Origin of the sequence: Yersinia hibernica, from assembly GCF_004124235.1 — a bacterium.
In the GTDB taxonomy this organism is placed as follows: Bacteria; Pseudomonadota; Gammaproteobacteria; order Enterobacterales; family Enterobacteriaceae; genus Yersinia; species Yersinia hibernica.
On record NZ_CP032487.1, the window covers coordinates 2,303,241 to 2,360,911 of the forward strand.

A 57,671-nucleotide genomic window follows, 5' to 3' on the forward strand; every position below is an offset into this window, starting at 1 on the left:
TGAACCGCTACTAAAAGCGGTTAAATATCGTACAGAACGCGCTAACCAAATTAATCAATCTGCCCAGCAAGAAGCACGCCTCGGCTACATGTTGATGGGAGGAGCCTTTATTCTGGCTGTTTTGCTGACATTAATCGCTTTTTTAGTGATAAGCAAAGTCATTATCAAGCCAATTAATTGGCTAGTGGAGCGTATTCAACGTATTGCCCAAGGGGATTTAACACAAAACCCGCTCTCATTCGGCCGCAATGAGATTGGTGTGCTAGGGAATAATATTCAGCAAATGCAGGATTCATTATCCTCTACTGTAGAAGCAGTGCGAAGCAGCGCCGAATCTATCTATCAGGGCTCCAGCGAAATTGCACTGGGTAATACAGACCTTTCTGCACGAACCGAACAACAAGCCGCTTCACTTGAACAAACCGCAGCCAGCATGGAACAACTGACTGCAACTGTTAAGCAAAATGCTGAAAATGCCCACCACGCCAGCCAATTGGCTGCTAATGCATCAGGCAAGGCGGCCCAAGGTGGTGATATCGTAGATGATGTTGTCAGCACTATGGATAAAATATCCCTTAGCTCAATGAAAATTGCTGAAATTACAAATGTAATTAATAGCATTGCTTTCCAAACTAATATATTAGCATTGAATGCTGCAGTGGAAGCCGCTCGTGCCGGTGAGCAGGGCCGTGGATTTGCCGTCGTCGCCAGTGAAGTTCGTAATCTGGCACAACGCAGTGCTGATGCGGCCAAAGAGATTGAGTCGCTGATAGAGGCCTCAGTTGACCTTATTGGTGATGGCTCAATTCTGGTCTCTGATGCCGGTAAAGCCATGAATGAGATAGTCACAGCTGTTACACATGTGACGGATATTATGGGTGAGATTGCATCAGCTTCCGATGAGCAAAGCCGTGGCATCAGTCAGGTTGCGCAAGCGGTATCCGAAATGGACAACGTCACACAACAGAATGCTTCTTTAGTTCAGGAAGCCTCAGCGGCGGCGGCCTCTTTAGAGCAACAGGCCGAAATACTGACCCAAGCAGTTGCGGTATTCCATTTACGAGGACGTAGCCCAGCCCCAACCCTTAAAACGCCCGCGCCCACCCCAACAGGTCAGAATAAAAATGGCGGAAATAAAAAACCGTCTGATGACTCGCTAAACTGGGAAACGTTCTGATTAATAAATAGAAATAATTCAGCCAAGCTATAATTGTAAGGCTGATAACAAGACCGGAGGCAAGGTTCTCACCCTCCTCCGGTCTTTTATTGCCACACAATAAACGCCAGCAAATAAAATGCTATTTGTTAAGCGGCTCGACAAAAGTGCCATCATTGCTATCAATTTCATTAAAGAACCAGACACCGGCTGGATAATCTTCTAATGAAACCAAGTACATGACTCCTTCGCTAAACTGTTCTACCTCTAAAACAACCCCTTCACGCCGTGGGCCACCATCGGTTTTTACTGTCACCCGATCATTTACTTTCATGATGTTACCTTCAATTAAATCAATGCTGCTAGTGTAGTACAGAATTAGGTGAGAATGATAAGGTTTACGCACAATCAAACGTATACTTTTGATGAATATATTTCAGGAAAGAACAGGGAGTGGAGGTACTAAGCAGATAGAGGGAAAACCCTTAACGGGGAGCCAAACCAGAGTGAGTAAGCTCAATTTACCTCACACCAGAAAGAAAAAAACCCGCCTTAGCGGGTTTTTTTATAATCAGCCAAAGGCCAATTAGATTGCAGTTACGTTTGCTGCAGACGGACCTTTAGCACCGTTCTCGATAGAGAACTGTACATTCTGGCCTTCAGCCAGGGTCTTGAAGCCTTGATCTTGGATTGCAGAGAAGTGAACGAACACGTCTTTGCTGCCATCAGCTGGAGTGATGAAACCGAAGCCTTTAGACTCGTTGAACCACTTTACTTGACCTTTCATCATGTTAGACATGTGTATTTCCTTTATTAAAAAATTTTGCCACCATGGGCGTGTTATAGCCGGTTATCAGTCGTTACTTATGGAGGCACTATGAAGGAAATTCGTCAGTGAAGAGCTATCAACGATAACGCTTTAAATATGAACCACTTTACTCAAGATGTCGTGCATAAATAGGTCTGTACCACAGGCCGAGACGCATTAACTCATGACCGGCTTTTAATAGCAACTCTTTTTAGTGGGCAAACTGAATATTCTCGTTCGCATGACTAAAATAAGACCAAAAAAGCCATTTATTATACTCTTGCCGCTCAGGTTTATGCAGAACAATCACTAAAAATATTGTGAATATCCCCCAACACGCCCTTATTATCAGAATCTAGAAGAGTAAAAAGTCTTCAATATCCTGCTTTAATTCTATTTGCCGTGTGGCGCTGAAAGTTTATCCCTTGAGTTTGCTATGATAAACCATCGCCTATCCTTGAGAGAAATACATGAAACCCAAGTCTGCTACTTTAGATGATGTTGCTCGCCAGGCTGGTGTTTCCTATCAAACGGTATCGCGAGTTTTAAACCAAGCGCCTCATGTCTCACTTAAAACCCGTAATAAAGTTGAAGTGGCAATGGCGGAACTAAACTATGTCCCTAACCGGCTAGCCCAGCAGTTAGCGGGTAAACATAGCCTGACTCTCGGGTTGGCTACCACTGACCTTGCTTTGCATGCCCCGTCGCAAATAGCGGCCGCAATAAAAAGAAAAGCGCGTGAACTGGGGTATAACATCGTCATTGCCATGGTAGATGACCATAGTGAACATGCCTGTCAGCAAGCCATGAACGAGCTGCTGGCTCAACGAGTGGATGGAATCCTAGTTAATGTGCCATTGAAGCCAAAACGCAGCCAGAAAATCACCGAACAATGTGCTGATACTCCAGTACTTTTTCTTGATGTAGACCCACAATCTGCCGCGTTTAGTGTTTTATTTGATGCCAATGTAGGCGCAGCTCAAGGTGCCGAGCACCTTATAGCATTAGGCCACCAGAAAATAGTGCTGATATCAGGCCCCAAAGACGCTATTTCGGCCCAGTTGCGCTATCAAGGCTGGCTACAGGCATTAAATAATGCCTCACTAACGCCACAAGCGGTCTATTACGGCGAATGGAATGCACAAAGTGGCTATCAAGCTACACAGAAGCTGATTGCCAGCAATACTGCTTTTAGCGCTATTTTAGTGGCTAACGACCAAATGGCCCTCGGCGTACTACGCGCTCTACATGAACACAATATCAATGTACCAAACGACGTTTCTATTATTGGCTATGACGACACCGCAGACAGCGCCTATTTTCAGCCGCCACTGACCACTATCAGGCAAAATTTCAGACTATTGGGGGAAGAGAGTGTTTCCCGCTTGGTCGTTCGGCTGCACCACACCATTGAACCGCCCTCTAAATCACTGTCATTAGCAACTGAGTTAACAATACGCCAGACGACTGCGCCTTTTCAGCGCATTTGGTACAAAAATGAATAAATGCGATCGTCCTCGACTATTTAGCCAACTACTATTTACTTTATTTTCAGTTGAATTCATCTTGTAACAACAAAATTGTGAGCGCATAACATTTTACCCAGTTAACTAAGCGCACGGATAAAATACGCCCATTTTCGCCAACGATAAGGCTGAAATCATGACAGCACAGCAAGCAGTTCAACCACAGATTAAACCAGCCTTATCACAGATTTTATTGCGCAGAGATTGGGAGAATCCGCAGGTAACACAGTACAATCGCCTTGAAGCACATCCTCCATTTCACAGTTGGCGTGATGCCGATGCTGCTCAAAATGATGCCCCCTCACCGCAACAGCAATTACTTAATGGGCAGTGGTTATTCAGTTATTTTACGCGCCCAGAATCGGTACCTGACACATGGGCCAACCAAGATTTGCCTGAGGCCGTCTCGATGCCTGTGCCTTCCAATTGGCAACTCCATGGCTATGACACGCCGATTTATACTAATGTGCAATACCCTATCCCCGTTGACCCACCACGGGTGCCAAAGGACAACCCAACAGGCTGTTATTCCTATAATTTTACCTTAGAACCCCATTGGGTCTCGTCGGGCCAAACCCGCATTATTTTTGATGGTGTCAGTTCTGCATTCTATCTATGGTGCAATGGCCACTGGGTCGGGTATTCCCAAGACAGCCGCCTGCCTGCTGAGTTCGATCTCACACCTTACTTGCAAGCTGGCGATAACCGGATTGCAGTTCTCGTGTTGCGCTGGAGCGATGGTAGCTATCTAGAAGATCAAGATATGTGGCGCATGAGTGGGATCTTCCGTGACGTCAGCTTACTGCATAAGCCAGATATTCATTTACGAGATGTTCATATCTCGACGCATTTATCACCAGAATTTACTACTGCCCACCTAGATGTGATGGCAGCGGTGAACATTTCCCCGCTTGATATCAATGATTCGCAAGTGACCGGTGCCTATCAAATCCAAGTGCAGCTTTGGCTAGCAGATGAGTTAATCACCACTTTACAACACCCTCTTGGAACTCAACCCATTGATGAAAGAGGGAATTACACGGATAGAACCCTCCTGAGAATGCGGATAGAGCGCCCGCTATTATGGAGTGCGGAACAACCTACGCTATATCAAGCCGTCGTGTTACTGCTTGATAGCCAGCACCAGTTGGTAGAAGCAGAAGCCTATGATGTCGGTTTCCGGCAAGTAATCATTGAGAAAGGTCTACTCAAGATCAATGGCAAAGCATTACTGATTCGTGGAGTAAATCGTCATGAGCATCACCCAATAACGGGGCAAGCTATTGATGAAAAAAGCATGCTGCAAGATATTATTCTCATGAAACAGCATAACTTTAATGCCGTACGTTGCTCCCACTATCCTAATCATCCGCAGTGGTATCGTCTGTGTGATCGCTACGGTTTATATGTTGTTGATGAAGCCAATATCGAGACACATGGCATGCAACCTATGGGACGGCTTGCTGATGACCCACAATGGTTTTCTGCTTTCAGTGAACGTGTTACGCGCATGGTTCAGCGTGACCGCAACCACCCTTGTATTATTATCTGGTCATTGGGAAACGAATCAGGCCACGGTGCTACCCATGATGCCCTCTATCGCTGGATAAAAACCAATGACCCTACACGACCAGTGCAATATGAAGGAGGAGGAGCGAATACCCAAGCAACTGATATTATTTGCCCAATGTATGCTCGTGTCGATGAGGATCAACCCTTCCCTGCGGTACCTAAGTGGGCGATAAAGAAATGGATTGGTCTACCGGATGAATCTCGTCCGTTGATTTTGTGTGAGTATGCTCATGCCATGGGCAACAGTTTTGGCGGGTTTGCCCGCTATTGGCAAGCATTTCGCCAATACCCTCGGCTACAGGGCGGGTTTGTTTGGGATTGGGTCGATCAAAGTCTTACTCGTAGTGATGAAAATAGTCAGCCTTATTGGGCCTATGGTGGCGACTTTGGAGATAGCCCCAACGACCGCCAATTTTGTATGAATGGGTTGGTTTTTCCTGATAGAAGCCCTCACCCAAGTTTGTATGAAGCGCAGTGCGCACAGCAGTTTTTTCAATTTTCATTAGTGAGCACTGCACCGCTGACCATCACTGTTTCCAGTGAATATCTGTTCAGAAATAGTGACAATGAGCATCTGTACTGGCGTATCGAGTCAGCAGGTGAGTTAGTGCAGGAAGGGAGCCTTCCACTAGATCTGTTGCCTGAAAGTACACAGCATTACACCTTATCCGAGGCATTCCCAGCCATCAATAATAGGGCTGATTTATGGTTGAATGTTGAGATAAGGCAGATAAAAGAGACGCCTTGGTCACCAAGATATCATCGCAGTGCCTGGCAACAATGGCGTTTACCACACTCATTATCCACCACCGACAACCCCTTGAGGAGCATTATTACGCCCAATCCTCTCCAATTACACCAAGATGTACACCATATTACTGTGGTTTATCAGCAGCAGCGCTGGCTATTTAACCGCCAAACTGGCTTGCTAGAACAATGGTGGGCGGGTGGAAAAAATAGATTACTTACCCCACTGCGTGATCAATTTGTGCGTGCGCCACTAGATAACGATATTGGTATCAGTGAAGCAACTCGGATTGACCCTAATGCCTGGGTTGAACGTTGGAAAAAAGCAGGCATGTATCAGATGGAACAGCGATGTTTATCATTGCAGGCAGATATGCTATCCCATGCGATACAAGTCAGTGCTGAATATGTTTATGAGTTTGCCGAAGAACAATTATTGCGGACTTCTTGGCTATACCATTTTGATCAACAAGGGCGCATGACCATTGATGTCCGAGTTCAAATTGCTACTTCACTCCCCTCTCCGGCAAGAGTCGGTATGTGTTGCCAATTATCAGATATTTCAGAGAATGTTGGCTGGTTAGGCCTAGGACCACACGAAAACTATCCTGATCGTCAACTTTCAGCACAATATAGTTATTGGTCGCAATCTCTCGCACAGATGCACACCCCCTACATTTTCCCGAGTGAAAATGGTTTGCGCTGTAAAACTACAGCATTGAATTACGGAAATTGGCAATTAACCGGACAATTTCATTTTGGTATCGGCCGTTACAGTACCCAGCAACTAATGGAAACCAGCCATCAGCATTTACTTAAACCGGAGTCAGGAACCTGGCTAAATATTGATGGTTTCCATATGGGGGTTGGTGGTGATGATTCATGGAGCCCCAGTGTGCATGCCGATAATTTACTCACAAATGAAACTTATCACTATCAGGTCTGCTGGCAGTACAGAAATGAAATCTGATGGCAAGCGATAGGCAAACTCTGCAACTGCCCTAGCGGGCAGTTTCAGATTTATCCCTATATCGAACCAAGAAGAAGACTCCTAGTATCAATATGTTCTAAACATCTCTTAGTCTCGCTTATCACCATGCAATGAGTCATACGTGTACAGCTCATGTGCAAATTTATGCGCCCACCCTGTTGGGCGTTTTTTTTGTCTTTTGCTGTCATTTGCTGCATTCGGCCCTTTGTGACCTTGTCGTAGGTTAAGCACATTCACTCCATGAATTATTTGCGTGACAGGACTAAGATAATCACTCAGTCATCGCATAGCATCTAACTCGCTATCTTCATGTGACAAGAGGAATATTATGACATTGTTAACTCATCTCCCGGCAAACATGGTCGCAATTGAAATTACACATTTTGGTGGCCCTGAAGTCTTAGCCCCCGTTAAGCGCCCAACCCCCCAGCCCGCCGCGGGTGAAATATTAGTTAAGGTTTCAGCCGCCGGAGTTAACCGCCCTGATGTAATGCAACGCCGTGGTCAATATGCACCACCGCCGGGGGCCTCAGATATTCCGGGATTAGAAATTGCAGGTGTGGTGGTCGCGTTGGCCACTGATGTCACAAGATTTAAAATTGGAGACAAAGTGTGTGGGTTAATCGCGGGTGGTGGTTATGCTCAATATTGCGTCATACATGAAACCAATGCTTTGCCAGTCCCACGCGGCTTAACAGAAATCGAAGCTGCAGCACTACCGGAGACCTTCTTTACTGTATGGACCAACCTATTCCAACGCGGCCACTTTGCGGCGGATGAGACGGTATTAATTCACGGGGGATCCTCCGGTATAGGGACTACAGCAATAATGCTGAGCAAAGCATTCGGCGCAAAAATGGTCATTGTCACGGTGGGTTCAGAACAAAAGCGTCAGGCCTGTTTGACATTAGGAGCAGACATTGCCATTAACTATCACACGGCAGACTTTGTTGCTGAAACTAAACGAGCCACCACAGGAAAAGGGGCTGATGTTATCGTTGATTTAATTGCTGGTGATTATGTCGCACGTAACTATGAAGCCGCAGCAATAAATGGCCGAATCGTCCAAATTGGTACTCAGAATGGGAATGCTAAAGATCTAAATTTAATGTTGATGCTACTAAAACGTCTGACGCACACGGGATCTACATTGCGCTCGCGCACTGTGGCTGAAAAAGCGCTAATTGCCACAGAACTGGAACAGCGAGTTTGGCCATTGCTGAATGATGGAAAAATCAAACCCCAAATATTCCAAACGTTCCCATTCGAGGAAGCAGCTAAAGCCCATAAATTGATGGAAAGCAGTACACATATAGGTAAAATTGTCCTGACATTTTGAGGTTATTCAGAACGCTAATTACCCGAACTCTGAAAATTCATCAGGTGAAATTGAAACACAAGTTATTGTTTTCACTTGATGAAAAAGTAATATATCGATATTACTTGTCACTCAACTATAACAGTTTCGCTAACTAATTCGTCAAACTGATATACCTTGAAATTAACTTTTCATGCTAACCTATAACAAACCATCATGGTAACTTTTATGAGTTATTAATCACAAGGTCATAATTATGGGCATAATTAAAAAAATATTAATCGACGACATCGCGAGAATAAATCAGAAAGAAAAACGAGATGGCCGGTTAAAATTTAACAGCGATTTTGTCTACAAGCACCCCTACCTTTGCCTTGCCATGCTGATATCATACTTTTTTGTCTTAGTTTTAATGTACTTAACACCCTATTTTGGCATGAGTTATATGATTGCTTTTACTATTTTCTTTGTTTTGATGTCCGCCGTTCTCATGATGGAAATCAAACCTGTATTTAAGTTTGAAGATATTGGCATTCTCGATTTACGTGTTTGCTATAATGGTGAGTGGTTCTTTAGCAGAGCGTTATCAACACAAGCAATTGATGAAATATTAAATAGCAAAAATATCAGTGACGACTTCAAGATTCGCTTTAACCATATTATTAGTAATAAAGGTGAAATAGACTTCTACGATGTCTATGATTTAGCCTATTTGCAAAAAAAATCTATGCGCAGCAATGAACCCAACCAAACCGCGTCGTTAGCAAGCACCTCGGCTATCGGACATTAATTCTAGCCGCCAACATTCCCCTACCAAATCTCCGGTAGGGCATGAAATCTCAGAACCTCCTTCTTCCAGAACAAACTGTCATGGCATACATGACAGTTCGCTTAGACTTTTCTCTATACAACTCACACTAACAAAGCCACCTTTATTCATCAAAGTCATTATATTAATTAGGAAAATATCGTTAACATATTAAAATGAGATCTATAATAATCTTATTGTTTCTAATAATAAAAAGGCTGGTGGGCATGGACAAGATTGATGAACTATTGATAGCTATTTTAGCCAAAAATGCGCGGGTATCTCTTAAAGATCTCTCACAGCAAGTAAGTCTCTCCTCCCCCAGCACCGCTGAACGCCTACGACGCCTTGAAGAGCGTAATATCATCCGCAGTTATACACTAGATTTGGATCAACAAGCCTTCGGCTATCACTTGCAAGCCATTGTGCGTGTCAAACCCTTACCTGGAAGTTTACATATAGCTGAAGAAATGATTCAGGCAACACCTGAATGTGTTGAGTGCGACAAGGTAACAGGTGACGATTGCTTTGTTTGTCGTTTATATATTCACTCAATGGATCAACTGGATACCATTATTGACCGTTGGTCAGAGCACGCTGAAATCCAGACCTCAATTGTGAAATCCTCTCCAATTATACGGCGGTTGCCGCCTTTAGTGCGCCTGCCCAAGGAAAGTAAAATCTGAAATCTGTATCCTAGCCCTCACTTTATCTATAAAAAAAAGTTATGCTTTACATAATATATATACAGAAGCGAATAGTTGATGAGTAATAATCGAAACCGCGCGTCAGATCCATCGATTCTTACGCTCCCTTATACCGATTGGGGGCAAAGCCACACGCAAGGCTCCAGTGCCATTGAAGCTCTGGAGCAGGGTAAAGTGCTTTTCCTGCCTTATTTGGCGTTTGAACTAAGTGAACAGGAACAACAGTTGCTTGACCCTGATCTGGTTGATATTAAACGCAAAAATATCAGCTTCAAGCCACTTGACGGCGCACTAACGGGTGTCACTGATGCAAGCAAAGCAGCATTAACTCGCCAGCTACTTGAGCGCTACTATCAGAGTTGCCTCAGTCTGGTGAGCCAATTATTGCCAGAATATACTACGGCACTGCACAGCCCGACCAATAGCCTACGCTTGCACCCCGTTACCGCCTGGCGCGACAAAACCTCCTGGCGTAAGGATGATAGCCGTTTGCATGTCGATGCTTTCCCTTCCCGGCCTAATTATGGTGAGAGAATCATCCGCATCTTTACTAATATCAACCCTCATAATGAGCCTCGTTCATGGCGTGTAGGGGAAGATTTTACACAATTGGCCCGCCGCTATTTACCACAGCTTGATAGCTACTCCCCGATTAGCAGTTGGTTGCAGCATAAAGTTGGGATAACTAAGCGCCGCCGTAGCCATTACGATCATTTGATGCTTCAACTACATGACAAAATGAAGTCAGATATTGATTATCAAAAAAATGGCGTGCAACAAGCGATTGACTTCCCAGCGGGTAGCAGTTGGATCTGTTTTTCAGATCAACCCCCCCACGCGGCAATGGGGGGTCAATTCATGTTGGAGCAAACTTTCCTGCTCCCCGTTGACGGAATGAAGAACCCTCAGCAATCCCCGCTAAAAATATTGGAGTCGCTAACGAAAAAAGCGCTGATATAGCGTATGACTCGCTGACTATGGCTGACAACAGAAAATCCGCTGACCACGCGGATTTTTTATTTGCCCCCACTTTGCACACTGGCATGATATATCTTGCCAGTGAACAACCAAAAAAAAATACTTTCTTGACTTGATCCTCGATAAAAAAATAAATATCATTTTTACACGATGTAAGCCAACTCGATAATAGTTTAGCCTGAGGCGAGGAAATTGACCTCATCGACGTAGCCTATGTGTGGCATTATTTATGCCATTCATCTTTGTGTTAGCGATAAGTTTATCTCTTAGATATTAGTTTGATTTTAAGTATGAATTTGGTATCCGACAGTGGTTGAAACCTATCAGATAACTATTGGAGGTTAATATGGTTAAGGTCTATGATAGAAATAGAAACCAAATTATCCCAGGCAAACGTGTGATGGTCGCGCAGACTGGGGAGATTGACGTAGCCAAAGCGATTCACACTGAAGGTCTGGCCCCGGTACAAGCAGAGCGGAAGCCGGTTGTCGAGTTACAGCATACCGGTGAGCGCTATGTGCCTTTTGATTTGGTCAGACTAGGGTAACGAATTTAAATTGTAGTCACTCCGCTGAGCGAAATATTATCTTGTCAAGATAGCCACTTATTTTCCGGGGCTTGCCTGTTTCAAATAGGCCGCCTCGGTTTTTTTATTTATATTACACTGACTATTATTAAACTCGGGTTAATGCCAACCGGTAGATATTAATCAACGCCGGATGGCCTCCATTTAAATATGGCAGGCCGGCGCTATCACTTGAGTGACTTTCTTGTGGAATGTCTCAAGCCGACAAAGTTTGTTATTCCCCTCATTTTCACAACCTTCAATAGCAATTGGGATCATTTTTGCCGGATTATTTTTTAGATCTAACTTCTCGGCATTTCGCAGTTGATCCATTGTCTGATAGAACATTTTCACTGCAACAAAGCGCTGCTGGCTATTCGGGTTCAGCCATAACTCGAATACCAGCCCCCCACCAGGCGGGGTATTATCAGGCTGCTGCGGCAATTGCCAATTCGCACCTAACATCCCAGCAATATTAGCAATATTGGTATCATGCCCGGCAAGGAACAATAATTTAGTTTGTGGGGATAGTGGCAATGTTTGCCCTTTAGCATCACGTTGTAATACTAATGCCGTGTCAATCTGTTGTAATAATGGCGTTCCTTTATGACGGGCAATGTAAGGAGTTTTCGCCATCAAATCAAACTGTGCATTATGCAGCGACAATAATGAGACCCAGTTATTTTCACCACTAAGGCGATGCCAGGCAACATCAGGCATAGCTTGCGAGTGCTGTAGTAGGAAAATTTCACCTAATGTTGATGAGAGTGCCAGTGGTCCACTCAGTGCAACCTTTTTCCCCCCTTCACTGACTTTAATTTCATTTGCCGCAAAAGTGGCAAAGTCACAAACTTTTCCTTGCTGTTGCAGAGACTGACAGTACGGGGATGCCGCGAAGTTTAGCACCTCCCCCATCAGCGCAAAGGGTTTGGCATAGCGCTGGCTCAGCCCACTCAATGGCCCACCGAATCTTTCTTCAACCGCCTGCTGGGTTGATGCCGAATCCAATTTACACACTCCCGCTTCAACAGGATGAAATAATGGGTCAATTTTTTTCAAATTAGCCTGATAATGTACTTTCAGGCCACAACCCGGTGCGACCCCATCCAAGAAAGCCTGCCCCGTTAAGCGGGTTCGTTGGTCAATATCAGCCTGCGCATAGATGCTTCCATCTAGCGGACACCCCGCTGATAGCAACCCATGGTGACGGAAATAATCACCATAAAATCCGCCCATTAGCGTCACCAATTCGGCACCTCGGGGGGTTAAATATCCAGCTTTTACTGGCCATTGCGGCCATTTGTCGGGAGTGACATCGTTCATTAGCTGCGTTTGTTTCGTCGGGGAACGAACACCATGACGGCTCAAAATAACCACTCGCTCCAAGGTGTAACCGTCAGGTAATGCCGCAACCGGTGCAGCGCTAGCCGTAAAACTGCTCAGAACCAAGGTGAGGGCGCATAGGCGCAAGCATTTTTTTGCTACTGTCATCATGTTATATCCTGATTAAAACTACGAATATTTTTGCCCTACAGAGTATGGGCGACGATCACGGCCCCCACAATATGGAAAAACTGCCAATATCCCCCGCACATAAGATTTGTGCCGCAAAAATGTTAATGCTGAACGCGCTAAACTTGATTCGCTTCTCATTGTTAGAACGATAATTAACCGATTATGTTATAGACAATATCAATACTTAAAGGAGGGATAAAACCGCTCTATCGTTCCGGTCATTATCCGGACAATACTTAGCGCATTAGGGTTGATGGATATAGCCCATAATCCGGCGGCTATACATACAAATTATAAGGAGTCTGACATGCGGAAAACAGGCGATATCGACAGAGTTATGTCGGCCAGGCAACTTCCCAATAAAGCTGTAGCCCTGATTCTTGCAGGTGGCCGCGGCTCTCGCCTTAAAGATCTTACGTCTGTCCGAGCAAAACCCGCTGTGCACTTTGGCGGCAAATACCGCATTATCGACTTCGCACTCTCAAATTGTTTGAATTCAGGTATTCGCCGTATCGGCGTGATAACTCAGTATCAATCCCATACTTTGGTTCAGCATATACAACACGGCTGGTCATTTCTCAGTGAAGAGATGAATGAGTTTGTCGATTTATTGCCAGCACAACAGCGCCAGGGGATGGAACATTGGTATACCGGCACTGCCGATGCCGTTTTCCAAAATCTGGATATTATTCGGCGCTATCGTGCTGAATATGTAGTGATTCTGGCGGGAGACCATATTTATAAGATGGACTACTCGCGCATGCTGCTGGATCACGTTGAAAGTGGCGCGGCCTGTACTGTGGCTTGTATTGAAGTGCCCAAAAAGGAAGCGACCGCCTTCGGTGTGATGGAAGTCTCCGAAGAGCTGCAAGTAAAGATGTTTTGGGAGAAACCTGAATCCCCACCCACACTGCCCGGCAAACCAGATAGCAGTCTGGCCAGTATGGGGATTTATGTGTTTAATGCGGAATTCCTGTTTGGTCTACTTGAGAGCGACCATGCAGACGAAAACAGCAGCCATGATTTTGGTAAAGATATTCTGCCGAAAATCACTGAACAGGGCCATGTTTGGGCACATCCGTTCTCATTATCCTGTGTTTCCACCTCGCCAGATGCCCCTGATTATTGGCGTGATGTCGGAACATTGGATGCCTATTGGCAAGCAAACCTTGACCAAGCGGCTATTACCCCAGAGCTGGATATGTATGACTCACATTGGCCAATACGCACTTATGCCGAGCCATTGCCTCCCGCTAAATTTGTTCAGGATCGCTCCGGCAGTCATGGCATGACCATGAATACCTTGGTTTCCGGTGGCTGTTTTATCTCGGGCTCCGTGGTGGTCAACTCAGTGCTGTTTTCTCGAGTGCGAATCAATTCATTCTGCAATATCGACTCTTGCGTATTACTACCCGACGTCAATGTGGGCCGCTCCTGCCGCTTACATCGCTGTGTAATCGATCGCGCCAGTACTATCCCAGAGGGAATGGTCATTGGGGAAAATGCGGATGAAGATGCGCGCCGTTTTTATCGTTCGGACAGTGGTATTGTGCTGGTGACGCGAGAGATGCTGGCGAAGTTGTGATCGTTGGAATGTTATCAATGCACAGTCGGCCAGACATGGACAACTAGAGAATAATTTATATAATCAGGCCAAATAAATAAAAGGGTCTGAATATGTCATTTACTGAATGGGTTATTTTGGGTGTAGTGATTGGTTGTGCCATTGGCGCCTTACTGAAGATTTTTGGCAAGAAAAAAGATAGCTAGCCCTTCAGGTCCCGATTGATTAAAACGGCACTGATACAGTGCCGTTTCATGAGACTTGGCACAAAGGCCCCTCAACCCATAACTATCAAATCAATCAATGGTGCAAACACCAGCAGCAGCCATGATAATAAACTGCTGATCATTGCGCGACGCAATAGTTTAGCCGCCCCCTGCCAGCGCGAATGGAGAGTGTGCCCAGTCGGCGTTTTGTTCCCCCACAACTGCGCTAATGCCGCCTCAAAATCCACTGCTTGTACTTCGTGGGTATAGAGCAATGCGAATAACCGCTCATCCAACCATAAGCGCCAGCAATAATAATGGGTCACCCCCGCCAGCAATAATAGCAAGCCAGCAACGAGACTATCAGCCCCCCATAATGCAAACACTATCGGTGGCAAGGTCAACGCCGCCAGATAACGCCAACTGGCAAGATGAATCGTCAGAACCTGCCCGGCGACCGGGTTATTGAGCATAGTTTTTCCCTCTTTGCCTTTGTGCAAGTGCCTGTAAATGCTTGGGCTGCAATATTACTTGCGGGCGAACTTGGCGTAATAATTCGGCCGCCGCTTGTGGTGTCGCAACGCGCTCTTGGTCAAGTAACCACGCCGCAATCACCACCGCGCTACGTGACATTCCCAACGCACAATGAACGAAAACCGTCCCCTGTTGCTGATGCAGTTGATTAAGCATAGCCACCGCCAGCGCCAATTGTTGTTGACTCGGCACCAGCAAATCCATCAATGGGCAGCAGAGATAGGGTTTATGGTGACTATAGCGGTTGCGGCTAAATTCTGCCGTCACATCCAATACGCTAGCTTGGGATAGCGGTGATCGCGGGTAACTGCCGATAAAAATGCCATCAGCCACAGATATTTCCTGAGGTAATTGGCGGGTAAATCCATACATTGACAGCCAGGCTCCGCACCGATAAGGCCATAATAGCAACCGCGCTGAGAGCGACATTCGGCCATCTGGCTCTTTTTGGAACACACTAGTGCCCCAGCCACTATAACCCGCGGCCACCGCGAGCAGAGCAATTGCAGGCCATCCTAATACATAGCCGCCCCCTCCGAGCCACCACGCTCCCCCACCCAGCAGTAAAGCCCCGCCGCCGTACCAAAATGCCAACTTCAAGGATGAGCGATTAGGCCGCTGCCAATGCCAGCTGCTATTGATGGGGATAAGGTAGCTGACAATAACGCCCGCCGCCAAACCCGTAGCGATATCAATCACATGATGTTGCCAAGTGGTCAGAACTGATACTGCGATTAATAAAAACCAGCCAGTCATTAGCCAACGCAATATTCCTTGGCAATGTGGCCAAAAACGCAGCCACAGTAACCAAGCCAGCATAATATGCAGTGACGGGGCCTGATTATAAGGTAAATCAAACAGTTCAAGTTGCTGAAATAGCCAGCCAAAGGGCCCATCAGTTAGCGGGCGAACAAAACTGAATTTGAGTGGGAATAATAGAAAACCAAGACATGCCACCAGTGATGCCATAATCAAGCGAAATGCATGACGGGTTTGTTCGCGCAACGAAGTACAGATAAATAACGACAAACCATAAAGTAGGTCAATACTCCAGTAGAGCACAATCGTCCACGGCAGAAAAGGAATGTGCTGCTCCCAGCCATACACCACACTACCCACCCCCACACGGCTAGCAGTGAAGTGATTAGTCTGGCCATAGCTGATAAAAAACAGTGGGGCCAGTAACAACAGCCACAACACAGCACGCCGCCAGATTTGCTGGCGAGTTCCCCTATTCTCTCGCTCAATTATCAGCACGACGCACCGCCAACGATACGGTGAAAATCCCCCACTCATCAATCAATTGATGGCATTTATCAAAACCGGCCTGTTCAACCAAAGCATCCATTTCCCCCTGGCTGCGCACCCGCATGACCCACGGTTGCCCGGCTTGATGGCTGGTTAATGCCCGGGCAATCATGTTTAATTGTGGGTGCCAAGGTTGGCCGGTGTAAACCAATATTCCCCCCTCGGGGATAGCCGCGGCCAGCCCCGCCAATGATGCCTGCACCGGGTCATTTTGAGGAAATAGCTCATATAACCCGGAAACAATAGCCAGTGTGGGGGTTGGGGCAAGATTCGCCAGCGAGTCCCGGTCAAACGCATCGCCTTTTTCGAAACGCGCGGTTGGCACCAGATTGCGCTCTGCAATCATGGTTTGCCCTTTTTCGACATTCAGCTCGTTGTAATCACGCAGTAGAATTTGCTCAACATCATGCTGGTCGGTTAGCGCATCCAAGACATAGCGGCCGTGGCCTGCCGCGATATCCACAATGCGCAGTGGCATGTTTTTATCGCGTAACTGCTGCAGCGCCATTTGGATGGTTTGCTGCAAATGCACCTTGCGCACACGGATCCCGCGCCAACCAATACTATTGAGATATTGCTGGTCGATATAGCGCCCCAGTTTGTTATTGCCCTCCGGCTGATTGCGATAGACGTAATCGAGGGTACTGCCCGAGTCAAAACCGGTTTCTAACCCTAATCGCACGCCAGTGGCGCTGCGGCCCAGCGTCTTCATACCGTACCGCAATGCTCGATAGTACAAACCTTCAGCCGAATAGGGTTTCAGCGGCACTTGCAGCGCACGATAGCAATCGGCACTGGCACTCCAGCAGTCCTCATAGCCGTAATTGTGGGTGGGTAATTGCTCGGTATACAGCCGCTCAATAAAAACTCGCATCTTATCAAAAGCCAGTTGGCGGTCTTTCTCACCCAAGGTGTCATGATAGAAGCCGGGCAAAACATGCTGCTCTTTCACTGGGCTGCTGAGCCGTTGATAGAATTTCTGCTGTGGCGCACGATGCACAACAAAATCATCGCCGGAAATCAGTAATTGTGTCGGCAACGTAATAGCCGCAGCATCTTGCACGATCCGCTCGGCAGTCCGATAAAGATCCAGCAAGATATTGGCCGCAATCGGGCGGCTCACCAGTGGGTCATTATCGAAACTGGCAACCCGCGATGTGTCATGAGTCAGGAACTTACCTTTGACATAAGATTTAACGTAAAATAGCCCACGCAACCGCTGCATTAGCATCAATCCTGGGCGAGCAAACGGCACATACAACTTCACTTTAAACGCCGGTGATGCCAAAATCATGCCGCGAATTTTGGGGGCATAATCATGTACCCAGGTAGCAACCAGCACCGCCCCAACACTTTGAGCGATGACCATAATATCCTGCATCGGCACCTGGCTATCCACACTAGTAAAATGGACAAACTCATCAACATCTTGCACCGAACGCGCCAAACTTGGGCTATAACCCCGCGGTCCCGGTGACTGACCATGACCGCGGGCATCCCAAGCATAAAACGTGACATCCGGCAGCATCAACTCATCAACAATATGCTGCAAACGCCCCGAATGCTCATGACCACGATGAAACAACACTATCACTCGTTTTGCCGGGCCATGCTGGGCGGGCCAGCAGCGATAGAATAATGAAGTATTGTCGCTGGTGATAAATGTCAGTTCCTGAGCAACACGGTTTCCTTGAGTCACGGCATTTTCCTTGTAGCGAGCTGTTGCAAAGTGATAAACCGTTGTTGTAATTCAGTTCGGAATATCTGTTTGTCATCATGAAAATAGAAAGGTTTATCAACATAAATATCAATAAAGAAGGGCACCGGAATACGCTGGCCTTTGCCCATAGCCCGCCCTAAACCGTGCATATATACCGGGGTTATTGGCGTGCTCGGAAACTGTCGGCTCAGATACCACAGACCCGATTTAAATTCGGAGAATTTTTCCGGTTCCCCGCGCGTCCCCTCGGGGAATAAGATAACAATTTTATTATTTGATAACGCCTCAATACACCCCGCCAACGGGTCACTGCCCTTACCTGCTCCACCGCGCACAACCGGAATAATGCCAATCACCTTAATGGCAAACCAGGCGATGGCGCGATGACGTAAAAAGTAGTCAGCTGCAGCCACTGGGTGAACTTGTGACAATGTTGAAAGCGGGAATAAAGTAAACAGCGTCAATATATCCAAATGGCTATTATGATTTGCCACCACAATGGCCGGCCCTTTGAGGGGTAACTGTTTTCGCTGCCAGACAGAAACCCCCAGCCATACCAAAACTACCGGATACACCACACACAACGTAAATATCCAGCGCAATAGTCGGTTCACGGCCAGCCCTTAATAATAAAAATAGCGAATAAAATGAAAGAACAGCGGCGCGGTATAAATGAGGGAGTCCAAGCGGTCAAGAATACCGCCGTGGCCGGGCAATAATTTACCTGAATCTTTCACCCCCAGATCACGTTTAACCGCCGACATCACCACATCGCCACAGAAACCAGTCAACCCGATCAGTAATCCTGCAAGCAGTGAAAAAGTGAAGTTCATTGGTGTTAATATCGGCCCCAAAATACCCGCTAAAACCATAGTCGTTGCCACCCCTCCCAGTAAACCCGCTAAGGTTTTATTGGGGCTGACTGTCGGAGTCACTTTGATTCGACCTAATGATTTTCCCCATAAGTATTGCGCTATATCATTCAGTTCCGTCAGCGCCACTAAGAACACCACCAGCAGCGCCCCCTGCCCACCAATACCACCGGGTAACACCATCAAAAAGGCCACATGGCTGAGGGCAAATACCGTGGTCATCAAGCCCCAATGCATATTCGATGCTGCATGCAAGAAACCGTTGGTATCACCAATCAGTACCATCCGCACTGGCAAGAATAGAAATGCATAAATTGGGATGAAAATAACGAACATGCCGTACCAGCCTATGCCAATCCACAGATAGTGAATAGGAATAGCCAGATACATCCACAGCAAAGGAATATTGTCAGAGCGACGAGTGGAAATGAGTGTTAAAAATTCTTTTAATGCCAGAAAACTGATAAAACCGAAAATAACCAATGACAGCCATTTTGGGCTCACCATCGCCACGGTGAAGACCATAATAATCAGCCACCAACTGGTAATACGCTGGCGTAATTCCAACCAATTCCTTTCCGGATATCGCCGGATTAAAACGATAATAATGATGCTGGCGATCACTAATAGAGCAAAAATAACTGCCAAACTGATAGCCAAGAGTGAGTTCATATTATGCCTCTGACCTTAATGCCGCTCGGCAGCGATTAATGCATGTCCACAATAATAATAGGCAGGCAAAACCGAACAGCCACCCCGAATAAACCAAGGCCGTTGGCCACACCGCAACCGCCAGCCCATAAGTGCCAAATAACAGCGCTCGGTCACTTTTCCCTAATGGCCCCTGATATCCTCGTGATCGGCCCAATGTTTGCGCCATAACACCACAAAATTCAGTCAGTAAGGCTAAAAACATCGCTAATATCACCCACTCAGAATGCGCATAGGGAAGCAACGCAAATGGCAAGTAAAGCGCAATATCCGACACCACATCGCCAATCTCATTAAGTAATGCCCCTAAGCGCGACTGCTGGTTGAACTCCCGAGCCAGCATGCCGTCAATAGCATTCAGCGCCATTCGGAAAAACAGGAATACCGGGAGCAGCAGAAACATCATTGGCGTGGGATATAATGCCAATGCAGAGCCGACGACTAATGAAGCGACCAAAGTAAACAAAGTAACTTGATTCGCGGTCACTCCTCGCTGATATAACCAAACCAAACATGGGCGCAGCAGCGCCTGAAATCGTGGTTTAATATCATAAAGCGTCATAAATACACCTGTGTATTGACCCTGAAAAAGTCAGCCGTTGCCAGATAGGGTGTTATTTACGTGATTCCACCCAAAATGATGCTAGAAAGGTATCACTTGTGGCGCGCAAGACCAACAGGAAAAGCAAGTAGAAGCGCAAGATACACAATTGATTTATAAGAATTTTCTTAAAAAAATAAGATTCTTGTAACTGTAGCAATCAGCTTTGGCTGATATACCGATCTTCAGCTGTGATAGTTAAGTAATATTCGATTCAAGTAAAGTTGTAGTCGATATATTTAAAAAAAATTAAAACTCATAATAGCCGCTTGTCTCGGCTGGTAGACAACTAAAAAAGGGCTGAATATCTCAGCCCTTTTTATAATATTGTACCGAATTGGCATCGATTAGATGCCGAATGCGAAGTTCATGGTCATTGAACCGTCGATTTCTGCATCTTCAGTAATTGGGCCGCCCATCGTCGTGGTGCCAGCCAAAACTGGGCTAACTGTAATATCAGCACTGAACACTTTACCGGTGCTCTGGGTATTCGCAGCAGATGACCAGCCAGTTCGCATGCCGGTTGTCAGCGCCGCAGTTGATGTCAGCGTAAAGGTTGAACTCGCGGAAGTGAACACGCTAGAGGATTTATTATCCACTGTGCCGTTCTTTATCTGTGCGGTGTAATAGCCGATTTTACCGGTACCATTCACGTTGCCCATACCGAAGTTAGTTGCCCCTGCCACGCTGACAGATGCCGCGCGGTTATCAATAGGCGTGAAGTTCAGGTAAGTTTCCGCATCACAACTGACTGTCCAGGTTTTCGTCATTGCTGTCAGTGGAGTCGTTGCAGTACCTGATTTAACCAAAGAGGAAGACATTTTACCAAAGTCATAAACTCCCTCATCCGGAGAGGCAACCGTGCAGCTTGGTACCGTCAAAGTACCGATAACTTTTAATTCTGCAGTGGGTGTAGCAGCTTGGGCGGCAGTGATGCCCAGAACCAGAGAAGATAATACCGTGAGGCCAATCAGTCGCTTTTTCATGTCAATAATCCAATAAATATAGGTATACAGTTAAAGAGATGAAAATAATCACATTTAACAATATAAAACCCAGGCGACCGATACTTTGTTATTCGATACCCAGGCAGTAATGAACACTACATAAGGTTGTAGGTGCCAAAAGATTTAATTCGCACACCATTTCTTACTGGGTTATATTCTAAAAGAAGCCCCTGTCATATAATATTGGCCTTCTCCTGATTCTTTGTAGGAAATTTCATCACTGACTGTAACGACAGATTTATGCTGGCAACCCAAAAATATTAGATAGCGACAACTGTCCAAGTGAGATAATAGTATGTATTTTATTTTTCAATAGAATAAGTGAATACCTATAAAGTATCAGGCTGGCAGAAGTTAAACCCTAATAACCTTATGGGTTTAATGGTCTTTCTAATAAGTAAAGGATAAGTTACGGGGATAAACTCAATGAACTGAGCCGATGTTCGAAATATATAGATTAATAGCTACTCACGGCGCTATTTCGTCTCAGTGTTTAGATGTTAGTTGTAGAGAAATATGCCTACTCTACTAATGCACATTCCGTAAACCTGCGTTCTAATAACCTCGAAAACCCATTATAAAGGGACTGTTTATCGCTATAACAATACTACAACCTGTTATGCCAGCTAATGATTTATGGTTAAAACAAATTGGTTATTTTAATCTTTGATATAAATCAATCAGATTTTTTGCTTCATACTTAGTATGGATACTCTTTTTGTGTGCTGACACTGTCTTATGGCTAATAGCAAGCTTCTTTGCTATATCATAATTAGTCATGCCAGATAAAATTAGTTCACACACTTCAGCTTCTCGAGTAGTTAATATCCGTTTCGCATTTACCTTGCTTCCTTGCTGATAAGTGGCGTCATCGTTAAATATAAATTTATATATCGAATTCTCAATATGGCTTTGAGATGCGGTCTTACTCAGTAAAGATGATGAGAAATCCAGCATTAGGCCGGTATAACCTTGTGAAAACTCGTGTTCTTTTGTAAAAAGACAGATCCTGCTGTTCACTGCATGAATAAAATGTGAGACTCTGAAAAGTTCAGGTTTAGAAATATCATCTGTGTCGATAATAATAAAGGCTTTCTTTGTTTTTATTACATGCAATTCTAAATCACTAAAGCTTGAGCAAACAGTGACATTGATAACATCTTTAAGATCTTTATCAATAATCAACTTATTGATTAAATTATTTAAATAAAAACGAAGCAAGTCGTATTGACTAAATATAATAATATCTTTCATAGGCTCACCTATTTAACCATAGTTAAATTCTTGCAGAACAAAACATGCACATATAAAATTAACAGCTATATAAATCAGCCAAGTGTAAACTTAAAGAGAATGGTAATATATTTTATCTACATATAGCGCACTGCCTATATTACAGCTGCGTATCTTACCCATTGGCTAATGAGTCGCAGATAGAGACATTTAAGCTTTCCACTAAGACCATGTAATAGATGGTAGTGGAAGACTTTCACTCATAAGATATTTCCTCACTCGTATTTCGAGGAATAATAATAGCGATAAGTTATTAAACTAGATATAAGACAGAGATTATTTTTTTGAAAGCGGCACCCTACACATGTAGGTGTACTGGGAGGTGGTAACGATAAACTGGCTGTTTCCCGTTTTTATAGCTTCACTTCACTAATGGAAACAGGTCAATAGTAGGCGAAAAAACTTAACATTAAGGTCGCTAAACTCATTTTAGCTACAAATAATCAGACTAGGAAGTTTTCTCGGTGAGAAAAAATAGTTAGCAAAAAGCGTTGATCAAGGCGGACAGAGAAGGCATTGATATACAATATCGCACCGGACTTATATTGATTAGATATCTAAGCGAAATTTATGTTCATTGAGCCGTCGATTGCTGTACCTTCAGAAATTGTGCCAGCTGGTTGGTTAATAATTACGTGATAGCCTGAGGTAGATACAACCCGTTCTTGTCTGGAGTTTCAATCTATGGCGCAGAATTTGGCTGAATACGAAAACTCATTTACTGATGAATTGGCATTATTGCTGCTTTGTCCGATAGTAACTCAACATCGCAAGGCACAGTTTTTAACTAAGCTGCTGAATTCAGCACTGTGTCATTACAGGGAAAGAGATAAAAGGAATGTTATAAGCAAAATAGAGCGCGATGCGCAAGAATTATAGTGTTCTAAAGTAAGGGAAATGGATAAGTTAGAGATAATATTAAGAGCGTGCACAAGACTATTAAAGATAGCCTTGTGCATAGGATTCTTATCAACTAAATAGCAAAAGAAAAACTCATGGTGGTAGAACCATCAATATTGATATTTTCAGTGATAGCTCCCCCCATAGTGGTTGAACCTGCCAATGTCGGAATTACCGTAAAATCAGCACTGAATACTTTACCGGCTTTCGCCGTGGTAGTATTTTCAGACCAGCCAAAGCGGAAGTTATTGGTTAATGTCTCCAGAGTATGCCCACCTTGTAAGACGTTATTTGCATCGATGAAATACAGTAAACTGCTCACTCCATCGACGGCAGCATTGTTCATCGTCGTTTTATAGAAACCCAATTTTCCGCTGCCATTGACAAAACCCAAACCGAAATTGTGAATACCCGTGGTATCGCTGACAGAAGCTCTGCGGTTATCTGTCGCAGTCAAGCTCAGGTAAGTTAGGCTATCACAAGTCACTGTCCAGGTTTTCTTAATCGCAGACAATTCGGTTACTGCTGTACCGGTTTTTACCTTACTTGATGAGATCTCACCAATATTATAAACACCACCATCAGGTGCATTGACAGTGCAGGTTGGGATTCCAATCTTGCCTTTAACCTTCAATTGAGCAGTAGGTGTTGCGGCATGAACAGCAACACCCAATAATAAAGAAGATAATATGGCAAACTTCATCATCAAGTTTTTCATAACAATTAAATACCAAATGAGAAGTTCATCGTTACTGAACCATCGATATTTGCGTTTTCAGTAACCGGGCCATTCATGGTCGTGGTTCCCGCCAATATTGGTGCAATAGTAATATCTGTACTAAACGATTTACCCGCCGTGGCGACAGCAGAGGCGTTAGAAAAACCATAATAATAACTATCGACCAAATATAAACTGGCACCTGCTGTTGCAGCCCCAGTACTTAATCTGTAGTACATTGAAGTGACATTACCATCAACACGCGGATTACTTAATGTCGCAGTATAAAAACCAATTTTACCCGCTCCATTAATATTACCCAGCCCATGGTTTCGGGTTGTTGAAGTATCACTGGCAGATGCTAAGCGGTTATCAATGCTGGTGTAACTTAAATACGTTACTGCATCACAATTGATAGTCCAAGTTTTGGTCACTGTGGGTAATGCTGTTGTGGCGGTTCCTGGTTTGATGTTGGTCGCTGAAATCTTGCCTAAATCGTAAATACCACCATCTGGTGCTAGCACCGTACAGCTAGGAACACCTATTTTCCCTTTAACTTTTAACTCCGCGGAAGGCGGTGCTGCCTCTACCCCGATAGAGAGAATTAGTGAGGTCAAAATAGTTAATTTGAAAATATGCGTTTTCATAAAATGAGAATCACTCAGAGGTATTATTATCATCAACGTTTATCAAAAATATGACTTCAGGCAAAATGAAGGGCAGAAATACGAATCTGCCCTTATTTATAGCGTGACGCGCAGAGTATTAGATGCCGAATGCAAAGTTCATGGTCATTGAACCGTCGATTTCTGCATCTTCAGTAATTGGGCCGCCCATCGTCGTGGTGCCAGCCAAAACTGGGCTAACTGTAATATCAGCACTGAACACTTTACCGGTGCTCTGAGTATTCGCAGCAGATGACCAGCCAGTTAGCATGCCGGTTGTCAGCGCCGCAGTTGATGTCAGCGTAAAGGTTGAACTCGCGGAAGTGAACACGCTAGAGGATTTATTATCCACTGTGCCGTTCTTTATCTGTGCGGTGTAATAGCCGATTTTACCGGTACCATTCACGTTGCCCATACCGAAGTTAGTTGCCCCTGCCACGCTGACAGATGCCGCGCGGTTATCAATAGGCTTGAAGTTCAGGTAAGTTTCTGCATCACAACTGACTGTCCAGGTTTTCGTCATTGCTGTCAGCGGAGTCGTTGCAGTACCTGATTTAACCAAAGAGGAAGACATTTTACCAAAGTCATAAACTCCCTCATCCGGAGAGGCAACTGTGCAGCTTGGTACCGTCAAAGTACCGATAACTTTTAATTCTGCAGTAGGTGTAGCAGCTTGGGCGGCAGTGATGCCCAGAACCAGAGAAGATAATACCGTGAGGCCAATCAGTTGCTTTTTCATTTAAATAGTCCTGGGATAATGTTTATCGCGTTGCGACACTCAAAATTTATTTTTAGGCCTAATGCCTGGGAATTGAATTCATTTATTATTGAGTTGAATTAGATAAAAATATGAATTCAAAATTTATGCTGACATTAAACCTTTTAGGACATTCCTTGTATATAAGACTGCAAGCTGACTTAGCGTAGGAAAGGTCTTACACACCCGTTACTTATGGCGTGATTTTAATGAATAAATGCCCTTTATCTGTGTTTAATCATGCAAAAAACCAAAGAATATATCGAAGATAAAATCGAACATAATATCGGAATGTAAATGAAATCAAATAATTGGATTAACCATTCTGCCGAGTATTTATACTTCCCCCATTAGAACCCCAGAAATAACAGCTAAATAAGGCACTAATACTTAGCCATTAAAATCCCCTTTCCTGTGGCAAAGATTATATTTTCTGTTAACCCTGACAGTTCTCTTTTTATTAGGCCGCCAAAATCTGTTCAGCCGTAGCAGACTGCGAAAGTGGCTGTAGCGGATCACGGTTAAATCGCCTTGAACTGACTGCGAGCGCACTCTAACCTGGTAGGATTTTATGTGCTCAAAGTGGTATTGGGCAAGTTTGATGGGGTCATCTGAGCGGATATTGATTATTGCAGTGGATTCATGTTGGTCTTATTTTCATATGTGACCATCGCCGCATAAATAGCACTCGACGACATAATAATTACTGCCAGTATGGCAATTGAACAGGTTAAGCCACGAATAGTTTTCTCCTGTATTAAGACGAACAATGTGAGCCTCTCATTAACTATAGGTCTAAATATCAACAAGCAATCAACAAGCTGGGGGATTATTTATTGCCTTGCTTAGCCAACTTACTGTGATAGGGATCGCTGAATTTTTTTTCTATAAGTGCTTGAATAATTAACGAGCATAAGGTGTCCTGCTCCGCAGAAAGTGGATCTCCTCACCGGCATTCGAGGCGACCCTTTCAAGTGCTTGGCTATCTCTTCATGAAACGGTTGCGTTCGTGCCCGCTTTTACGGCATGTTTACAACAACACTTCCCTGCTTTAGACGTTCGAATTATCACTTTGTGAGCAACCTGATGATTAAGTGGCTGTGGAAAGCAAATCAACCGCAAGCGAAGATGCTTGCACAGTGGCGTGAAGCGCTGAATATTCCCCTATTGGCACCTTTAAATGAGGAGGAACAGCAGCGGCTGGTTTCTGTCGCTAGCCATTTGTTGCAACAAAAACGCCTGGTGCCACTGCAAGGATTGGTACTAACGCCGTTGATGCAGGCTCGCCTAACACTATTATTTGCCTTGCCGGTGATGGAGTTGGGTGCGAAGTGGTTAGATGGTTTTCATGAAGTGCTTATTTATCCATCTCCTTTTGTGGTTGACGACGACTGGCAAGATGATGCTGGCCTGGTTCACTCAGGTCAAACTGTGCAATCCGGCCAGAGTTGGGAGCAGGGGCCCATTGTTTTAAATTGGCAAGATATTCAGGATTCCTTTGATTTATCAGGCTTTAATCTTGTTATCCATGAGGCTGCTCATAAGCTGGATATGCGTAACGGCGGCAATTCAAACGGTGTGCCACCGATTGCTATGCGCGATGTTGCGGCATGGGAGTATGACCTGCATCAAGCAATGGATAACATTCAAGATGAGATAGATATGGTGGGTATTGACGCCGCCAGCATGGATGCATATGCCGCCAGTGACCCCGCAGAATGTTTTGCGGTGTTATCAGAATATTTTTTCAGCGCACCTGAACTGTTGGAAAATCGTTTTCCGGCGGTTTATCAACATTTCTGCGCTTTTTATCGCCAAGACCCATTGGCCAGGCTAAAACGTTGGGAAAATAATAATCAGAACGCCGAGGGTTCACATCCCCTAAATGGTTAGTGGCTTTATTCCAAGGAATAAAAGGACTAAAGGAAGAATAAAAATGGCAAGTTCATCTTATTTTGCCATTATAAACGCCGCCTTTGCTCAGATGCTGAGCAGTCGCCCAAAATGTACCAATTTAGCGTTGACAGTATCGGGCATGCTAGATATCATGCGCCCCGTTCACACGATTCCTCTGTAGTTCAGTCGGTAGAACGGCGGACTGTTAATCCGTATGTCACTGGTTCGAGTCCAGTCAGAGGAGCCAAATTCTTGTTTTCGTGCAGCTTCATTAATGCCTGTATGGTTTTAATACAACAGCTTAGCGTGAAAACTTATCCTGATGCATTTTGATTTTATCCTCCGCATCGGGAAAAATTGGTGGTCAAATCTGGGGTCCGGTTGGTTCTATTATGGAGTGACCCCATATGTCTCTTACCGACACCAAAATTCGCAGTCTCAAACCATCTGATAGACCCTTTAAAGTTTCCGATTCCCACGGTCTGTATCTCTTGGTCAAACCAAGCGGTTCACGTCACTGGTATCTCAAGTACCGTATTAAGGGTAAAGAATCCCGCATTGCACTCGGTGCCTACCCAGTTATTTCCCTCTCAGACGCCCGTAGTCAACGTGAAGGTATTCGCAAAATGCTAGTACTGAACATCAATCCAGCAGAGCAGCGAGCAACTGAGCGGAGTTCACGCATACCGGCGAAAGTGTTTAAAAACGTGGCGCTGGCGTGGCATAAGAGCAATAAACAATGGTCACAGAACACCGCCGACCGTCTGCTCGCCAGCATGAATAACCATATCTTTCCGGTCATCGGCACCATGTCAGTTTCAGAACTGAAACCCCGACACTTCATCACTTTATTAAAAGGAATTGAGGAAAAGGGTCTATTGGAGGTTGCATCCCGTACACGCCAGCACCTCCGGAATATCATGCGCTACGCCGTGCATCATGGATTAATCGATTTTAATCCGGCAGCAAACTTGGACGGGGTGACGGCTCCACCAGTAAAACGTCACTACCCCGCTCTACCGCTGGAGCGCCTTCCTGAACTGCTTGAGAGCATTGAGAGTTTTCAGCAGTGTCGTGAACTCACCCGCCTTGCCATCCTGCTAACACTGCATCTATTCATTCGCTCGAGTGAATTGCGTTTTTCCCGCTGGCATGAAATTGATTTCGGAAACCAGGTCTGGACAATACCCCCCACGCGCGAAGCTATTGAAGGAGTGCGTTACTCTGGTCGCGGTGCCAAAATGCGCAGGCCTCATATCGTACCCCTCTCACAACAGTCGATCGCGATCCTGAAAAAGATTCAGGATATCTCAGGAGATAATGCACTCGTGTTCCCCAGGGACCATAATGCGTATAAACCCATGTGTGAAAATACGGTGAACAAGGCGCTACGCCTGATGGGCTGGGACACGAAAATGGAAATCTGTGGTCACGGTTTCAGGACAATGGCATGCAGCGCCCTTATGGAGTCCAGTATATGGTCACAGGATGCTGTTGAACGGCAAATGAGCCACCAGGAACGTAACTCCGTGCGCCAAGCATATATTCACAGGGCAGAGCATCTGGAAGCCAGAAAGGCAATGATGCAGTGGTGGTCGGATTATCTGGATACTTGCCGCAAATCCTATGTACCGCCCTACATACTGGGGAGAGGAAAAACGACGCTTCTAGCTGGCTAGTGATTTAATAGTCCTGATAAATCAAAGCCGTATCAGTGCAGACTGATGTGGCTTTTTTGCTTTCTCCAGCAAAACGGAAAAACGCTGCGTCGTAGATTCACTTGGCGCATGCGGGTTATTCAATCAGAACGACATATTATAATTTTTAATGCCAGTAGCTTCGTACAGTCCGACAGGGCTTAAATCATAATCGCCCATTTCTCGTTCTCACCGAGATATTGGCACCTTTCACAATGCAACAATAAATGATTCTTTCTGTATTCCGTTGTGTTCAAAATGACAACGTTTAACGGGGACGTGGAAATAATCGGCGAGGAGAGATTCTTGTAAGACACTCTGTGTAGTTCCAAAACAGTAACTATCTTTGCCCATTAGCAAACATTTATCTGCAATGTTATTTGCATGATTGATGAAGTGCGTATTCAGGATAATAGTAACATTTTTCTCCCGCGACAACGTGTGCAACCAATTGATAATGAGAGACTGGTTATTAAAATCAAGATTTGATTCAGGTTCATCAAGCACAAGGATGTCCGGCTCTGATACCAGCGCCTTCGCGATGTAACACATCTGTAGCTCACCACCACTGATCTGGTTAACGTCTTTGGTTGCAAGATATAATGCACCAAGTTCCGACAATATTTGCGCCGCTTTTTCGATATCCCTCGCCCCAGGAGATGCCAGCATTCCGCCCCGTAATGGGCACCCAAAGGAGATGAAATCGAGTACATTGTAAGAAAAGTGAACACGTTTGGCCTGCGGGACATACGCCATACGAGCTTTCCGGTTTCCCACTCGGCCAATATGACATGAACCACTAACCGGTTGATACAGACCGGTAACCGTTTTAAGCAATGTTGTTTTGCCAACACCATTCGGTCCTAATACGCACAGTACCTCACCTTCATCAATGGAGAAGCTGATATTGTTAAAGGCAGTTTTACTCTTTTTGAACGCGAACGTCAGATTATTCACTTCTATCATATCGGTTACTCATGATGAACAGTACAGCAAATAAAGGCGCACCAACTAGAGCAGTAAGTATTCCAATGGGGATCTCTGCGTAAGTCAGGGTCCTGGCAATGTTGTCGATGACCAATAAAAACAACGCACCACATACAGCCGAAGCCGGGATCAGCTTGCTATGGTTGTACCCGACCAGCGTTCTAACCAGATGCGGGATAACCAGACCAACCCAGCCCACCACGCCAGCGATGGTGACTGATGCTGCCACCAAGATTGAGGCTGTGATTAGCAAAACTGCATTCAACAATTGTGGGTTCATTCCAGCAATTTTGGCCTCATCATTTCCCAAAGACAACACATTGATTTTCCATCGAAGTTTGTAGATAACCAGATAACAAATGATGTATAGCGGGATAAGTCCGTAAACCTGCTCTTTGACCAAAGAAGCGAAACTCCCCATAAGCCAGAAGACGATAGCCGGGAGTTCGTCCTGTGGATCGGCAACATATTTAATGATTGATACAAAAGACATAAACACCGAAGCCACTATGATGCCCGACAGGATAGTCGTGAGCTCCCCATTGTTTTTCTTGAAATGGCAAAGTCCCATCACGCATAAAAGGCTGACAATGCCAAAGAAGAAAGAGGAAAAAGCGCTGATTTGTAGTGGAAAACCTAGCAGTATCCCAAGTGCTGCGCCGAACGCTGCGGGCGGAGACCCTGTAAATAATTCTGTGTAACTGCCACCATATTAAAGGTGATCGCTCAGGCGGTCACCGAACTCGATAATAAAACGACTCATCGCCAGCCGCCAGTTCTGGATCGGCATACTCCATTTTTTTGAAGCATCCTTGATCGCCAGATAAATAACCTTTCTCACTGAGTCGTCTGTCGGGAACACTTTGCGCTTTTTGATAGCTGCACGGATCACGCTGTTCAGCGATTCGATAGCATTAGTGGTGTAGATGGCTTTGCGGATGTCGGGCGGGTAGCCAAAGAACGTATTGAGATTTCCCCAGTGCGCACGCCAGCTTTTGCTGATTTGCGGGTATTTATCGTCCCAGGTTGCCGCGAAGTTATCCAGCGCCATCAGTGCCGCCGCTTCTGTCGGAGCCTGATACACCGTTTTCAGTCCGCTGGTGACGGCTTTGTAGTCCTTCCACGACACGTATTTCAGGCTGTTGCGCACCATGTGAATGATGCAAAGCTGGATATGCGTCTGTGGATACACGCTGTTTATCGCATCCGGGAAGCCTTTCAGGCCGTCCACACAGGCAATCAGAATATCCTGAAGGCCCCGGTTTTTAAGCTCCGTCAGCACACTGAGCCAGAACTTCGCCCCTTCGTTTTCAGCCAGCCACATGCCCAGAAGTTCTTTCTGACCTTCAGTATTAATGCCGAGAGCGAGGAACACCGCTTTGTTTATCACGCTACCACTTTGACGAACTTTCACCACGATACAGTCAAGATAAACAATGGGATACAGCGCATCCAGAGGCCGACTTTGCCATTCAGCAACCTGTTCTTTAACCGCATCGGTGACTTTAGATATCAGCGTGGGTGACACGTCCGCATCGTACATTTCCTTGAATGTGGCGACGATTTCACGGGTTGTCATGCCTTTGGCGTACAGGGACAAAATCTGGCTGTCCATCTGCGTGATACGCGTCTGATTTTTCTTGATAAGCTGTGGCTCGAAGGTATTTTCACGGTCACGAGGCGTGCTCAGTTCAATCTCGCCATCGTCGCACAGCAGCGTTTTGGATGAATAGCCGTTGCGGGTATTTGAACCGGTTTTTGGGGCATTTTTCTCGTGTCCGAGGTGTTCAGTCAGCTCTGCATTGAGCGCTGTTTCGACGGTAAGCTTCGTCAGCATACGGGAAAACGCATTGAGATCGGCCTCGGTTTTGAGGCCTTTAGCCAGTTCTGCAGCGAGAGCTTTAAGTTTCTTCTCGTCCATAATTTGCCTGTCTCCGTTGTTGGAGTGAACATATCAAAAACAGGCAATTACACAATTTTAATTACAGTCTCGCGGCGGAAGATGTACCGAGCACATCCGGGCTAGCCAGTGCATTTCGCAACACCGCTTGATACGTCACGCCTGCTACTGATAGCCCTGCCCCTACCATCATTACGGCAATAATCCTTGGCAACCGTAGATTGCATATAACCGAGAATCCTGGGTCACGTATTCAATGTGTAGATAGGGTCATTGCAGGTAATGCTCACGCTCAATGAACGTGCCGATTATCTTGTCATGCATTTCTGCCGATTTTGAGTACCCAGGCGTTTTGCGATTCAGTCGTTTTAACCGGTTACGAAGATTCAGGTTTTCGCGTTCAATCCGCTGGGTGTAAAGCTTACCTGTGATGTCTTTTGTAGCCGGTAACATCTCATAAGCACTGAAGTTGTCTGTACACCAGAAGGCGACTCTGAAGCCCGACAGTAAACCCAGTAATTTGCACTGCGTCATTTTGCTCCTGCGCCCAAAAGCATGAGCAACAATACGTTTGAGACGAGGCTCCCATGCATACCACAGCCAACGCTGACGCTTTTTATTGCCAACAAACGACCACATTTCATCAACTTCACAGATAAGCTGAATTTGCAGGTTATCCAGAGGAAGCGTGGTTACAACTCTCGGCGAGAGTTTTTTAGTGTGCGCACAACGGCATTAATGCTGATATGTAAAGCTCGGGCAGTGTCTCGAATACCGGCATTGTTCATTGCAAGGTCGACAATTTGTGATTTCATGCCGGGTTGGCAGGCGCGATAAGCATAATCGAGCTGGAAAGTACGGCAGCACGACTGGCACCGATAGCGCTGAAGTTTGGCCTTACCCAGGCCATGCTTTTTAACAGATTCGATTTGCTCACAAAACGGGCATTTTACGTCAACTTTAGCCATCAGATGCACACTTCAAAAAGAGTGATTCTACCGCATGATCAACACATTGAATACTTGACCCCTAGCCTTATATTTACCGTTCTTCGTTAAAGCTTTATTGAGTCAATCGGACATATCATATAATTAGCGTAACTTCTGACTGGAGAATATATGAATGAACTCACCCGCTGCACCCTACTGCCCTTACTGTGGCTCTGTGCTACTCAGGTATACGCTTTCCAAAGCACACCGACAGAACAGCCCTTCGCTACAAAACAATCCGTAAATTCGGAGCAAAACATTCAGGAATATAGTTACTCTGACAAACATGAACCGTTGCAAACAACACCCTTAGGGGGCTGTAGTGCTAGCCCGATCCCAGGATGTAATTACCCAACGCAATCGGATTCCGATTTTCACCAGAAGGAATGAGTGTCATGTATACTAAAACAAGCACCTAAAGGTCTCCTTCAGGTGTTGAGAGTCAGCTTTGAGCGAAAAGCTGAAATTGGCAACTGTTCTAACCACTGATTATGGCATCACTAAAATCGCGGTGTGTTAATCAGCGGTGAGCAAGGCAGTCCGCTTGGAAAACCGAATTTATCCTACGCTAAGACTAACCTACGGCTTTATGACGAAATTTTTCTTAGATTAGATAGGAAGCCATGCTGTTTTATGATCTGATAATTCATGCCCTTGTCTGCAATCACAAATCGAGCCTGAAACGATACCTCGATTCTTCCCCATAAGGCCTAAGATAAGCGCCTGTTCAAATCATTTTTTCACTGCCTTCGCAATTCCCAATATTAATGAATGTTATTCATAGTCCCTATCCTCCCCTCGGTGATTATCAGCGAGCTTAAACCCGTTAATATGCCCTTATCTCTTCATGTCCAACGGATTACCATGCTTAATCAACAGACACGTACACAGTCAGCTACAGCTAACAATACAGGTCTATCATTTCTACTCATTCTGAGCGCCCTGATGGCTGTTACCTCTTTATCAACCGACATCTATCTTCCGGCTATGCCCGTCATGGCAAAGGATTTACAGGGTGATGCAGAGCTGACAATCACAGGGTTCCTTATCGGCTTTTGCATTGCACAACTGATTTGGGGACCGATTAGCGATCGTTATGGGCGTCGACTGCCGCTGTTTATCGGTTTAGGTCTATTCATCATCGGCTCGGTGGGCTGCGCGTTATCAACAGATATCGTGCAAATAGTCTTCTGGCGTGTTTTTCAGGCGTTAGGTGCCTGTACTGGGCCGATGTTGGCACGAGCAATGATCCGTGACCTGTTTAGCCGCACTCGCGCAGCACAAATGCTTTCGACACTGATGATCATCATGGCTATCGCGCCGATTGCCGGGCCCCTGATCGGCGGGCAGATGATTAAAGTCACCTCGTGGCATGCTATTTTCTGGCTGCTGGCGATTATCGGAACATTAATGCTGATGTCTTTATTCTGGTTACCCGAAACATTACCTGCCGAAAAACGCTCGCAAGCCTCCGTAACCACAGCTTTTCAGAACTACTATTCCTTGCTAACCAATGCCAAATACATGCGGTTTACGCTATGCCTGACGTTCTACTACGTTGCAGCCTACGCCTTTATCACGGGCTCTCCGTTTGTGTACATCACGTACTTCGGCGTTGACCCGCAGCATTACGGTTGGCTGTTTGCAGTAAACATTGTTGGACTGATGGCGGTGAGCATGGTCAACAGACGTCTGGTTCACCGCTACCCACTGGAAGCGTTGCTCAGGAATGCCGTATTCATCGCCGCTATTGCGGCGATAGTGCTGGCGGTCACCACCGGCCTGGGTGTGGGTGGAATTACCGTGATTGTCGGCGCTGTATTCGTGTTCTTCTCTATGAATGGCATCATCGCGGCGACATCCACGGCTTGTGCTTTGGACGCAGTGCCTAATGTGGCTGGCTCCGCGTCGGCGCTAATGGGCGCGTTACAATACGGCAGCGGCATCATCTCTTCACTGCTTCTTGCCCTGTTCAGTGATGGCACACCATGGACGATAGGCTGGATAATTGCGTTGTTTACAGCAGCCAGCGCCTTGATGGCATTGACTGTTCAGGTAAAAAACAACTATCCCCTGCCCGAATGATTTTATGAATTTCATTCATAGTGGCTATTAATCAGGCGTAATTATCTTTCATCCCGACTCCGTTAATCTGAACGATAAATTCTGGATAAGTCGATACCCGCCGGGGTATCGACAGATGCGGATTAAATATTCTTATCGAAGAAGACGTCTAACTTTTGCATTGCCTGGTCAACGTATTTTGGCACCCAATACGTCTCGATATGGGTAGCGCCATCGATTAGGAAGAGTTCTTTGTCCTTCGTACCGGTGGCTTTCGCGAACGCATCTTCGGTCATATAGAGCGTATCCGCTTTTGTACCGGCAATCATCAGCAGTGGTTTATTGATGAGATTGATATGGTCCGTTACGTCAAAGCGCATCAAATCCAGAAGACTGCTGGTGGTGTATTTAAACGTGGAGTTCGGGTGGGCGTGGGTTTTCCAGTAGTACTCGTAGCCCTGGCGGTACAAGGCAAAAGGTAATTTAGCAATCTGTTCATCAGTCAGGTTGGCATCGCCGGAGTAAAGCACTTCTCCTCCGACTGCTTCCTGAGCACGTGCCTCAGAAGCCTGCTGAAGACGCTGCTGGATAGTATCCAGCTGTGAATCCTGCATACCGTTGCGGCGCACAAGGCCTGAATTAAACATGCTGATGGTTGCTATCGATTTGAACCGCTTGTCAGTTTCAGCCGCAACAAGTGAATACCCGCCACCTCCGCAAATACCCAGCAGACCAAGGCGGGCGGTATCTACACCAGGATACTGACTGATGTAGTCAGCCATGCCGTGGATATCCTCAATGCGATTAGCGGGTTTATCCACGCTGCGAGGCATCCCACCGCTGGCGCCCTGATAAGCCGCGTCGGCGGTAATCGTGATGTAGCCCTGCTCGGCGAGACGCTGGGCATATAACCCGGCGACCTGTTCTTTTACGCCGCCATTTGGATGTGCAACCACCACGGCAGGATATTTTTTGGCGGGATCGTAGTTAGCAGGGGTATAGACATTCGCAGCAATCTGGATGCCATGCAGATCGTATTTCACGGGATGAATGTTGACCTTGCCTTTAAGGTTCTCGGTGATGGCACCGTCATAGGTCAGTGTGAATGGATTTTTTTTGTAATCAGCCGCATTGACTGAGGTCACTCCGGCCATTGCCGTGAGTAGCATTGCACTGATAAGCGTGAATTTCATGGTCATCTCCCGATGAGTGTCGGCCTGGTTAGTCAGGCTCGCGGAATCAAATTTGCAGGCTCAGATTAGGCGGAGAGGGCTGTCAGCATCGTGACAAGGAAATAACATTTTTGTCAGGAAACAGGCTGGGATGGGAAAGCATTTCTGACAGCGCTGTCAGGTAGCCGTCAGCTTTATGTTGGCAATCACAACGCAGAATGGTCTCGCTTAAATGAGAGTCATGTTTAATTTTCTGAGAAACGGAGCGATCAATGAAAAGCCAGAATGCCCCAACAATGCCAGAGCGGCGCAAGCTATTAGTCGCCGGGGCCGGTATTGCCGCCGCCTCGCTGATTCCGCACGTATCAGCGGCGAACCAATCCTCTCAGAGCGATTCCTCCCGACAAACCAGCCAACGCAATGCTGCTCCGGGCAAGCGTAAACTCGGGAAGCTGGAAGTTTCTGCCGTCGGTCTGGGCGTGCAGAACATGAGTCGCAAATACGACACTTCCGTTCCCTGGCGTCCCGAGATGATCAATGTTATCCACCGGGCATTTGATGAAGGGGTAACGTTTTTCGACGCTGCTGAAGCCTACGGCCCGTTTGAAGTCGAAAAAATTCTCGGGGAAGGCATCGCCTCGTTCAGGGACAAAATCGTTATCGCCACCAAGTTTGGCTGGAACATTGACCAACAGACGGGTAAGCGTCTGCCGGGCCTTAACAGCAGGCCTGAGCATATCAGGCAGGTCGTCGACAATATGCTCAAACGCCTGCGTACCGATCGTATCGATTTACTGTATCAACACCGGGTTGATCCGCAGATCCCTATCGAAGATGTCGCCGATGTGGTGAAAGATTTAATGGATCAAGGAAAAGTCCTGCACTGGGGTCTGTCTGAAATGGGCATCAACACGTTGAGGCGCGCCCATGCAGCATTACCCGTGACCGCCGTACAAAGTGAGTACTCCATGCTCTGGCGTGGCCCTGAAAAACAGGTGCTTCCAGTGTGTGAAGAACTGGGCATTGGGTTCGTGCCATGGAGTCCACTCGGCGTGCAGTTTTTAACGGGCTGGATTGATGAGAATACCCGGTTCGCTGCCGGTGATTTCCGCGCGACAGAAACACGCTTCTCGCCTGATAACCTGCCACATAACTTACAGCTGGTGGCGCTACTGAAATCCTGGGCAATAAGAAAAAATGCCGCACCGGGGCAGATTGCACTGGCATGGCTCCTGGCCCGTAAACCGTGGATTGTTCCCATTCCTGGCACCACCAATAAAGACCATATGCTGCAAAACACAGCGGCTACCGGCGTGTCGCTGACTTCCGCCGAGATGACCGAACTCACCCGCTCACTGGACGCCATCACTATCCAGGGTCAACGTCTGCCGGATGCTGTGCAGGTTTATTCTGATGTTGAAGCACCGATGAAAAGTTAAGAGGAAGTCCCGTTATGCGCCTGTTGTTAGTCGAAGATGAAGAAAAAACGTCAACCTATCTCAACCGTGCGTTGAGTGAGTCCGGATTTACGGTAGATGTCTCTGCAGACGGAGCTGAAGGTCTTCATTACGCGCTGGAGTTCGACTACGACGCGATAATACTGGATGTGATGCTGCCGGGGATGGATGGCTACCGGGTGCTCGAGGGTGTGCGAGCAGCCAAACAGACGCCGGTGCTGATGCTCTCGGCACGGGGATCGGTTGACGAGCGCGTGAAAGGGCTTCGTCTTGGCGCGGATGATTATCTCCCTAAGCCCTTTTCGCTTATTGAGCTGGTGGCGCGTATTCAGGCACTGGTGCGTCGCCGCGCTACGGATGGCGCAGACATCACTCAGCTGCAAATTCACGATCTGCATCTCGACTTACTGGCTCGCCGCGTATTTCGCGCCGGAACGCGACTGGAACTGACTGCGAAAGAGTTTTCCCTGCTGAGCCTTCTGGCCCGGCATCAGGGAGAGATACTGTCAAAGATGATGATAGCTGAGCAGATATGGGACATGAATTTCGACAGTGATGCCAACGTGGTTGAAGTGGCCATTAAACGCCTGCGAGCCAAAGTGGATGCGCCGTTCGACGTCAAACTGCTGCATACCGTTCGTGGCATGGGTTATGTCCTCGAAGTACGGTCCGAATAAATGAAGGGGATAAACATGCCTGAGCGTTCCATCTCCGTTCATCTGGCGCTGATGTTTGCCTTATCCGCGCTGCTGATTGTGTCCGTTATCGGCATCCTGCTCAGAAGCTCCTTGCATGACTCTTTGCAAAAGCAGATGCACAACGAACTGCTGTTCCGGGAATCATTAATGAGTCCGTGGATCACCGCCCGAACCTCGGCTGACGGCTGGTCGACGCTGGCCAATAAATTCACCTTATTAACCAATTCTGAAGGCGAGCGCGTTCGCTACTGGATAGTAAGCGATAACCCACGCTTTAGCATGGGGGGAACACCACCGGTAGGTGTTCAATGGTCTTCATTACAGGAGGGCTTTAATAAAGTGCCCGGTGCATCAGAAAGTGCATGCTCGCTGTTTCTGTTAGTGAAAACTATCCCCGCGAACGGAGAAAGACCTGAGCTGCGCTATGTGGTTGCCATCGACTCCACGCCGTACATGGGCACACTCGATGCGTTCACGCGTACACTGCTGATCATTACCGCACTGGGCGTCGTGATTGTCGCCTTACTGGGATACGTCGTTTCAAGGATCGGTCTTCGTCCCGTTGGCGCGCTCAGTAAACAGGCCCGGCAACTCGCTCCCGGCGACCATGGTCAGCGCCTGAATACCGAAGCATTACCTGACGAATTACAGCAATTAGCATCATCTTTTAATGGCGTGCTAGAACGGCAAGAGGTCGCCTGGAGGCAGCTCGAAAGCTTTAATGCCGATGTTGCGCATGAACTCCGAACTCCGCTGACTAATCTGATCGGCCAGACGCAGCTGGGTCTCTCGCGCCGACGTTCGCATGATGAACTGGAAGAGTTATTGGGTTCCAATCTCGAGGAGCTTGAACGCATGACGTCTATCGTTAACGACATGCTGTTCCTGTCCCATGCCCACGCGGGTGAACATGCGTCCCAGCTGACTAAGGTGTCCCTGCGGGAAGAAACCCTGAAAACAGTGGAGTATGTGGAACCCTCTTTTGCTGAAAAACAGCTCTCTCTGGATGTTCAGGGCGACGTCACCGCGCATATCGACCGACGGCTGTTCCACCGCTCACTGGCTAATTTACTGGAAAACAGCGCAAGGCATTCACCCTCCAATAGCACGGTTATGGTGCGGTTAAGCGAAACCGGTCATCAAGCCTGTGTTGAAGTGTCAAACCCGGGCGATCCGATAGCGCCAGAGCACTTACACCGGCTTTTCGAGCGGTTCTATCGCGTTGACACCTCCCGAGCCAGGAGTGATACCCATCATGGACTGGGCCTGTCGATCGTGCGTGCTGTCGCCATTATGCACCGGGGAGATGTCTTTGCCCGTAGTGAAGGTGGCATCAATACATTTGGCCTCACCTTTGCGATACAAGCGGATAAAGCGGCGGGCAATGCTCAATTCGGCGCTGAGCCGGGACCAGGTTTAACTGACAGAATTGTCAGGGGGGCGTCAGCCTGACGTCATTACTCCCTCGATAAAATCATCGCAGGCAATCCCCTCTTCATTGATAAGGACGCTTTGCATGATCGGACATTTACGTTACTTCGGGCTGTTACTGCCCCTCTTCACATTTTCATCCTGGACAGCGGAGCAAAATCCCGCTGTCCATATCGCCCCCGCAGGAAGTCAGAGCGCGGTGTTCGGGCCAGCCGAGAACTTTACCGGTCGCGTCAGGGTTGATCCTCTCTTCAAACCGGATAACGATATCCGTGTTTCAGGGGCTTATGTCACCTTTGAGCCTGGAGCCCGTTCCGCCTGGCATACGCATCCGGCAGGCCAGCGGCTAATTGTGACCTCTGGTGTTGGGCTCACCCAACAAGAAGGCCAGCCGGTGCAGGTTATCCGCGCCGGTGACGTTGTCTCTTGCCCGGCGGGCGTCAAACACTGGCACGGGGCGGCCCCCGGCAGCGCGATGACGCATCTGGCGATAACCGGGATTGTGGATGGCAAAAGCGTTAACTGGATGGAGAAAGTGACAGATGAACAATACCACGCCCATTAAAGCATTAGCGGCAGCGGTACTGCTGACCTTTGGTTTTGGTCTCGCGGCACATGCTGCGCCCGTCAATAAAGGAGCCTCAGAAATGCACCACGAACAAACGGTTTCAGATACGCTGTCAGCCCGCCAGCAGGCCATCCCGTTAATTGCGGCAACGATGGCCAGCAGTCAGATGGATAAGCTGAATACTGCACTTAATCAGGGGCTTGACGCCGGGCTGACGATAAACGAAACCAAAGAAATTCTCGTCCAGCTTTATGCTTACACGGGTTTCCCCCGTAGCCTGAATGCGCTGAATGCGCTGATGAAGGTCGTCGAAGCACGTCAACAACGTGGCATCGAAGACGTTGAGGGCAAAGAGCCGGTTGCCCCGATCCCTGTCGGGGATGAGCTTCGCCGTATCGGTACCGCAAACCAGACAAAAATCTCAGGCGCTCCCGTCCAAGGCCCGCTGTTTGATTTTGCCCCGGTGATTAACCAGTTCCTGCAAGCGCATCTTTTCGGTGATATTTTCGCCCGCGATAACCTCGACTGGCAAAGCCGCGAGCTGGCAACGGTTGGCGCATTAGCGGCCACACCAGGCGTTGAAGCCCAGCTGTTATCGCATACCCGAGCCAGCATGCGGGTCGGCCTGACGGCAGCGCAGCTGCGCCAGCTGGCACAGGTTCTGCGTGAACATGGCGAAAGTGATGCAGCAACGCGAGCAGAAAAGGCGCTGCAGCAGGCGCTCGCAAACAAGTAGGAGTAGGTTATGGAGCATGATCCCAACCGCAGAATGTTAATCACCGCACTTGCCGGGCTCACGCTGGCGAACGTCTCTCTGGCATCGGCAGCCACCGGAACCGCAAACGTGCAGGGTAAAAACCGTGTTCTGGTGGCGTACTTTTCCCGCAGCGGAAATACACGAGTCATTGCGGGCGTCATTCACCGCAGCCTGAATACCGATCTGTTTGAAATCGAACCGGTTACGCCTTATCCGGAAGACTATTTTCAGACCGTTGAACAGGCGAAAAAAGAGCGTGAGCGAGGCGTAAAACCGGCATTAAAAAATAGCGTCGCAGATATCTCACGCTACGAGACCGTATATTTAGGCTTTCCTGTCTGGGGGACCAGCGTGCCGCCTGTAGTGCAAGCATTTCTCAGCAGCCACAACCTTGCGGGCAAATTACTCATCCCCTTTATTACTCACGGTGGCTACGGTAAAGGAGGCAGCGACGACATCCTTGCCAGTCTCGCCCCAACTGCGCGTCGGGAAAAACCGCTGGTCATTGAATGCGACCAGGAGCGAAGAACCACTGAAACGGTAACAAGTTGGTTAGAGACAATACGCAGTTAATCGTCCGCATTCATGAGTCTGCCAAATAAGGGCAATCAGGGGTGCTAAATAATTAACGCTGACTACTCAGATATGATTGAACGGCAAACATAACAGAGGATGTAATCTTGAAGACAATCTTAAAAACGCTGGCCATCTGCGTGATGGCGGGTGGCCTGATGGCTCAGTCGGTATACGCCGAGCCGCTGGTCATTCAGGAACAGGGAAGCTTTTCTGCCGGTGGCACTATCATCACCGCACCAGGAACATTTGATGCAAAAAAGCCGCTGGATTCAGCTGGCCAAACCTACCATGGTGATCATGCCTCAGTGTTCTACCAAATTCCGGAAAATCCGCATAAATATCCTATCGTCATGCTGCACGGCGCGGGTCAGTTCTCCCGTACCTGGGAAAGTACCCCGGATGGTCGCGAAGGGTTCCAGAACATATTCCTGCGTCGCGGGTTCTCAACCTATCTTGTCGATCAGCCACGCCGTGGCAGCGCCGGGCGCACGACTATAGAAGGTACTATTACGCCTAAACCGGATGAACAAATGTGGTTCAACCAGTTCCGCGTTGGCGTGTGGCCAGAGTATTTTAAGGGTGTTCAGTTCTCTCACGACAAAGAAGCGTTGAACCAGTATTTCCGCCAGATGACCCCGAACACCGGGCCGTTTGATATCAATGTCATCTCTGATGCGATGTCCGCCGTCGTGGATAAATCCGGCCCCGCTATCCTCTTCACCCACTCTCAGGGTGGCGGACCAGGTTGGTACACGGCGATGAAAAATGACAAGGTCAAAGCCATTGTCGCCTTTGAGCCTGGCAGCAGCTTTGTCTTCCCGGAAAAAGAACTCCCTGCCCCTATGCCAAGCGCGTTTGACACGCTGAAGGGTGAGCCTGTGCCAATGGAACAGTTTATGGCACTGACCAAAATCCCGATTCTGATTATTTACGGCGATAACATACCGGATAAGCCTGTCACCATGCCTGCGCAGGACAGCTGGCGCGTACGCCTGGCAATGGCTCGGGAGTGGCGTGACGTGGTGAACAAGCATGGCGGTGATGTGACGGTGACGCATCTGCCTGAAGTGGGAATCAAAGGAAATACCCACTTCCCGTTCTCTGATTTAAATAATGTGCAGATTGCTGATTTGGTGAGTAAATTCCTGAAGGAAAAAGATCTGCAGTAGGACGAGATTATAGCGAGCCTTCATTAATGAAGGCTCAAAACAAATATAAGCTTTATATAATTAAAAAGGCCTAATCCTGGCGGTAAATTGTTGAACGTGACTGTCCGCTGTGAGCGAGGAGCTGACCTAAATATATAGCTTAAAACATGCGATGATGATTGAGCTGCAGCCAGGTTTCAGAAGGACCGGCAGATCTGCGGATGGATTACTTCAGCTCCAGCACACTTATCACATGGGCAATATCCGCGATATCGCCTACTGACAACGGTTGCAGAGGTCGAGGCAGGCAATCCATGTCAGTAAGCCCAAGCACACCAGCAGCAGCGGCAATAACGCGAATACTTCCGCCATGTTTACGGAACAGCGACCACAACGGCTCAAGGTGGGTTGTCAGGGCAGTAACGCGTTGATGATCGTTTGCCGCCGCTGCTTCAGTGATTTGTTTCGCCATCTCAGGGAACAGACCGCCACACACGGAATACCAGACTTCACAACCAGCGTTTAATCCCAGCCCCGCATAAGCGTCGCCACTGATACCGATTGTTACGCCAGGGCGCAGATGTTGACGTAGCGCATTCACCCGCTCAGTCGCTGCAGCTGGGCTATCCGGGACGCCAGGGATCTTGACCGAGCGAACGCCCTCAAGTGATGAGAGACGGCCGTGGAGTTCATCCGTAAAGATAAAATGCGTAGTACCCGGATTATCATAGATACACACCGGTACAGACACGTGCCGGGTAACGGTTTCAAAGAGTGACAAGACTTCTTCGTCACGTAGTGACTGGTAGCTGACTGCCGGGAGTAACAAGGCATTCGCGCCAGCTGCCTGTGCATCATCTGCCAGGTGCAGGATAGCATCGGTATTGACGGCACCCACGCATACCATCATTGGGATATTCCCGGCATGCTGTTTTGCCAGCGTTGCTACGCGCTTGCGCTGCTCCCGGGTCAGATAGGCGTAGCTTCCGGTTGACCCCAGGATGCCCATAGAATCAACCTGGGCCTCTGTAAGACGGGAAAGAATATGGCTGAAACCCTTTTCATCCACGCCGCTGGCGGTGACTGGGGTCAATGGAAACGCCGACAAGCCGGTAAACATAACTGTTTCTCCTGAATGATATTACTGGTGTTGTTCTTCGATGAGAGCAACGTCAAACCACAGGCCGGGCATCATTTTTTCAAGCCCATCGGTCAGCATCTTCCCGGCTTCGTGAAGTCTCTCCAGCGGCATCTGTGGGAGACTCTCCAGAATGAACCACATTTCCTGAGCTTCCACACCTAAGCGGGTTCTGATCCCCTGTCGCCAGTTCCATCGACGGCAGGTCACTCCGGTATCATCACACCAGATAACCTCGCCTTGAGAAGGATATTCAACGACCGCTTCACCCTCCTTGACGGTATCAAAAGGCTCGGTTCCTTTTGCCACAGCCAGACGTGGCGCCCCCTGATAAGCAGAGATATTCTCTCCACCAACCGGAACGGCATAGCGGAGGCTAACGGCATTATAAAGATCAACGATGGGGTCGAGCGCTGGCATCGTTCCGTCACGTAGTACGCGCTTACGTAACGCATCCGCTGAGCAAGGAGTGCGTTTAGGTTTAGCGCCAAATTTTTGAAAAACTTCGGCCCATGCGGCCAGATGAGATTCCGCCCATTCAGGTTCACCGGCCAGAACGGCTTCGCAGGCTTCCCGCAGCGCCGTTTCTCCAGTGTCGGGATTAAGCACTGGCGCAGCTTTTACGTAGATACTGAGTGCCCGAAAACCTGGCGCAATGCGATAAATTTCAGGGGCAATTGACGGAGATACTGTTAACACGTGATAATCCTGTAATGACTAATTTACTCCATAATAATGACCGATGACCAAAAAAGTCAATTTAATGACCGATGCGAATTCTATCGTCAACACGGTGAATGAAGCCGTATCCCAGCGGATCAAACTGTATCGTAAGCAAAAGAAAATATCCCTCGATGAACTCTCCCGTCGGGCGGGCGTCAGCAAAGGAGCGCTGGTTGAGATTGAGGGATGCCGGGCGAATCCCAGCATTGCCCTGTTATGCCGCTTGGCTGCCGCAATGGGGGTTTCGGTGGCTGATTTTGTGGATGTCAGTTCCAAACCGACCGTGCATCTCATTGCTGAAGATGAGATCCCAGAATTGTGGGCTGGTGAAAAAGGTGGGAGAGCAAGATTGCTTGCTGGGTCGGGTGGCCCTGATATGACCGAGCTCTGGATGTGGGAAATGCAGCCAGGAGAAAAGTTTGCTTCACCCGGCCACACGGAAGGGACGCTTGAACTTTTTTATGTTCAGAAGGGCACGCTAACACTGGGCGTACAGGACCATCTGTATCGGGTAAAAACCGGCTGTTCGGCAACGGCCAGAACGGACGTTCCTCATTTCTATGAAAACCGGGAGGAGGATCCATTGGTATTTCTCATGACGGTACATGAGAAAGCATCCTGAGTTGTGGCCCGGTATGCCATTAGGGCTTGTCTCATCAAAGCAAGTTGCAAGGAGTGGTTTAGTGGATAATCAGCATCTGAGTTTTACCAAAGGCCGGTTTACCGTCACAACCGATCCCGCCTTTTTTCAACTGGAAGCCATTCACGATTACCTCTCGCAATCGTCCTGGGCTCCTGGCATTGATGCTGAAACGGTCAGGATATCAATCCAGAACAGCCTTTGTTTTGCCCTTCTGGATGGAACAAGACAAATCGGCTTCGCCCGCCTGGTCACAGACCATGCCACTTTTGGTTATTTGTGCGACGTCTACGTTTTGAACGATTATCAGAAAAGTGGTCTTGGTCGTTGGCTGATTGAATGCTGCCACGCCCATCCATTGATGCCACGTCTGCGACGAATAATGCTGGTCACAGACAGCGCGCCCTGGCTATATCAGAAACTGGGGTATACCCCCTTGAACCGACCAGATTTTGTCTGGCAAATCAATCGACCCGATATTTATCGCAATGCCGGGCAGAAATAACAATATTTTTCAGAGAGTAATGATAAATGTTAATCCGTAGGGCCAGTTCTTCTGATGCAGAAGAGCTGGCTATTTTAGCCGAGCGAACCTTCAGAAAGACTTTCCAGGATGGTAATACTCAGGAGGATATGGATCTTCACTGCCAGGCAAGCTATTCAACAGATATCCAGTTGCAAGAAATCCTCAGACAAGACTGGATTACATTAGTCTGCGAATACGAGAGCTACCTGATAGGGTACGCTCAACTGAGGTGGGAAGAGTTTCCACCCTGTGTCAATAGCATCCATGCCGGAGAAATTCTGTGCCTGTATGTCGATGAGCTCTACCATGGTAAAGGATTTGCGCAGGCACTGATGCAAAAGTGCTTTGCTGAATTTGAGGCAAAGGGATCAGATCCTCTCTGGTTAGGTGTCTGGGAACATAACCCAAGGGCAATCTCTTTTTACCGTAAGCTTGGGTTTACCGAGGTGGGTGAACATATCTTCCAGGTTGGGACAGATCCCCAAAGAGATATCATTATGAAACGCTCAACTTGTGTCAGTTGAACAAACATTGCGACGTCCACTTATGGCACAAAGCCGACCTTCAGCCCGCCCTAAAAATTAATGAACACATCTAATAAACCCTAGCTAATTACCCCACCTAATCGAATAAATCAGTTTGCGTTATTCTTTTCCTGCACAACAGCCAAAGGATAACGTCATGCAAACTGTAAAACTGAACAACGGTATTGAAATGCCCCTGCTGGGCTTTGGTGTATTTCAGATGTCTGATGCCGCTGAATGCGAAAGAGCCGTTATTGATGCCATCGATACGGGATACCGCCTGATCGATACCGCAGCGTCTTACCAGAATGAAACCCAGGTCGGGAACGCGCTGAAACAAAGCGGTATCGCCCGTAACGAGCTCTTTGTCACGACCAAACTGTGGTTGCAGGATACCAATTACGAAGGCGCTAAAGCACAGTTCGAACGCTCTCTGAATCGACTTCAACTCGATTACGTTGACCTGTACCTGATTCACCAGCCTTACGGCGACGTCCATGGAGCATGGCGTGCCATGGAAGAATTACAACAGGCAGGAAAAATTCGTGCTATTGGCGTCAGCAACTTCCATCCTGACCGACTGGCCGACCTTATCGCCTTCAACAAAGTTCCCCCTGCGGTAAACCAGATTGAAGTTAACCCCTTCAACCAGCAGCTGCATGCCGTTCCATGGAATCAAAGCCATGGCATTCAGCCGGAAGCCTGGGCTCCGTTTGCTGAGGGTAAAAATGGTCTGTTCCAGCATCCCGTGTTAACGGCAATTGGTCAGAAGTACGGCAAAAGCGTGGGCCAAGTGGTGCTGCGTTGGATCTTCCAGCGAGGCATCATTTCACTGGCGAAATCGGTGCGCAAAGAACGCATGGAAGAGAACATCAATATTCTCGATTTTGAACTCAGCCCTGAAGATATGCTGCAGATTGCCGCCCTCGACACCGCAACCAGCGCCTTCTTCTCACACCGCGACCCGGCGATGGTGGAATGGCTGACTGGCCGCAAACTTGATGTTTAAGTCGCGATAAAAGAGGTATTCATTCAATGCAAAAACGTTATCTGGGTAAATCCCGACTCGAAGTCTCCGCACTTGGGCTCGGTTGCATGGGCTTAAGCCACGGCTACGGCCCGGCGACCGATACCCGACAGGCTATCGAGCTCATTCGCGCTGCGGTTGAACGTGGCGTCACCTTCTTCGATACCGCCGAAGTGTATGGCCCCTTTCTTAATGAAGAGGTGGTCGGTGAAGCCTTAAAACCATTTCGTGACCGCGTGGTCATCGCCACTAAGTTTGGTTTTACTTTTGGCGACGACAACAAGCAGCAGATTTTAAACAGCCGTCCGGAGCATATCCGTGAAGCGGTGGAAGGATCATTACGCCGTCTTAAGACTGATGTCATTGACCTGCTATATCAACACCGTGTCGATCCGTATGTCCCGATTGAAGATGTTGCGGGAACGGTGAAAGACCTGATCGCTGAAGGCAAAGTTAAACATTTCGGTCTGTCCGAAGCGGGTGCGCAAACCATTCGTCGTGCGCATGCCGTACAACCTGTCACTGCCCTGCAAAGCGAATATTCAATGTGGTGGCGCGAGCCTGAGCAGGAGATCCTGCCGTTACTGGAGGAACTGGGTATTGGTTTTGTGCCCTTCAGCCCATTAGGCAAAGGTTTCCTGACGGGATCGATTAAGCCAGGAACCACTTTTGGGAAGGATGATTACCGCAGCACCGTGCCGCGTTTCGCCGAGCAGGCGATTGAAGCCAATGAAAAGCTGGTCTCATTGCTGGGTGAACTGGCGGCAGAGAAAGGCGTGACGTCTGCACAAATCGCGCTGGCATGGCTGCTGGCACAAAAGCCGTGGATTGTTCCTATCCCTGGTACCACGAAACTGCACCGGCTGGAGGAAAACCTGGAGGCTGCCGACATCATTCTTTCACAGGATGACTCACGGCAGATAACCCAGGCGCTTGAAACGATTAAAATCGTCGGCGAGCGTTACTCTCCTGAGCATCAGGCTCGCGTAGGTCGTTAATATCCAGACGGGTCTACGGACCCGTTATTCCGAGTAGCGAAGTGCATCGATCATCAGCGCAAAAGCGGGTGGATGCTGCTTACGGCTCGGGTAGTAGAGGTAATATCCGGGGAAAGATGGGCACCAGTCCTGCAAAACCTGAATAAGCTCTCCTGACTTTATATAATCCTGCACCCTGTCTTCAGGTATACAGGCAATGCCAAAACCGGATAATGCAGCATCAATCCTTTCCGCCTGCAGATTAAAGGTTACCTGCCCTTCCACTCTGACCCTTAACGGTTTCCCTTCCTTCTCAAACTCCCAGTGGTAAAGTCCACCGGCTGTCGGCAGGCGCATATTGATACACCGATGATTTTGTAGCTCGTGCGGCGTTTCAGGGGCAGGGTTTGCAGCGAAATAAGACGGCGCTCCTACGACGGCCATTCTCATGTCCGGCCCAATTCTTACCGCAATCATGTCTTTATCCACGCTTTCGCCCAGGCGGATCCCGGCATCAAAACGCCCCTCAACAATATCGACAAAGCCGTTATCCACCACCAGTTCGAGATTGATTTCCGGGTATTCCCGCAGAAAAGGCTTTAGCTTCGGCCATACCAGACTTCGCGCGGCATGTTCCCCGGCAGATAAACGGATATTGCCGGAGGCGGTGCCGTTCAGCTGAACCAGCGATTCCAGCTCCTGCTCAAGATCGGCAATACGCGGTTCAAGGCAGGCAATAATTCTCTCACCGGCTTCCGTAGGGGCAACGCTTCGGGTCGTGCGGGTCAAGAGGCGGATATTCAGCCTTTCCTCCAGGGCCTTCATCGCGTGGCTGAGTGCAGACTGAGAAACCCCCAGTTTACCCGCTGCTTTGGTAAAACTTCGCTCCCTCGCCACCACAAGAAAGATTTGCAGTTCGTTGAAATTTTCTTTGAGCATCGGCGATTTCCTTATGGAGGCATTCCCTTCATCGCACACTCATGAAGGGTGTTCATAGACACAATCATTTTAGCCCTATTACTGACAATAATGATAATTGATATTCTGACCGTATCGAAAATAAGCCCTAATTATCAGTAGGTTTATCATGAAAATACTCGTTGCAGGGGCGACAGGAAGCATTGGCCTTCATGTCGTGAATACCGCTATTGAAATGGGCCATCAGCCTGTAGCGCTGGTCAGAAATAAACGCAAAGTGAAATCGCTTCCTCGGGGAACAGATGTTTTTTACGGCGATGTTTCAATGCCTGAAACCCTCACCGATTTGCCGAAAGATATTGATGGCATCATCTTCACCCTCGGTTCCGATGGTCAGGGTCGTATTGGTGCCAGGGCGATAGATTACGGCGGAGTACGTAATATTTTACGAATTTTCAAGGATACGCCTGTTCGTATCGGCCTGATGACCACAATTGGCGTGACTGAACGACTCAGCACCTGGAATCAACGCACTGAGGTTCATGACTGGAAAAGACGTGCCGAACGACTGGTGAGGGCCAGTGGTCATCCTTATACCATCGTCAGGCCCGGCTGGTTTGATTACAACAATGAGAATGAACACAGAATTGTTATGCTTCAGGGGGACCGCCGCCATGCAGGAACACCGGAAGATGGTGTGATATCCCGGGAGCAAATCGCAGAGGTTCTGGTCAGTGCCCTGACCCACGACGAGGCAAAAAATAAAACGTTCGAGCTGGTAGCTGAGCGAGGCGAAGCACAGCAGGATCTTACCCCACAGCTTGCAGATCTGCTGGCTGATGATCCACAAAAAAATGATGGGGTTCTGGACATAGACAATATGCCTCTGCGTGAAGAACCTGACTGCATTATTAACGAGCTGAACCTGTATTCAAAAAAATTAACCAATCTACAACCCTGACAATTTTGTCATATAGCGGTCAACCTCATGACAGCTTAGGTCTGTATATTTACATACACAGACGGGGATAGTTCCCCTGATACGAATCCAGTTTTAAACATAGATTTTAAAAGAGGTATTAAATATGAAAGCACTACTTATTACTATATTGGTCATGGGGTTTATTTCAGTGAATGCCGCATCTGCAGCTCAGGAAATTAACCATGCAGATGGGAAAGAAAAGATCGGCGTAGTCTCAGCCACCAATGCCTATACGCTTGATGATTTATCAAATGCGCTCTCTCGTAAGGCTGATGAGCAAGGAGCAACCTCGTTCAAAATTCTGTCGACAACGGGGGATAACAGGCTACACGGGGTTGCTGAAATCTATAAATAAATTATAAGACACTAATATTATTGTTAATGAAGGCAGCTAACTGATTGGCACGCTGCACTTCCTACAACCTTTTCTATGTATCGACCCGTTGAACTCACAACGTTAAGCTGACGGTACGTATGAATATGTTCTTAATAACGAGCACAAAATACATGAGACCTTTCACCTACTACTCGTGGTGGTCATTTTGATGGTCTTGACAAGACTGAATTTCTTATTTAGCTTAATCTTCAGCCAGTTAATGGCAAAGGCGATCCCAGTCAGAGGAGCCAAATTAGAAAATCCCGCTTAGCCAACTAAGCGGGATTTTTGTTTGCATTATTAGCATCGCCATGTGCTCTCTTGGTGAAACGCTTAAATATTTATTATTAATCTTTTATCAGCCCATCACTCACAGAATCATTATCAAATTAGCTGCTATCTATCTGATATCTATAAGAGAATAAGACTGACAATGTAGCGTGGAACTTTCCTACGTGTGACGGCGAAAAATCAGATATATTGACATTCAGAATTAAAACTTAACTATTTGCTTTCTTTTTTTCAGAAAAATCGATTCTAATTATAATAAAAAAAATTCCTAACTCGTTTATAATCAAATCACTAAGCAAATTAATGCCGGTGAGATGAATTTGGTTAGGCAACCTAGGCATAAGTAAGAATCTTTTCTTGATAATCTATAATTAGAGATTAAAATCACCAAAATATTACCTCAGATAATTAGTACTTTGGGCATCGGTAGTTGCGGTTCTTGTTTATCTCGTCTTGGGTAATCATTTAAAGTCGGTCGGTGCAAGCGAGGAGCAGTGAATTAACTCTGCGAATCCCAAGATATAACGGTTTACGGAGATAACATGACAAAATCAGTGATGATAGTTGATGACCACCCAGCGATTCGTGTCGCCATTCGTGCGTTATTGTCACAAAGCAATGAATTTTCAACTATTTATGAATCAGTTGATGGCAGTGAAGCCTTAGAAATATTAAAAAATAATCCTGTTGATCTGGTTATTATCGATATTGAACTGCCAAATTTTGATGGTTTCTCATTGCTGAAAAAACTACAGCAACGTGGCTTCACTGGTAAATCGTTATTCTTGTCAGCTAAAAACGAGCAGGTTTTTGCTGTGCGAGCATTACAGGCTGGCGCGAACGGTTTCATTAGTAAGAATAAAGACATTAGTGAAATTCTTTTTGCCGCACAGAACGTATTACGTGGGTATTCTTTCTTCCCATCAGAAACTTTGACCCAATTAGCGGGGCAGCCTTCAAGCCATGACCCTGTCAATCGGGCTCGCTTATTGTCCGAACGAGAAATTAATGTTTTGCGGTATCTGGTCAATGGTCTGTCTAATAAACAAATTGCCGATGAGATGTTTATCAGTAACAAAACTGTCAGTACCTATAAAACACGTATCCTAACTAAATTAGGACTAAGTTCTGTCATTGAACTGGCTGACTATGCACATACCCATAATTTGGTGTAGCTCAACAAAGCCTGATTTGTCGCGTATCGCGCGATTCCTACGTCATTGGTTTTCCTTGCGCATTTTACTGTGTTGCTTGCTATTACTTAGCGGGCAACTTCATGCCACCCTGATGACCAGTCGTCAGGGGTGCGATACCGGTCAACCGCTGACCTTACACAGCATCGCAAACAGCTACAGTGAAGACTTATTACTCCCGCCGTCCACTGATGCCCGTCAGTCAAGCCGGCGTACCGTCAAGGTGGGCGTCGTTATTGATGCTAATACCCCTTTCGTCGTTAATCTTGATGACAATTCCATCGAAGGTATCGTCGCGGATTATCTAAAAATCATCAGTGATGCCAGCCAGCTCTCTTTCCAGATGATTGGCTATTGTGATTATGGTCTGGTTTTGAATGCACTGGAAAATGGCCAGGTCGACTTAATGGCGGGGACGCCAATGCCTGCTCAGCCAGGACTGATTGCTTCCCATGCTTTCTTTACTAACCGGCATGTTGAAGTGCGCAGTAAAAATTGGGATCCCACTAAACGCACACATCCGGAAACGGTGGCCATCGTGAATAACGAGCCGCTCTCGCCGGAGTTTTTATTTAATTATCATGCCGATAAAATCGTCGCCTACCCTAACCAATTACAGGGGTTGCTGGCGGTCGCCTATGGTAATGCCGATGTGTTTGTCGCCAATGCTACGTCAGCTAACTATTTGATTGACCAATTACAGCTGCTGACACTGCAAATTCGAAATTTTGCACCTTATCATCCTGCTCCTTATACCTTTTTGGCGCTGGAAAAAAATCAAAAGCTGATTGATTACATTAATCAGATTCTGGAATTACTGCCTAGCCGGGCCACCGGTGATATTCAACAGCGTTGGTTTGGTAGCAAACATCATTATAATATTGATGCCAAATTACTGCTGACAGAACAAGAAGTTAGCTGGATTCAACAACATCCGGTGGTGACCTATGTAGCCCCGCTGGATTTGGCACCGTTGATTTTCCGCGATCGCCAAACCGGGGAGATGGCGGGTTTCTCTATTGATCTGATTGATATTATTTCACGCCGAACCGGCATTAAATTTAAACCTGTTTACACCAAAGATAGTGGTGAAGGTGTCCGCGATTTTATTGCCGGAAAAACAGATATGCTGCCCATCGTCGCGGTGCGTAATGGTCAGTATGGCAACAACCTCTACTCGCTACCGGTTGCCCAATCTTTATGGGGCATTTTGACGCGAGAAGATCGTATCGATATCAACAACGTCGCAGACTTAGCTGGCAAGCGCGTTGGGATACAATCGGGCAGCACTTCCGCTGGGATGATTAGCAACCCTCTTTTGGCCCAGAAAATCACCTTTGTCGAAGCCCCCGACACCATGACGTTGGTGCGCTGGTTACAACAAGGGAAAGTAGACGCAATCATCAAAAATATGATGACCGCTAACTACCTATCAGCACAGAATTTTATCCCCAATATCAAGACGGTCGCGGTTACCGGGGAAGAACCCTTAATGATGGCATTTGCCATTAACCCGGTGCTGCCTGAATTAAAAGCCATCATAGATAAAGTGATTGAATCTATTCCCCCAGAAGAATTAGACAATCTGATCAGTGAATGGAGTACATTCAAACCGAAACCAACCTCTTTTGATGAATATTCAGCAGAAAATGAATGGCTGATGCTGGCGTTAAAAATAAGCTCCGGCTTATTGCTTGTCTTCGGTTTGTATCTTTGCTACCTGGTGTTTAATAAACGCCGCCAGGCCACGTTACTGCATGCCCGTTTACTCCAGCAAGAGTCGATTATTAATGCTTTACCCTTTGCTGTTTTTATTCGCACCACAAATGGTGAGCTAGCGGTTTATAACAGCCACTTTGCAGATGCACATCAAGATAAGCTGAACGATATGCTCAATCAGAATACTGAGCAAGCCCACTGGCCGATGACCAGCCAACTTGATCGCGAGATAGATAAGTATTGTCGTGATGTTTTACGCGATAGAACGCCGCAAATGGTGGATTTATCTCTTGAGATCAACGGCGAATTGCGTGATATCTTCCTGTGGATTATTCCTCTGGATAATGCTGAGCGCAGCCTACTCGGCGGTTGGCTGGATATTAGCCAACGAAAAACTGTTGAGCGGCAACTGGAAGCGGCCCGTGTGGAAGCCGAAAGCGCCAACCGCACCAAGAGCACATTCCTGGCGACCATTAGCCATGAACTGCGCACACCAATGTATGCCATTATGGGGCTCTTGGAGCTGGAAATACGCAGCGCCCAGCCAGTGGATAAAAATACACTGGTGACGGTATCGAAATCGGCTCAATCTTTGATGCTGCTGCTTGATGACATTATCGACTCCGCCAAAATCGAAGCCGGTCAACTGAGTGTCCACCCTGCTGTCGTCGATTTCCGCCAAGAAATAGAGCGAATGTTTACGATTTATCAACCTATTGCCGATGAACGCAACCTGAGATTCTCTGGCTGGCTGGATAACCAAATCCCTGATTTAGTTATGGTTGACATGCTACGCGTACGTCAGGTGATGGGCAATCTGTTGGGCAATGCGCTGAAGTTTACTGAACAGGGCAGCGTGTCTGTGGATATCACTTGGGAAGCCATCGACGAACAGTATGGCATAATGAATATTGATATTACTGATACCGGCATTGGCATCTCCCCGGCGGCGCAAGCCACCTTGTTCCAGCCATTCAGTCAGGCCAATGAGGGCAAATCGCCACGTTTCGGTGGTTCCGGCTTAGGGTTATGGATCTGCCATCAATTGATTCACAAAATGGGCGGACAAATTACCTTAGAAAGCCAGCTCGGCAAGGGGACTAGCCTGTTCATTAGTTTGCCGCTCGCGGTGGCAACTGCCGATGATTTACCGCAGGATTCAACCATTGTACACGCAGATGAAACGCAGTTGAGTCAGTTGAAAAACTTGCGCATTCTGGTCGTCGATGATTTACCGGCCAATCGTCAATTACTGCAACAACAGCTAGCCTTTATCGGCATTGAGCAAGTCATGAGTGCTGAAAATGGCGCAGAAGCTTGGCAAATATTACAGCATTACAGCTTTGATGCCGTAATTACTGACTACAATATGCCGCTGATGAATGGTTACGAATTGGCCGCCCATATCCGCAATAGTGCGGCCATGAAAGATATGGTCATTATCGGCTGTACCGCGGATGCGCGGGAAGAGAGTATGACCCGTTGCGGTGACGCCGGTATGAATGACTGCATGGTCAAACCTGTGACGATTGATACGCTGCGTACCACCCTGCTTCGCCAAGAAATTATTGGTAGTGATATGGATATTATCCATCAGCACGCCGTCATTGATGTTGATGTCACCGCGCAAGATAGCGCGCATCAGGAAAACACCATTTCAGTTGACAGTGAGCAACCTTCACCCCTTCTGACGGCACAAAAAAAGCTAAAGTCACTCTCCGGGGGCAACAGCGAGGTGGAGCTGAAACTATTGCAATCATTGCTGGAAAGCAATGCGCAAGATACAGCGACATTGACGACACGGTATACATATCTCACCACCCATGATGACAATGCTATTTCTCCTGATATTTATACAGAAATGGCCAGCTTGGTTCACCGAATTAAAGGCGGTGTACAGCTGATTGATGCCCTGAAACTGGTAGAGAGTTGTCTTAAATTCGAATCTTTACTGCATGCACAGGATAGATATGCCGTCATTTCTTATGGCGTTGATTACTTGACATTATTGACGGAGACGAACCAGTTATTGGTGGAATTAATTGCCTCCTACTCTGAAATAGGCAGTTCTGCGCGATAAAATAAAAGTCGGAATAACGTTATTACTAAAGGCCCATCAGACATTCTGGTGGGCTTTTTTAATATCTAATTTTTATATTTTATAACACAAATATAAATCCGCACTCAAACACCAACCCAACCTATTGTAATAATTATACATTTTAATTTCATATCGTTTATTCAGGATAAGTTCCTACACGATTTGTGGGAAATTTCATATATAAAACAAAGACGCCTCTCATTCTGTTACTTCGATTTTCCCTTTACACTACCGGTGATTCCAAAACCAGATAGAAAATATAAATAACGGATGGTCATATTTAGCTTAATGATCGCTCATTTTGTTGAATGCTGGAGATCCCCGTTGACCAAAATATAAATCATAAATTTAAGTGGAAATAACATGGGAAAAACATTAATGACGTTGGTGCTACTTACCCTACCGGGCGTAGCGTTGGCAGCGACCTCAAATAACACTATCAAGTTTCAGGGAGAAGTTGCCGAACAAACTTGCATGGTTGATATCAATGGCACAGCCAACACACCTGTTGTTCTATTACCAACTGTCTCAACCAGCAACTTGAATCAGGTCAATTCAGTCGCGGGTAAAACCAATTTCACCATCAACCTGACTGGCTGCAATATCGCCATACAAGACACCAAAATCAGCTCGGTCTTCCAAGGGATGAATGTCACACCTGCTGGTAATCTGGGGAATGTTGGGACAGCACAAAACGTTGCTATTCAATTACTTGATACTAACGGAGCGCCTATTCGTATGTCTGGCGGCAGCGTTTCTGTCCCCGGAATTACTCTGGCCGCGGGTGCAACATCTGCATCCCAAGATTTGGCCGCACAATATATTACGGAAGAAGGTCGCGCAACAGCTGGGAGCGTTATTGCTTCTGCTCAATATGCGATCACCTATCCCTGACTATTCGTGAAATCCAAACTGTTTCATGAATACGTTGGCCAACCGGTAACGGAGCCGATACAAACCAGAAAAACCAAGGATATGTAAGCGCTATGACACTGATTGCCCACAAATTTATCGCCTGCTCGTTGTTGCTGCTTAGCGGGGTACCCTTATGGACGCAAGCCAGTGTTGTCATGACAGGGACACGTATCATTTATCCTGAAGGAACACGGGAAAAAGTGCTGCAACTCAGTAATAAAGATGACCATCCTAATTTAGTTCAATTATGGATGGATGACGGCAACAATCAGTCTTCACCATCAAAAAATGATGTCCCTTTCACATTGACACCACAAATATTCCGCATGGAAGCCCAAAGTGGGCAAGTGGTTCGTTTATCGTATATTGAACATAATTTACCCAAAGATCGTGAGTCGGTTTTCTATTTAAACTTCTTACAAATACCCGCGTTAAAAAAAGCAGACACGCAATCTGAAAACAAACTGGTTTTGATTGTTAATAACCGGCTGAAAGTCTTTTATCGCCCTGCAGCATTAAAAGAAAATGTTGATGACCTGGGTAAGAAAGTCCGTGTCACTCTGGAGAGCACAAACGGCGACAAAATCAAGATACTTAACCCGACGGCTTATTACATAAGTCTGCGTGATGCCAAATTAGTGAGTGACGGGAAAACCATTTCATTTGCAACTAGCGAAATGTTTGCGCCCAACTCAACCACTTCTCTGGCTTTGCCCGCAGGTGTTAAAGCTAAA

53 protein-coding genes, 1 tRNA gene and 1 pseudogene (2 of these 55 cut by a window edge) are annotated in these 57,671 nt (G+C 47.0%); 32 read left to right on the forward strand and 23 right to left on the reverse strand.

The window, feature by feature from the left end:
• Positions 1-1,177, forward strand: the 3' portion of a protein-coding gene (locus tag D5F51_RS10890) for a methyl-accepting chemotaxis protein (protein ID WP_129196691.1). 563 nt of this gene lie to the left of the window's left edge; only the last 1,177 of its 1,740 coding nucleotides appear in the window; its start codon lies off the left edge, out of view; the stop codon is at positions 1,175-1,177.
• Between the two features lie 121 nt (positions 1,178-1,298).
• Here D5F51_RS10890 and dsrB read toward each other — a convergent pair whose 3' ends face one another.
• A complete protein-coding gene (dsrB, locus tag D5F51_RS10895; protein WP_186368179.1) occupies positions 1,299-1,490 on the reverse strand; it encodes a protein DsrB in 192 nt (63 codons plus the stop codon).
• Positions 1,491-1,742: 252 nt separating this feature from the next.
• Complete coding sequence (gene cspE / locus D5F51_RS10900; protein ID WP_002210893.1) at positions 1,743-1,955, reverse strand: transcription antiterminator/RNA stability regulator CspE; 213 nt, start codon at positions 1,953-1,955, stop codon at positions 1,743-1,745.
• 479 nt (positions 1,956-2,434) lie between these two features.
• Between cspE and D5F51_RS10905 the strand changes: the two genes are divergently transcribed.
• The 7 genes from D5F51_RS10905 to ydfZ all read left to right on the forward strand — a co-directional run bounded on the left by D5F51_RS10905 (position 2,435) and on the right by ydfZ (position 11,158).
• Positions 2,435-3,469: a LacI family DNA-binding transcriptional regulator gene (locus D5F51_RS10905; RefSeq protein WP_129196696.1), complete on the forward strand. Its 1,035-nt coding sequence runs from the start codon at positions 2,435-2,437 to the stop codon at positions 3,467-3,469.
• A 157-nt stretch (positions 3,470-3,626) separates the two neighbouring features.
• Positions 3,627-6,779: a beta-galactosidase gene (locus D5F51_RS10910; RefSeq protein WP_129196697.1), complete on the forward strand. Its 3,153-nt coding sequence runs from the start codon at positions 3,627-3,629 to the stop codon at positions 6,777-6,779.
• A gap of 349 nt (positions 6,780-7,128) precedes the next feature.
• Positions 7,129-8,139, forward strand: coding sequence for an NAD(P)H-quinone oxidoreductase (locus D5F51_RS10915; protein WP_129196699.1), 1,011 nt, complete (start codon positions 7,129-7,131; stop codon positions 8,137-8,139).
• 235 nt (positions 8,140-8,374) lie between these two features.
• Positions 8,375-8,908 carry a YlaC family protein gene (locus tag D5F51_RS10920; RefSeq protein ID WP_087769559.1) on the forward strand — a complete coding sequence of 178 codons (534 nt, stop codon included), beginning with the start codon at positions 8,375-8,377 and terminating at the stop codon, positions 8,906-8,908.
• A gap of 245 nt (positions 8,909-9,153) precedes the next feature.
• Complete coding sequence (locus D5F51_RS10925) at positions 9,154-9,612, forward strand: Lrp/AsnC family transcriptional regulator (protein WP_025377880.1); 459 nt, start codon at positions 9,154-9,156, stop codon at positions 9,610-9,612.
• Positions 9,613-9,690: 78 nt separating this feature from the next.
• Entirely contained in the window at positions 9,691-10,593 is a 903-nt protein-coding gene (kdoO, locus tag D5F51_RS10930; RefSeq protein WP_162301722.1) for a Kdo hydroxylase KdoO, read from the forward strand.
• 364 nt (positions 10,594-10,957) lie between these two features.
• Positions 10,958-11,158, forward strand: a complete 201-nt coding sequence (ydfZ, locus tag D5F51_RS10935) for a putative selenium delivery protein YdfZ (RefSeq protein WP_162301723.1) — start codon at positions 10,958-10,960, stop codon at positions 11,156-11,158.
• Positions 11,159-11,341: 183 nt separating this feature from the next.
• Here the strand turns inward: ydfZ and D5F51_RS10940 are convergent, their stop codons facing one another.
• Positions 11,342-12,667 (reverse strand): AppA family phytase/histidine-type acid phosphatase, encoded by a 1,326-nt coding sequence (locus D5F51_RS10940; RefSeq protein WP_129199315.1) that lies wholly within the window; start codon positions 12,665-12,667, stop codon positions 11,342-11,344.
• Positions 12,668-12,998: 331 nt separating this feature from the next.
• On the opposite strand from D5F51_RS10940, the gene glgC reads away from it, so the two are divergent.
• On the forward strand, positions 12,999-14,276 hold the full coding sequence (glgC, locus tag D5F51_RS10945) for a glucose-1-phosphate adenylyltransferase (protein WP_025377877.1): 1,278 nt from the start codon (positions 12,999-13,001) through the stop codon (positions 14,274-14,276).
• Between the two features lie 256 nt (positions 14,277-14,532).
• On the opposite strand, the gene D5F51_RS10950 is transcribed toward glgC, so the two are convergent.
• The 8 genes from D5F51_RS10950 to D5F51_RS10985 all read right to left on the reverse strand — a co-directional run bounded on the left by D5F51_RS10950 (position 14,533) and on the right by D5F51_RS10985 (position 22,468).
• Complete coding sequence (locus D5F51_RS10950; protein ID WP_129196703.1) at positions 14,533-14,934, reverse strand: hypothetical protein; 402 nt, start codon at positions 14,932-14,934, stop codon at positions 14,533-14,535.
• Positions 14,924-16,246 carry a phosphatase PAP2/dual specificity phosphatase family protein gene (locus D5F51_RS10955; RefSeq protein WP_245994940.1) on the reverse strand — a complete coding sequence of 441 codons (1,323 nt, stop codon included), beginning with the start codon at positions 16,244-16,246 and terminating at the stop codon, positions 14,924-14,926. The genes D5F51_RS10950 and D5F51_RS10955 overlap by 11 nt, the downstream gene beginning before the upstream one ends.
• A complete protein-coding gene (locus D5F51_RS10960) occupies positions 16,239-18,002 on the reverse strand; it encodes a bifunctional alpha/beta hydrolase/class I SAM-dependent methyltransferase (protein ID WP_129196707.1) in 1,764 nt (587 codons plus the stop codon). Before D5F51_RS10960 ends, D5F51_RS10955 begins: the two co-directional genes overlap by 8 nt.
• Positions 17,999-18,637, reverse strand: a complete 639-nt coding sequence (locus D5F51_RS10965) for a lysophospholipid acyltransferase family protein (protein WP_129196709.1) — start codon at positions 18,635-18,637, stop codon at positions 17,999-18,001. The genes D5F51_RS10960 and D5F51_RS10965 overlap by 4 nt, the downstream gene beginning before the upstream one ends.
• A gap of 9 nt (positions 18,638-18,646) precedes the next feature.
• Positions 18,647-19,567: a phosphatidate cytidylyltransferase gene (locus D5F51_RS10970; protein ID WP_129196711.1), complete on the reverse strand. Its 921-nt coding sequence runs from the start codon at positions 19,565-19,567 to the stop codon at positions 18,647-18,649.
• A 1-nt stretch (position 19,568) separates the two neighbouring features.
• Positions 19,569-20,168, reverse strand: a complete 600-nt coding sequence (locus D5F51_RS10975) for a CDP-alcohol phosphatidyltransferase family protein (protein WP_129196713.1) — start codon at positions 20,166-20,168, stop codon at positions 19,569-19,571.
• A 386-nt stretch (positions 20,169-20,554) separates the two neighbouring features.
• Complete coding sequence (locus D5F51_RS10980) at positions 20,555-21,193, reverse strand: DUF1120 domain-containing protein (protein WP_129196715.1); 639 nt, start codon at positions 21,191-21,193, stop codon at positions 20,555-20,557.
• 675 nt (positions 21,194-21,868) lie between these two features.
• Positions 21,869-22,468 (reverse strand): response regulator transcription factor, encoded by a 600-nt coding sequence (locus D5F51_RS10985; RefSeq protein WP_129196717.1) that lies wholly within the window; start codon positions 22,466-22,468, stop codon positions 21,869-21,871.
• Between the two features lie 723 nt (positions 22,469-23,191).
• On the opposite strand from D5F51_RS10985, the gene D5F51_RS10990 reads away from it, so the two are divergent.
• Positions 23,192-23,386 carry a hypothetical protein gene (locus tag D5F51_RS10990; protein ID WP_129196719.1) on the forward strand — a complete coding sequence of 65 codons (195 nt, stop codon included), beginning with the start codon at positions 23,192-23,194 and terminating at the stop codon, positions 23,384-23,386.
• A 94-nt stretch (positions 23,387-23,480) separates the two neighbouring features.
• On the opposite strand, the gene D5F51_RS10995 is transcribed toward D5F51_RS10990, so the two are convergent.
• The 3 genes from D5F51_RS10995 to D5F51_RS11005 all read right to left on the reverse strand — a co-directional run bounded on the left by D5F51_RS10995 (position 23,481) and on the right by D5F51_RS11005 (position 25,529).
• Positions 23,481-24,113 carry a DUF1120 domain-containing protein gene (locus D5F51_RS10995; protein ID WP_391592403.1) on the reverse strand — a complete coding sequence of 211 codons (633 nt, stop codon included), beginning with the start codon at positions 24,111-24,113 and terminating at the stop codon, positions 23,481-23,483.
• Between the two features lie 17 nt (positions 24,114-24,130).
• Positions 24,131-24,772, reverse strand: a complete 642-nt coding sequence (locus D5F51_RS11000; protein ID WP_129196723.1) for a DUF1120 domain-containing protein — start codon at positions 24,770-24,772, stop codon at positions 24,131-24,133.
• A 118-nt stretch (positions 24,773-24,890) separates the two neighbouring features.
• On the reverse strand, positions 24,891-25,529 hold the full coding sequence (locus D5F51_RS11005) for a DUF1120 domain-containing protein (RefSeq protein ID WP_129196725.1): 639 nt from the start codon (positions 25,527-25,529) through the stop codon (positions 24,891-24,893).
• 1,104 nt (positions 25,530-26,633) lie between these two features.
• Between D5F51_RS11005 and mtfA the strand changes: the two genes are divergently transcribed.
• The 3 genes from mtfA (at position 26,634) to D5F51_RS11020 (ending at position 29,122) form a co-directional block, all read left to right on the forward strand.
• Positions 26,634-27,440: a DgsA anti-repressor MtfA gene (mtfA, locus tag D5F51_RS11010; protein WP_087769472.1), complete on the forward strand. Its 807-nt coding sequence runs from the start codon at positions 26,634-26,636 to the stop codon at positions 27,438-27,440.
• A gap of 174 nt (positions 27,441-27,614) precedes the next feature.
• Positions 27,615-27,690 (forward strand) — tRNA-Asn (locus D5F51_RS11015).
• Between the two features lie 160 nt (positions 27,691-27,850).
• Positions 27,851-29,122 carry a tyrosine-type recombinase/integrase gene (locus D5F51_RS11020; protein WP_129196727.1) on the forward strand — a complete coding sequence of 424 codons (1,272 nt, stop codon included), beginning with the start codon at positions 27,851-27,853 and terminating at the stop codon, positions 29,120-29,122.
• 228 nt (positions 29,123-29,350) lie between these two features.
• On the opposite strand, the gene D5F51_RS11025 is transcribed toward D5F51_RS11020, so the two are convergent.
• From D5F51_RS11025 to D5F51_RS11050, 5 genes and pseudogenes are all read right to left on the reverse strand, one after another.
• Positions 29,351-30,106, reverse strand: coding sequence for an ABC transporter ATP-binding protein (locus D5F51_RS11025; RefSeq protein WP_129196729.1), 756 nt, complete (start codon positions 30,104-30,106; stop codon positions 29,351-29,353).
• A pseudogene (locus tag D5F51_RS11030) lies at positions 30,090-30,788 on the reverse strand (FecCD family ABC transporter permease); the annotation flags it as partial. The gene D5F51_RS11025 and the pseudogene D5F51_RS11030, both read right to left, overlap by 17 nt.
• Before the next feature lie 51 nt (positions 30,789-30,839).
• Entirely contained in the window at positions 30,840-32,048 is a 1,209-nt protein-coding gene (locus D5F51_RS11040) for an IS256 family transposase (protein ID WP_129195537.1), read from the reverse strand.
• Between the two features lie 61 nt (positions 32,049-32,109).
• Complete coding sequence (locus D5F51_RS11045; RefSeq protein ID WP_315851188.1) at positions 32,110-32,280, reverse strand: iron chelate uptake ABC transporter family permease subunit; 171 nt, start codon at positions 32,278-32,280, stop codon at positions 32,110-32,112.
• Between the two features lie 17 nt (positions 32,281-32,297).
• A protein-coding gene (locus tag D5F51_RS11050; RefSeq protein WP_129196731.1) for an IS1 family transposase occupies positions 32,298-32,995 on the reverse strand; the annotation gives its coding sequence in 2 pieces (ribosomal slippage) (positions 32,298-32,746 and positions 32,746-32,995; 699 coding nt in all).
• Between the two features lie 885 nt (positions 32,996-33,880).
• Between D5F51_RS11050 and D5F51_RS11055 the strand changes: the two genes are divergently transcribed.
• Positions 33,881-35,101 carry a multidrug effflux MFS transporter gene (locus D5F51_RS11055; RefSeq protein WP_129196733.1) on the forward strand — a complete coding sequence of 407 codons (1,221 nt, stop codon included), beginning with the start codon at positions 33,881-33,883 and terminating at the stop codon, positions 35,099-35,101.
• Between the two features lie 122 nt (positions 35,102-35,223).
• Here D5F51_RS11055 and D5F51_RS11060 read toward each other — a convergent pair whose 3' ends face one another.
• Complete coding sequence (locus D5F51_RS11060) at positions 35,224-36,249, reverse strand: alpha/beta hydrolase (protein ID WP_391592382.1); 1,026 nt, start codon at positions 36,247-36,249, stop codon at positions 35,224-35,226.
• Between the two features lie 275 nt (positions 36,250-36,524).
• Here D5F51_RS11060 and D5F51_RS11065 point away from each other — a divergent pair, with 275 nt between their 5' ends.
• The 7 genes from D5F51_RS11065 (at position 36,525) to D5F51_RS11095 (ending at position 42,908) form a co-directional block, all read left to right on the forward strand.
• Complete coding sequence (locus tag D5F51_RS11065) at positions 36,525-37,691, forward strand: aldo/keto reductase (RefSeq protein ID WP_186368148.1); 1,167 nt, start codon at positions 36,525-36,527, stop codon at positions 37,689-37,691.
• 14 nt (positions 37,692-37,705) lie between these two features.
• Complete coding sequence (locus D5F51_RS11070; RefSeq protein ID WP_023320379.1) at positions 37,706-38,386, forward strand: heavy metal response regulator transcription factor; 681 nt, start codon at positions 37,706-37,708, stop codon at positions 38,384-38,386.
• Between the two features lie 15 nt (positions 38,387-38,401).
• Positions 38,402-39,859 (forward strand): heavy metal sensor histidine kinase, encoded by a 1,458-nt coding sequence (locus tag D5F51_RS11075; protein WP_129196735.1) that lies wholly within the window; start codon positions 38,402-38,404, stop codon positions 39,857-39,859.
• A gap of 64 nt (positions 39,860-39,923) precedes the next feature.
• Complete coding sequence (locus D5F51_RS11080; RefSeq protein WP_129196737.1) at positions 39,924-40,403, forward strand: (R)-mandelonitrile lyase; 480 nt, start codon at positions 39,924-39,926, stop codon at positions 40,401-40,403.
• On the forward strand, positions 40,381-41,142 hold the full coding sequence (locus D5F51_RS11085) for a carboxymuconolactone decarboxylase family protein (protein WP_129196739.1): 762 nt from the start codon (positions 40,381-40,383) through the stop codon (positions 41,140-41,142). The genes D5F51_RS11080 and D5F51_RS11085 overlap by 23 nt, the downstream gene beginning before the upstream one ends.
• A gap of 9 nt (positions 41,143-41,151) precedes the next feature.
• A complete protein-coding gene (locus tag D5F51_RS11090; RefSeq protein ID WP_129196741.1) occupies positions 41,152-41,736 on the forward strand; it encodes a flavodoxin in 585 nt (194 codons plus the stop codon).
• A 107-nt stretch (positions 41,737-41,843) separates the two neighbouring features.
• A complete protein-coding gene (locus tag D5F51_RS11095; protein WP_129196743.1) occupies positions 41,844-42,908 on the forward strand; it encodes an alpha/beta hydrolase in 1,065 nt (354 codons plus the stop codon).
• 205 nt (positions 42,909-43,113) lie between these two features.
• Here D5F51_RS11095 and D5F51_RS11100 read toward each other — a convergent pair whose 3' ends face one another.
• Positions 43,114-44,007 carry a dihydrodipicolinate synthase family protein gene (locus D5F51_RS11100; RefSeq protein ID WP_129196745.1) on the reverse strand — a complete coding sequence of 298 codons (894 nt, stop codon included), beginning with the start codon at positions 44,005-44,007 and terminating at the stop codon, positions 43,114-43,116.
• Positions 44,008-44,028: 21 nt separating this feature from the next.
• Complete coding sequence (locus D5F51_RS11105; protein ID WP_129196747.1) at positions 44,029-44,724, reverse strand: B3/B4 domain-containing protein; 696 nt, start codon at positions 44,722-44,724, stop codon at positions 44,029-44,031.
• 43 nt (positions 44,725-44,767) lie between these two features.
• Between D5F51_RS11105 and D5F51_RS11110 the strand changes: the two genes are divergently transcribed.
• The 5 genes from D5F51_RS11110 (at position 44,768) to D5F51_RS11130 (ending at position 48,463) form a co-directional block, all read left to right on the forward strand.
• A complete protein-coding gene (locus D5F51_RS11110) occupies positions 44,768-45,370 on the forward strand; it encodes a helix-turn-helix domain-containing protein (protein WP_129196749.1) in 603 nt (200 codons plus the stop codon).
• Positions 45,371-45,431: 61 nt separating this feature from the next.
• Positions 45,432-45,893, forward strand: coding sequence for a GNAT family N-acetyltransferase (locus D5F51_RS11115; RefSeq protein WP_129196751.1), 462 nt, complete (start codon positions 45,432-45,434; stop codon positions 45,891-45,893).
• Between the two features lie 26 nt (positions 45,894-45,919).
• A complete protein-coding gene (locus tag D5F51_RS11120; RefSeq protein WP_129196753.1) occupies positions 45,920-46,438 on the forward strand; it encodes a GNAT family N-acetyltransferase in 519 nt (172 codons plus the stop codon).
• A gap of 157 nt (positions 46,439-46,595) precedes the next feature.
• Complete coding sequence (locus tag D5F51_RS11125) at positions 46,596-47,447, forward strand: aldo/keto reductase (RefSeq protein ID WP_129196755.1); 852 nt, start codon at positions 46,596-46,598, stop codon at positions 47,445-47,447.
• A gap of 26 nt (positions 47,448-47,473) precedes the next feature.
• Entirely contained in the window at positions 47,474-48,463 is a 990-nt protein-coding gene (locus tag D5F51_RS11130) for an aldo/keto reductase (protein ID WP_129196757.1), read from the forward strand.
• Between the two features lie 24 nt (positions 48,464-48,487).
• Here D5F51_RS11130 and D5F51_RS11135 read toward each other — a convergent pair whose 3' ends face one another.
• On the reverse strand, positions 48,488-49,381 hold the full coding sequence (locus D5F51_RS11135) for a LysR family transcriptional regulator (RefSeq protein ID WP_039188344.1): 894 nt from the start codon (positions 49,379-49,381) through the stop codon (positions 48,488-48,490).
• Positions 49,382-49,529: 148 nt separating this feature from the next.
• Between D5F51_RS11135 and D5F51_RS11140 the strand changes: the two genes are divergently transcribed.
• The 6 genes from D5F51_RS11140 to D5F51_RS11165 all read left to right on the forward strand — a co-directional run.
• On the forward strand, positions 49,530-50,321 hold the full coding sequence (locus D5F51_RS11140; protein WP_129196759.1) for an SDR family oxidoreductase: 792 nt from the start codon (positions 49,530-49,532) through the stop codon (positions 50,319-50,321).
• 124 nt (positions 50,322-50,445) lie between these two features.
• On the forward strand, positions 50,446-50,697 hold the full coding sequence (locus D5F51_RS11145; protein WP_129196761.1) for a YdgH/BhsA/McbA family protein: 252 nt from the start codon (positions 50,446-50,448) through the stop codon (positions 50,695-50,697).
• Positions 50,698-51,551: 854 nt separating this feature from the next.
• Complete coding sequence (locus tag D5F51_RS11150; RefSeq protein WP_004705218.1) at positions 51,552-52,184, forward strand: response regulator; 633 nt, start codon at positions 51,552-51,554, stop codon at positions 52,182-52,184.
• Between the two features lie 112 nt (positions 52,185-52,296).
• Positions 52,297-56,001 carry an ATP-binding protein gene (locus tag D5F51_RS11155; RefSeq protein ID WP_162301725.1) on the forward strand — a complete coding sequence of 1,235 codons (3,705 nt, stop codon included), beginning with the start codon at positions 52,297-52,299 and terminating at the stop codon, positions 55,999-56,001.
• A gap of 384 nt (positions 56,002-56,385) precedes the next feature.
• A complete protein-coding gene (locus tag D5F51_RS11160) occupies positions 56,386-56,916 on the forward strand; it encodes a fimbrial protein (protein ID WP_025377868.1) in 531 nt (176 codons plus the stop codon).
• A 92-nt stretch (positions 56,917-57,008) separates the two neighbouring features.
• On the forward strand, positions 57,009-57,671 hold the 5' portion of the coding sequence (locus tag D5F51_RS11165; protein ID WP_129196765.1) for a fimbrial biogenesis chaperone. The gene runs 72 nt beyond the window's last position; the window shows 663 of its 735 coding nt (coding positions 1-663); its start codon is at positions 57,009-57,011; the stop codon falls past the right edge of the window.

Excerpts from the sequence above, each read along its gene's own strand:
- D5F51_RS11020 (WP_129196727.1), top strand. The coding sequence starts at position 27,851 with ATGTCTCTTACCGACACCAAAATTCGCAGTCTCAAACCATCTGATAGA.
- D5F51_RS11135 (WP_039188344.1), bottom strand. The coding sequence starts at position 49,381 with ATGCTCAAAGAAAATTTCAACGAACTGCAAATCTTTCTTGTGGTGGCG.
- D5F51_RS11005 (WP_129196725.1), bottom strand. The coding sequence starts at position 25,529 with ATGAAAAAGCAACTGATTGGCCTCACGGTATTATCTTCTCTGGTTCTG.
- D5F51_RS11160 (WP_025377868.1), top strand. The coding sequence starts at position 56,386 with ATGGGAAAAACATTAATGACGTTGGTGCTACTTACCCTACCGGGCGTA.
- mtfA (WP_087769472.1), top strand. The coding sequence starts at position 26,634 with ATGATTAAGTGGCTGTGGAAAGCAAATCAACCGCAAGCGAAGATGCTT.
- D5F51_RS10985 (WP_129196717.1), bottom strand. The coding sequence starts at position 22,468 with ATGAAAGATATTATTATATTTAGTCAATACGACTTGCTTCGTTTTTAT.
- D5F51_RS11025 (WP_129196729.1), bottom strand. The coding sequence starts at position 30,106 with ATGATAGAAGTGAATAATCTGACGTTCGCGTTCAAAAAGAGTAAAACT.
- D5F51_RS11110 (WP_129196749.1), top strand. The coding sequence starts at position 44,768 with ATGACCAAAAAAGTCAATTTAATGACCGATGCGAATTCTATCGTCAAC.
- D5F51_RS11065 (WP_186368148.1), top strand. The coding sequence starts at position 36,525 with ATGAAAAGCCAGAATGCCCCAACAATGCCAGAGCGGCGCAAGCTATTA.
- glgC (WP_025377877.1), top strand. The coding sequence starts at position 12,999 with ATGCGGAAAACAGGCGATATCGACAGAGTTATGTCGGCCAGGCAACTT.
- D5F51_RS11145 (WP_129196761.1), top strand. The coding sequence starts at position 50,446 with ATGAAAGCACTACTTATTACTATATTGGTCATGGGGTTTATTTCAGTG.
- D5F51_RS10975 (WP_129196713.1), bottom strand. The coding sequence starts at position 20,168 with ATGACGCTTTATGATATTAAACCACGATTTCAGGCGCTGCTGCGCCCA.
- D5F51_RS11070 (WP_023320379.1), top strand. The coding sequence starts at position 37,706 with ATGCGCCTGTTGTTAGTCGAAGATGAAGAAAAAACGTCAACCTATCTC.
- D5F51_RS10920 (WP_087769559.1), top strand. The coding sequence starts at position 8,375 with ATGGGCATAATTAAAAAAATATTAATCGACGACATCGCGAGAATAAAT.
- D5F51_RS10905 (WP_129196696.1), top strand. The coding sequence starts at position 2,435 with ATGAAACCCAAGTCTGCTACTTTAGATGATGTTGCTCGCCAGGCTGGT.
- D5F51_RS10970 (WP_129196711.1), bottom strand. The coding sequence starts at position 19,567 with ATGAACTCACTCTTGGCTATCAGTTTGGCAGTTATTTTTGCTCTATTA.
- ydfZ (WP_162301723.1), top strand. The coding sequence starts at position 10,958 with ATGGTTAAGGTCTATGATAGAAATAGAAACCAAATTATCCCAGGCAAA.
- D5F51_RS10995 (WP_391592403.1), bottom strand. The coding sequence starts at position 24,113 with ATGATGAAGTTTGCCATATTATCTTCTTTATTATTGGGTGTTGCTGTT.
- D5F51_RS10950 (WP_129196703.1), bottom strand. The coding sequence starts at position 14,934 with ATGCTCAATAACCCGGTCGCCGGGCAGGTTCTGACGATTCATCTTGCC.
- D5F51_RS11125 (WP_129196755.1), top strand. The coding sequence starts at position 46,596 with ATGCAAACTGTAAAACTGAACAACGGTATTGAAATGCCCCTGCTGGGC.
- D5F51_RS10990 (WP_129196719.1), top strand. The coding sequence starts at position 23,192 with ATGGCGCAGAATTTGGCTGAATACGAAAACTCATTTACTGATGAATTG.
- D5F51_RS10915 (WP_129196699.1), top strand. The coding sequence starts at position 7,129 with ATGACATTGTTAACTCATCTCCCGGCAAACATGGTCGCAATTGAAATT.
- D5F51_RS11090 (WP_129196741.1), top strand. The coding sequence starts at position 41,152 with ATGGAGCATGATCCCAACCGCAGAATGTTAATCACCGCACTTGCCGGG.
- D5F51_RS11120 (WP_129196753.1), top strand. The coding sequence starts at position 45,920 with ATGTTAATCCGTAGGGCCAGTTCTTCTGATGCAGAAGAGCTGGCTATT.
- D5F51_RS11075 (WP_129196735.1), top strand. The coding sequence starts at position 38,402 with ATGCCTGAGCGTTCCATCTCCGTTCATCTGGCGCTGATGTTTGCCTTA.
- cspE (WP_002210893.1), bottom strand. The coding sequence starts at position 1,955 with ATGTCTAACATGATGAAAGGTCAAGTAAAGTGGTTCAACGAGTCTAAA.
- D5F51_RS11100 (WP_129196745.1), bottom strand. The coding sequence starts at position 44,007 with ATGTTTACCGGCTTGTCGGCGTTTCCATTGACCCCAGTCACCGCCAGC.
- D5F51_RS11140 (WP_129196759.1), top strand. The coding sequence starts at position 49,530 with ATGAAAATACTCGTTGCAGGGGCGACAGGAAGCATTGGCCTTCATGTC.
- D5F51_RS11085 (WP_129196739.1), top strand. The coding sequence starts at position 40,381 with ATGAACAATACCACGCCCATTAAAGCATTAGCGGCAGCGGTACTGCTG.
- dsrB (WP_186368179.1), bottom strand. The coding sequence starts at position 1,490 with ATGAAAGTAAATGATCGGGTGACAGTAAAAACCGATGGTGGCCCACGG.
- D5F51_RS10910 (WP_129196697.1), top strand. The coding sequence starts at position 3,627 with ATGACAGCACAGCAAGCAGTTCAACCACAGATTAAACCAGCCTTATCA.
- D5F51_RS11130 (WP_129196757.1), top strand. The coding sequence starts at position 47,474 with ATGCAAAAACGTTATCTGGGTAAATCCCGACTCGAAGTCTCCGCACTT.
- D5F51_RS10925 (WP_025377880.1), top strand. The coding sequence starts at position 9,154 with ATGGACAAGATTGATGAACTATTGATAGCTATTTTAGCCAAAAATGCG.
- D5F51_RS11000 (WP_129196723.1), bottom strand. The coding sequence starts at position 24,772 with ATGAAAACGCATATTTTCAAATTAACTATTTTGACCTCACTAATTCTC.
- D5F51_RS11040 (WP_129195537.1), bottom strand. The coding sequence starts at position 32,048 with ATGGACGAGAAGAAACTTAAAGCTCTCGCTGCAGAACTGGCTAAAGGC.
- D5F51_RS11150 (WP_004705218.1), top strand. The coding sequence starts at position 51,552 with ATGACAAAATCAGTGATGATAGTTGATGACCACCCAGCGATTCGTGTC.
- D5F51_RS11080 (WP_129196737.1), top strand. The coding sequence starts at position 39,924 with ATGATCGGACATTTACGTTACTTCGGGCTGTTACTGCCCCTCTTCACA.
- D5F51_RS10980 (WP_129196715.1), bottom strand. The coding sequence starts at position 21,193 with ATGAAAAAGCGACTGATTGGCCTCACGGTATTATCTTCTCTGGTTCTG.
- D5F51_RS10940 (WP_129199315.1), bottom strand. The coding sequence starts at position 12,667 with ATGACAGTAGCAAAAAAATGCTTGCGCCTATGCGCCCTCACCTTGGTT.
- D5F51_RS11155 (WP_162301725.1), top strand. The coding sequence starts at position 52,297 with ATGACCAGTCGTCAGGGGTGCGATACCGGTCAACCGCTGACCTTACAC.
- D5F51_RS11055 (WP_129196733.1), top strand. The coding sequence starts at position 33,881 with ATGCTTAATCAACAGACACGTACACAGTCAGCTACAGCTAACAATACA.
- D5F51_RS11060 (WP_391592382.1), bottom strand. The coding sequence starts at position 36,249 with ATGCTACTCACGGCAATGGCCGGAGTGACCTCAGTCAATGCGGCTGAT.
- kdoO (WP_162301722.1), top strand. The coding sequence starts at position 9,691 with ATGAGTAATAATCGAAACCGCGCGTCAGATCCATCGATTCTTACGCTC.